This is a genomic window from Chryseobacterium sediminis, assembly GCF_008386505.1.
Taxonomy (GTDB): Bacteria; Bacteroidota; Bacteroidia; order Flavobacteriales; family Weeksellaceae; genus Chryseobacterium; species Chryseobacterium sediminis.
Map to the genome: position 1 here is coordinate 2,569,040 of NZ_VUNZ01000001.1, position 57,671 is coordinate 2,626,710.

General features: G+C 35.7%; 54 protein-coding genes (2 of these 54 running past the window's edge). 37 read left to right on the forward strand and 17 right to left on the reverse strand.

Features of this window, described 5'->3' with window-relative positions; translation table 11 throughout:
- The 5 genes from FW780_RS11660 to FW780_RS11680 form a co-directional block, all read left to right on the forward strand.
- Positions 1 to 1,612, forward strand: partial view of a protein-disulfide reductase DsbD family protein gene (locus FW780_RS11660; RefSeq protein WP_149833717.1) — the 3' portion only. The gene continues 458 nt to the left of window position 1, outside the view; 1,612 of the gene's 2,070 nt are visible here — the last part of the coding sequence; its start codon lies off the left edge, out of view; its stop codon occupies positions 1,610 to 1,612.
- Between the two features lie 135 nt (positions 1,613 to 1,747).
- A complete protein-coding gene (locus FW780_RS11665) occupies positions 1,748 to 3,283 on the forward strand; it encodes a T9SS type A sorting domain-containing protein (protein ID WP_149833718.1) in 1,536 nt (511 codons plus the stop codon).
- Between the two features lie 267 nt (positions 3,284 to 3,550).
- The gene (locus FW780_RS11670) at positions 3,551 to 4,075 is read left to right on the forward strand and encodes a biopolymer transporter ExbD (protein ID WP_149833719.1); all 525 of its coding nucleotides are present in this window, start codon (positions 3,551 to 3,553) and stop codon (positions 4,073 to 4,075) included.
- A gap of 103 nt (positions 4,076 to 4,178) precedes the next feature.
- Positions 4,179 to 4,961: an alpha/beta fold hydrolase gene (locus FW780_RS11675; protein WP_149833720.1), complete on the forward strand. Its 783-nt coding sequence runs from the start codon at positions 4,179 to 4,181 to the stop codon at positions 4,959 to 4,961.
- Positions 4,962 to 5,034: 73 nt separating this feature from the next.
- Complete coding sequence (locus FW780_RS11680) at positions 5,035 to 5,841, forward strand: patatin-like phospholipase family protein (protein WP_149833721.1); 807 nt, start codon at positions 5,035 to 5,037, stop codon at positions 5,839 to 5,841.
- A gap of 50 nt (positions 5,842 to 5,891) precedes the next feature.
- Here FW780_RS11680 and FW780_RS11685 read toward each other — a convergent pair whose 3' ends face one another.
- Entirely contained in the window at positions 5,892 to 6,896 is a 1,005-nt protein-coding gene (locus tag FW780_RS11685; RefSeq protein WP_149833722.1) for a DHH family phosphoesterase, read from the reverse strand.
- Between the two features lie 235 nt (positions 6,897 to 7,131).
- On the opposite strand from FW780_RS11685, the gene rpmH reads away from it, so the two are divergent.
- Both rpmH and FW780_RS11695 read left to right on the forward strand, forming a co-directional pair.
- Positions 7,132 to 7,290 carry a 50S ribosomal protein L34 gene (rpmH, locus tag FW780_RS11690; RefSeq protein WP_039365072.1) on the forward strand — a complete coding sequence of 53 codons (159 nt, stop codon included), beginning with the start codon at positions 7,132 to 7,134 and terminating at the stop codon, positions 7,288 to 7,290.
- A 155-nt stretch (positions 7,291 to 7,445) separates the two neighbouring features.
- Positions 7,446 to 8,156: a cell division ATP-binding protein FtsE gene (locus FW780_RS11695; protein WP_047373550.1), complete on the forward strand. Its 711-nt coding sequence runs from the start codon at positions 7,446 to 7,448 to the stop codon at positions 8,154 to 8,156.
- Positions 8,157 to 8,218: 62 nt separating this feature from the next.
- Here FW780_RS11695 and FW780_RS11700 read toward each other — a convergent pair whose 3' ends face one another.
- Genes FW780_RS11700 through FW780_RS11710 form a run of 3 tightly spaced genes read right to left on the reverse strand, consistent with a single transcriptional unit; the run spans position 8,219 to position 10,951 of the window.
- Complete coding sequence (locus FW780_RS11700; protein ID WP_149833723.1) at positions 8,219 to 8,911, reverse strand: tRNA1(Val) (adenine(37)-N6)-methyltransferase; 693 nt, start codon at positions 8,909 to 8,911, stop codon at positions 8,219 to 8,221.
- Complete coding sequence (locus tag FW780_RS11705) at positions 8,911 to 10,365, reverse strand: sensor histidine kinase (RefSeq protein ID WP_149833724.1); 1,455 nt, start codon at positions 10,363 to 10,365, stop codon at positions 8,911 to 8,913. Before FW780_RS11705 ends, FW780_RS11700 begins: the two co-directional genes overlap by 1 nt.
- A gap of 1 nt (position 10,366) precedes the next feature.
- Positions 10,367 to 10,951 (reverse strand): riboflavin synthase, encoded by a 585-nt coding sequence (locus tag FW780_RS11710; RefSeq protein ID WP_047425023.1) that lies wholly within the window; start codon positions 10,949 to 10,951, stop codon positions 10,367 to 10,369.
- A 48-nt stretch (positions 10,952 to 10,999) separates the two neighbouring features.
- Here FW780_RS11710 and pdxA point away from each other — a divergent pair, with 48 nt between their 5' ends.
- From pdxA to FW780_RS11770, 12 genes are all read left to right on the forward strand, one after another.
- Positions 11,000 to 12,091, forward strand: a complete 1,092-nt coding sequence (gene pdxA / locus FW780_RS11715) for a 4-hydroxythreonine-4-phosphate dehydrogenase PdxA (RefSeq protein ID WP_149833725.1) — start codon at positions 11,000 to 11,002, stop codon at positions 12,089 to 12,091.
- Positions 12,092 to 12,175: 84 nt separating this feature from the next.
- Complete coding sequence (locus FW780_RS11720) at positions 12,176 to 12,706, forward strand: YceD family protein (RefSeq protein WP_149833726.1); 531 nt, start codon at positions 12,176 to 12,178, stop codon at positions 12,704 to 12,706.
- A 67-nt stretch (positions 12,707 to 12,773) separates the two neighbouring features.
- The gene (gene rpmF, locus FW780_RS11725) at positions 12,774 to 12,977 is read left to right on the forward strand and encodes a 50S ribosomal protein L32 (RefSeq protein ID WP_002976251.1); all 204 of its coding nucleotides are present in this window, start codon (positions 12,774 to 12,776) and stop codon (positions 12,975 to 12,977) included.
- A gap of 127 nt (positions 12,978 to 13,104) precedes the next feature.
- Positions 13,105 to 13,587 (forward strand): acetyl-CoA carboxylase biotin carboxyl carrier protein, encoded by a 483-nt coding sequence (accB, locus tag FW780_RS11730; protein WP_047385964.1) that lies wholly within the window; start codon positions 13,105 to 13,107, stop codon positions 13,585 to 13,587.
- Between the two features lie 93 nt (positions 13,588 to 13,680).
- The gene (accC, locus tag FW780_RS11735; RefSeq protein ID WP_045501198.1) at positions 13,681 to 15,036 is read left to right on the forward strand and encodes an acetyl-CoA carboxylase biotin carboxylase subunit; all 1,356 of its coding nucleotides are present in this window, start codon (positions 13,681 to 13,683) and stop codon (positions 15,034 to 15,036) included.
- A gap of 314 nt (positions 15,037 to 15,350) precedes the next feature.
- The gene (rocD, locus tag FW780_RS11740; RefSeq protein WP_149833727.1) at positions 15,351 to 16,598 is read left to right on the forward strand and encodes an ornithine--oxo-acid transaminase; all 1,248 of its coding nucleotides are present in this window, start codon (positions 15,351 to 15,353) and stop codon (positions 16,596 to 16,598) included.
- Positions 16,599 to 17,381, forward strand: coding sequence for a glycosyltransferase family 2 protein (locus FW780_RS11745; protein WP_149833728.1), 783 nt, complete (start codon positions 16,599 to 16,601; stop codon positions 17,379 to 17,381).
- 1 nt (position 17,382) lies between these two features.
- On the forward strand, positions 17,383 to 18,147 hold the full coding sequence (locus FW780_RS11750) for a polysaccharide deacetylase family protein (RefSeq protein WP_149833729.1): 765 nt from the start codon (positions 17,383 to 17,385) through the stop codon (positions 18,145 to 18,147).
- A 55-nt stretch (positions 18,148 to 18,202) separates the two neighbouring features.
- Complete coding sequence (locus FW780_RS11755) at positions 18,203 to 18,949, forward strand: glycosyltransferase family 2 protein (RefSeq protein ID WP_149833854.1); 747 nt, start codon at positions 18,203 to 18,205, stop codon at positions 18,947 to 18,949.
- A gap of 4 nt (positions 18,950 to 18,953) precedes the next feature.
- Positions 18,954 to 19,940, forward strand: coding sequence for a glycosyltransferase family 4 protein (locus FW780_RS11760; RefSeq protein ID WP_149833730.1), 987 nt, complete (start codon positions 18,954 to 18,956; stop codon positions 19,938 to 19,940).
- Between the two features lie 3 nt (positions 19,941 to 19,943).
- Positions 19,944 to 21,131 (forward strand): glycosyltransferase family 4 protein, encoded by a 1,188-nt coding sequence (locus FW780_RS11765; protein ID WP_149833731.1) that lies wholly within the window; start codon positions 19,944 to 19,946, stop codon positions 21,129 to 21,131.
- Between the two features lie 3 nt (positions 21,132 to 21,134).
- Complete coding sequence (locus tag FW780_RS11770; RefSeq protein WP_149833732.1) at positions 21,135 to 22,376, forward strand: glycosyltransferase; 1,242 nt, start codon at positions 21,135 to 21,137, stop codon at positions 22,374 to 22,376.
- A 50-nt stretch (positions 22,377 to 22,426) separates the two neighbouring features.
- Here the strand turns inward: FW780_RS11770 and FW780_RS11775 are convergent, their stop codons facing one another.
- The 4 genes from FW780_RS11775 to FW780_RS11790 form a co-directional block, all read right to left on the reverse strand.
- The gene (locus tag FW780_RS11775) at positions 22,427 to 23,692 is read right to left on the reverse strand and encodes a glycosyltransferase (RefSeq protein WP_149833733.1); all 1,266 of its coding nucleotides are present in this window, start codon (positions 23,690 to 23,692) and stop codon (positions 22,427 to 22,429) included.
- A gap of 26 nt (positions 23,693 to 23,718) precedes the next feature.
- Positions 23,719 to 24,372: a glycosyltransferase gene (locus tag FW780_RS11780; RefSeq protein WP_149833734.1), complete on the reverse strand. Its 654-nt coding sequence runs from the start codon at positions 24,370 to 24,372 to the stop codon at positions 23,719 to 23,721.
- 3 nt (positions 24,373 to 24,375) lie between these two features.
- The gene (locus FW780_RS11785) at positions 24,376 to 25,173 is read right to left on the reverse strand and encodes a glycosyltransferase family protein (protein ID WP_149833735.1); all 798 of its coding nucleotides are present in this window, start codon (positions 25,171 to 25,173) and stop codon (positions 24,376 to 24,378) included.
- Between the two features lie 181 nt (positions 25,174 to 25,354).
- Positions 25,355 to 26,743 carry an MAC/perforin domain-containing protein gene (locus FW780_RS11790; protein WP_149833736.1) on the reverse strand — a complete coding sequence of 463 codons (1,389 nt, stop codon included), beginning with the start codon at positions 26,741 to 26,743 and terminating at the stop codon, positions 25,355 to 25,357.
- Between the two features lie 439 nt (positions 26,744 to 27,182).
- Between FW780_RS11790 and gltX the strand changes: the two genes are divergently transcribed.
- Both gltX and FW780_RS11800 read left to right on the forward strand, forming a co-directional pair.
- On the forward strand, positions 27,183 to 28,691 hold the full coding sequence (gene gltX / locus FW780_RS11795) for a glutamate--tRNA ligase (RefSeq protein ID WP_149833737.1): 1,509 nt from the start codon (positions 27,183 to 27,185) through the stop codon (positions 28,689 to 28,691).
- A 49-nt stretch (positions 28,692 to 28,740) separates the two neighbouring features.
- Positions 28,741 to 29,697: an acetyl-CoA carboxylase carboxyltransferase subunit alpha gene (locus FW780_RS11800; protein ID WP_149833738.1), complete on the forward strand. Its 957-nt coding sequence runs from the start codon at positions 28,741 to 28,743 to the stop codon at positions 29,695 to 29,697.
- A 56-nt stretch (positions 29,698 to 29,753) separates the two neighbouring features.
- Here FW780_RS11800 and FW780_RS11805 read toward each other — a convergent pair whose 3' ends face one another.
- Positions 29,754 to 30,527 (reverse strand): DUF6759 domain-containing protein, encoded by a 774-nt coding sequence (locus FW780_RS11805; protein WP_149833739.1) that lies wholly within the window; start codon positions 30,525 to 30,527, stop codon positions 29,754 to 29,756.
- Between the two features lie 145 nt (positions 30,528 to 30,672).
- On the opposite strand from FW780_RS11805, the gene tsf reads away from it, so the two are divergent.
- The 7 genes from tsf (at position 30,673) to FW780_RS11840 (ending at position 41,568) form a co-directional block, all read left to right on the forward strand.
- Entirely contained in the window at positions 30,673 to 31,497 is an 825-nt protein-coding gene (gene tsf, locus FW780_RS11810; RefSeq protein WP_047385945.1) for a translation elongation factor Ts, read from the forward strand.
- A gap of 374 nt (positions 31,498 to 31,871) precedes the next feature.
- The gene (locus FW780_RS11815) at positions 31,872 to 34,694 is read left to right on the forward strand and encodes a T9SS type B sorting domain-containing protein (RefSeq protein ID WP_149833740.1); all 2,823 of its coding nucleotides are present in this window, start codon (positions 31,872 to 31,874) and stop codon (positions 34,692 to 34,694) included.
- 114 nt (positions 34,695 to 34,808) lie between these two features.
- Positions 34,809 to 38,207 (forward strand): T9SS type B sorting domain-containing protein, encoded by a 3,399-nt coding sequence (locus tag FW780_RS11820; protein ID WP_167510680.1) that lies wholly within the window; start codon positions 34,809 to 34,811, stop codon positions 38,205 to 38,207.
- A gap of 202 nt (positions 38,208 to 38,409) precedes the next feature.
- Positions 38,410 to 39,204 carry a hypothetical protein gene (locus FW780_RS11825; RefSeq protein WP_149833741.1) on the forward strand — a complete coding sequence of 265 codons (795 nt, stop codon included), beginning with the start codon at positions 38,410 to 38,412 and terminating at the stop codon, positions 39,202 to 39,204.
- A 283-nt stretch (positions 39,205 to 39,487) separates the two neighbouring features.
- A complete protein-coding gene (locus tag FW780_RS11830; RefSeq protein ID WP_149833742.1) occupies positions 39,488 to 40,252 on the forward strand; it encodes a DUF6759 domain-containing protein in 765 nt (254 codons plus the stop codon).
- A gap of 96 nt (positions 40,253 to 40,348) precedes the next feature.
- Positions 40,349 to 41,026, forward strand: a complete 678-nt coding sequence (trmB, locus tag FW780_RS11835) for a tRNA (guanosine(46)-N7)-methyltransferase TrmB (protein WP_149833743.1) — start codon at positions 40,349 to 40,351, stop codon at positions 41,024 to 41,026.
- A 101-nt stretch (positions 41,027 to 41,127) separates the two neighbouring features.
- Positions 41,128 to 41,568, forward strand: coding sequence for a DUF6759 domain-containing protein (locus FW780_RS11840; RefSeq protein ID WP_149833744.1), 441 nt, complete (start codon positions 41,128 to 41,130; stop codon positions 41,566 to 41,568).
- 149 nt (positions 41,569 to 41,717) lie between these two features.
- Here the strand turns inward: FW780_RS11840 and rpsB are convergent, their stop codons facing one another.
- From rpsB to rplM, 3 genes are all read right to left on the reverse strand, one after another.
- Entirely contained in the window at positions 41,718 to 42,479 is a 762-nt protein-coding gene (rpsB, locus tag FW780_RS11845; protein ID WP_047373581.1) for a 30S ribosomal protein S2, read from the reverse strand.
- Positions 42,480 to 42,681: 202 nt separating this feature from the next.
- The gene (gene rpsI / locus FW780_RS11850) at positions 42,682 to 43,068 is read right to left on the reverse strand and encodes a 30S ribosomal protein S9 (protein ID WP_047385930.1); all 387 of its coding nucleotides are present in this window, start codon (positions 43,066 to 43,068) and stop codon (positions 42,682 to 42,684) included.
- A 6-nt stretch (positions 43,069 to 43,074) separates the two neighbouring features.
- Positions 43,075 to 43,530 (reverse strand): 50S ribosomal protein L13, encoded by a 456-nt coding sequence (gene rplM / locus FW780_RS11855; protein WP_027375420.1) that lies wholly within the window; start codon positions 43,528 to 43,530, stop codon positions 43,075 to 43,077.
- A 351-nt stretch (positions 43,531 to 43,881) separates the two neighbouring features.
- On the opposite strand from rplM, the gene FW780_RS11860 reads away from it, so the two are divergent.
- Positions 43,882 to 44,994 (forward strand): DUF3667 domain-containing protein, encoded by a 1,113-nt coding sequence (locus tag FW780_RS11860; RefSeq protein WP_149833745.1) that lies wholly within the window; start codon positions 43,882 to 43,884, stop codon positions 44,992 to 44,994.
- On the opposite strand, the gene FW780_RS11865 is transcribed toward FW780_RS11860, so the two are convergent.
- On the reverse strand, positions 44,991 to 45,323 hold the full coding sequence (locus tag FW780_RS11865) for a hypothetical protein (protein ID WP_149833856.1): 333 nt from the start codon (positions 45,321 to 45,323) through the stop codon (positions 44,991 to 44,993). The genes FW780_RS11860 and FW780_RS11865 overlap by 4 nt on opposite strands.
- 249 nt (positions 45,324 to 45,572) lie before the next feature.
- Between FW780_RS11865 and FW780_RS11870 the strand changes: the two genes are divergently transcribed.
- From FW780_RS11870 to FW780_RS11880, 3 genes are all read left to right on the forward strand, one after another.
- A complete protein-coding gene (locus tag FW780_RS11870; RefSeq protein WP_149833746.1) occupies positions 45,573 to 48,920 on the forward strand; it encodes a methylmalonyl-CoA mutase family protein in 3,348 nt (1,115 codons plus the stop codon).
- A 147-nt stretch (positions 48,921 to 49,067) separates the two neighbouring features.
- The gene (locus FW780_RS11875) at positions 49,068 to 49,778 is read left to right on the forward strand and encodes a Dph6-related ATP pyrophosphatase (RefSeq protein ID WP_149833747.1); all 711 of its coding nucleotides are present in this window, start codon (positions 49,068 to 49,070) and stop codon (positions 49,776 to 49,778) included.
- A 211-nt stretch (positions 49,779 to 49,989) separates the two neighbouring features.
- The gene (locus FW780_RS11880; RefSeq protein WP_149833748.1) at positions 49,990 to 51,102 is read left to right on the forward strand and encodes a serine hydrolase domain-containing protein; all 1,113 of its coding nucleotides are present in this window, start codon (positions 49,990 to 49,992) and stop codon (positions 51,100 to 51,102) included.
- A gap of 16 nt (positions 51,103 to 51,118) precedes the next feature.
- Here FW780_RS11880 and FW780_RS11885 read toward each other — a convergent pair whose 3' ends face one another.
- Entirely contained in the window at positions 51,119 to 51,838 is a 720-nt protein-coding gene (locus FW780_RS11885; RefSeq protein ID WP_149833749.1) for a hypothetical protein, read from the reverse strand.
- Positions 51,835 to 52,158, reverse strand: a complete 324-nt coding sequence (locus FW780_RS11890) for a PadR family transcriptional regulator (RefSeq protein WP_149833750.1) — start codon at positions 52,156 to 52,158, stop codon at positions 51,835 to 51,837. Before FW780_RS11890 ends, FW780_RS11885 begins: the two co-directional genes overlap by 4 nt.
- Before the next feature lie 78 nt (positions 52,159 to 52,236).
- Between FW780_RS11890 and FW780_RS11895 the strand changes: the two genes are divergently transcribed.
- Entirely contained in the window at positions 52,237 to 52,761 is a 525-nt protein-coding gene (locus FW780_RS11895; protein ID WP_149833751.1) for a 2'-5' RNA ligase family protein, read from the forward strand.
- Between the two features lie 31 nt (positions 52,762 to 52,792).
- Here the strand turns inward: FW780_RS11895 and FW780_RS11900 are convergent, their stop codons facing one another.
- Together FW780_RS11900 and FW780_RS11905 are read right to left on the reverse strand one after the other, a co-directional pair.
- The gene (locus tag FW780_RS11900; RefSeq protein ID WP_149833752.1) at positions 52,793 to 54,151 is read right to left on the reverse strand and encodes a T9SS type A sorting domain-containing protein; all 1,359 of its coding nucleotides are present in this window, start codon (positions 54,149 to 54,151) and stop codon (positions 52,793 to 52,795) included.
- A gap of 2 nt (positions 54,152 to 54,153) precedes the next feature.
- Positions 54,154 to 54,645 (reverse strand): hypothetical protein, encoded by a 492-nt coding sequence (locus FW780_RS11905; RefSeq protein WP_149833753.1) that lies wholly within the window; start codon positions 54,643 to 54,645, stop codon positions 54,154 to 54,156.
- A 90-nt stretch (positions 54,646 to 54,735) separates the two neighbouring features.
- Between FW780_RS11905 and ruvC the strand changes: the two genes are divergently transcribed.
- From ruvC to FW780_RS11925, 4 genes are all read left to right on the forward strand, one after another.
- On the forward strand, positions 54,736 to 55,290 hold the full coding sequence (gene ruvC / locus FW780_RS11910; protein WP_047424950.1) for a crossover junction endodeoxyribonuclease RuvC: 555 nt from the start codon (positions 54,736 to 54,738) through the stop codon (positions 55,288 to 55,290).
- A 152-nt stretch (positions 55,291 to 55,442) separates the two neighbouring features.
- The gene (locus tag FW780_RS11915) at positions 55,443 to 56,513 is read left to right on the forward strand and encodes a DUF4407 domain-containing protein (protein WP_149833754.1); all 1,071 of its coding nucleotides are present in this window, start codon (positions 55,443 to 55,445) and stop codon (positions 56,511 to 56,513) included.
- Between the two features lie 172 nt (positions 56,514 to 56,685).
- Positions 56,686 to 57,279 (forward strand): phage tail protein, encoded by a 594-nt coding sequence (locus FW780_RS11920; RefSeq protein WP_149833755.1) that lies wholly within the window; start codon positions 56,686 to 56,688, stop codon positions 57,277 to 57,279.
- A 5-nt stretch (positions 57,280 to 57,284) separates the two neighbouring features.
- Positions 57,285 to 57,671, forward strand: the 5' portion of a protein-coding gene (locus FW780_RS11925; RefSeq protein ID WP_149833756.1) for a T9SS type A sorting domain-containing protein. Its footprint extends 297 nt past the window's final position; the window shows 387 of its 684 coding nt (coding positions 1-387); the start codon lies at positions 57,285 to 57,287; its stop codon lies off the right edge, out of view.

Consider the following 57,671-nt stretch of genomic DNA (forward strand, 5'->3'; position numbering starts at 1 on the left):
GGGAGCAACGGAAGAGGCTACAACTGAGGAAACGGCTGGTCCTGTAAAAGATTCAGTAAAAATAACTGAAACAGTTACTGAAAACCCTGCAAAAACAGAGGCTACAGTGACAGAAACCTCAAAACTGGATCCTAAGCAATTAAAAATTGCAACAATAGATTTCAAAAAGCCATTGACGGATTGTGGTACAGCTTCTACTAAAGTGGATGAAAATTACTGGACGTATTTATTCCTTGGGTTCATCGGAGGGTTAATCGCTTTGCTTACTCCTTGCGTTTTCCCAATGATTCCATTAACCGTTTCATTCTTTACAAAAGGTAGCAAGAACAAGGCAAAAGGAAAAAGAGATGCCCTTATTTATGGGTTTTTCATTCTTCTTATCTTCGTTTTATTGAGTATTCCTTTCCACATTATTGACGGAATTGCAGGAAATATCTTCAACGAGATTTCTACCAGTGTATGGCTGAATATTGCCTTCTTCATCATATTTATCTTCTTTGCCGGAAGTTTCTTCGGGTATTATGATATTACCTTACCAAGTTCTATTGCCAATAAATCTTCTAAAGCGGAAGAAGCAGGAGGGCTTATCGGTATTTTCTTCATGGCATTAACACTGGTTATTGTTTCTTTCTCTTGTACAGGACCTATTTTAGGGAGTTTACTTGGAAGTGCAGTAACAGGTTCTACCAATGTTCCGATGTTATTGACCTTTGCATTGGCAGGATTCGGGCTTGCATGGGCAATTATTTTTGGATTGCTGGCATTATTCCCTCAGGCACTGCAAAGCCTTCCGAAATCCGGAGGATGGATGAATACGGTAAAGGTAGTTTTAGGTTTCGTAGAATTGGCCTTAGCTTTGAAATTCTTATCTAAAGCAGATCTTGTTTCTAAGACATTCTTCTTAAAAAGAGAACTTTTCATCGCAATATGGATTATCGTTGCATTAGGATTAGCATTATATTTATTAGGATTCATCAGATTCCCGCATGATGATAAAAAACCTAAAATATCTATTACAAGAAAAATATTAGGTGCATTGGGAATTGGTTTTGTAATCTACTTAATCCAGGGATTAATACCATCTGACCGTCCGAAACTTCAACTATTAAGCGGAATCTTACCTCCACTGAATGTAAGCTATTTCCATGATGAAAAAGACGGAATTCTAGGAATGCATCCGGAACACGACTTCTTTAAAGCAATAGAACTTGCCAAAAAAGAAGATAAACCCATCCTGATTGACTTCACAGGATACGGTTGTGAAAACTGTAGAAAAATGGAAGAATTTGTTTGGAGTGAACCGGATATCTTACCCATCCTTCAGAATGATGTAGTATTAGCATCTTTATATGTGGATGATAAGGAAGAGCTTCCAGAGGATCAAAAAACTAAAATTGACCTTGGTGAAGGACAGATTAAAAAAGTAAAAACAATTGGTGACAGATGGAGCTTATTCCAACAGGTTAACTTTAATAATAACTCGCAGCCTCACTATGTTTTAATAACTCCGGACGGAAAAGTAATCAACACTCCGGTTTCAGGGTATATGCCAAAAGAGGATTTCAAGAAGTTCTTGGAATGCGGAGTCAATTACTATAAAAAGAGTAAATAAAACATTTACATATCATTGAAAAACTCACACTTTACCGTGTGAGTTTTTTATTATAATGAATTAAATAAACAATAAAACACCAAACGTAGTGTAAAATTAATTATATTTGAATAACTATCACCAATTCAAATACATATGAGATATCATACATTTACTTTTTTATTTCTTACCTGTTCATTATTCACAGCTCAGACTGCTCCATCCATAGAATGGCAGAAGGCTTTGGGAGGCACTCAAAGTGAAGCAGCCAATTCTACAGTACAAACTTCTGATGGAGGGTATATTATGGCGGGAATTACCTCTTCCAACAATGGAAATGTGAGTGGAAACCATGGTGAGGGAGATGGCTGGATAGTAAAAATGGATGCCAGTGGAAATATACAATGGCAAAAAGCACTGGGAGGAAGCAATAATGATGTGATTCAGTATATCCGCCAAACTACAGACGGAGGATACATTGCTGCCGGATCTTCCAAATCCGTTGACGGAGATGCTACAGTAAACCATGGAAATTTTGATTTCTGGGTGATAAAATTGGATACCAATGGAACTATACAATGGCAAAAATCTTTAGGAGGAAGTGGTCTTGATGAAGCTCAATCTATTCAGCAGACCTCCGATGGAGGATACATTGTTGCAGGCAGCTCCAGCTCTAACGATGGGGATGTGAGTGGAAGTCAGGGGGGACAAGACTATTGGGTTGTAAAATTGAATAATACCGGCAATATACAATGGCAGAAATCACTGGGCGGAAGTGATAGCGATCAGCTAAGTTCTGTTCAGCAAACTTCTGATGGAGGATACATTATTGCCGGAACCACCGTATCTACAGATGGTCATGTTACCGTAAGCTACGGAAACAATGATTTCTGGGTAGTGAAGCTTGACCTTTCCGGAAATATACAATGGGAAAAAACATTGGGTAATATTGGTGATAATATGGGATATTCTGCACAACAGACTTTCGATGGCGGATATATCGCTGTGGGTACTTCTTATGACCCCTCAAACCTTGAAAACGGACTTCCTGATTATTGGGTTGTAAAATTAAATAATAACGGAGTTATACAATGGGATAAATATTTTGGAGGAAGCCTTCATGACAACGCAGTAACTATACGTCAAACTCCTGAATGGGACTATATTGTCGGAGGCTGGACAATTTCCAATAATGGCCAGGTAACCGGAAATCATGGCGATCTGGACTTTTGGATTGTAAAACTGGATACAAACGGAAACCTGAAATGGGAAAAAACACTGGGAGGTCCAGACACCGAATACTTTAGCTCTATTGAGTTAACCAATGATAATGGTTATATTGTTTCAGGAAATACTCAATCAACAAGTGGAGACATTACAGGACATCATGGTCTAATTGATGCCTGGGTAGTGAAACTAAGTCCGGAACAGCTGGGAATCTCAGAAAATGAAAAGGTAAATAAGCCTAACCTCTACCCCAACCCCTCGAAGGATTTCTTTTATGTAGATCATCTTCCCAAAGAAACTGTTATCAGCATCGTGGATATGTCCGGAAGAAAACTTTTCTCTCAAAAATATAATGAAGAAAAAATTAAGATCAATACTTCAGACTTCACAGAAGGAATTTATATGATTCAGATAAAAAGCAAAGAAGAAATTATTTTGTCAAAGAAAATAACCGTCAGCAGATAAATTATTGATAAACCTATCATTTAAAACTCACACAATAAAGTGTGAGTTTTTTTGTGGACCTTCAGACAAAGAGTATATTAAAATTCAATAATCAGCCAACCAACAACATCGTAGTTATCCGTTTTAATAATTAAAGATACATGAATGTTTAATTTGTTATAAAAACAATCAATAGATTCATGAATCTATTGATTATTCACTAAACAAGGCATGTGTTTTGTAAGAATTTTTCAACAAACAACGTTTAACATTTAAAAATTTTTAATCATGGCAGAAGTAATCGCACAAGAGAAACAAGGCAGCAAACAAAAGAAAAAAATGATCCGGGTAGATATGACTCCTATGGTAGATCTGGGATTCTTACTCATCACGTTCTTTATGTTCACCACTAACTTTACAAAACCTAACGTAATGGATTTGGGATTACCCGCAAAAGATCCAAACCCTCATCCTGTAGATATTCCTGTAATTGGAGACAAAAACCAAATTACATTTATCCTTGGAAAGGACAACCGCGTATTTTATCATCAAAGTAATGCTACAGATCTGAATTCCGCTAATCTTAAAGAAACCGATTTCAGTGGAATAAAAATTTCAAAAATCATTGCAGAAGCTTATAAAAATGCACCGGCACCTGAAAAATTTACCGTAATTGTGAAGCCAACGGATGACGCTAATTATAAGAATTTTGTGGATATGCTGGACAACCTTGCGATTTCCAAAAAGGAACGATATGGCGTAACCGATATCAAGCCTTGGGAAACAAAGATTTACAAGGAATTAATTCAATAAAACACAAAGGGCATTTTTAAAATGCTCTTTTTTGTTTACTTTTGAAAGGAAAATTGATCTGCAGTCAGCTGCATTATTTTAACCTTCTATAAATTTTGGAATCATGCTGAACTTTGAAAGAAAAGGAAACGGAAAAGAAACATTGGTACTTCTTCACGGATTTATGGAAAACCTATCCATCTGGAGTGACATGGAGCATCATCTTTCCAAAGATTTTACATTGCTTAAAATTGACCTTCCCGGTCATGGGCAGTCAGAAATTTTAGCTGAAGTTCACACCATGGAACTGATGGCTGAGGAAGTAAAAAAGGTTTTAGATCAGCAAAATTTAGAAAAAGTACACCTTTTGGGACATTCTATGGGAGGCTACACTTCACTTGCATTTGCAGAAAAATACCCCAATTCTTTAAAAAGTTTAACTTTATTTTTCTCTACTTATTTTCCGGATGATGAAGAGAAAAAACAACAGCGTATCAAAAGCTACAGAATCATTAAGGATGCGTTTGCGCATTATGCAAGGGCTGGAATTCCCAATTTATTCAACCCCAATGAAAGGGACATCCTGGAAGGAAAAATTGAAACAGCTCTTGAAACAGCCCTTTCCACCAACAATCTGGGCGCTCTTGCCTGTGTAAAAGGGATGGTAGAAAGAACCGACAAAAAACATATCCTTGAAAATCTGGAGTCCAAAATTTTAGTATTAGCCGGCAAACACGATAACGCTGTAAAAACAGATATGATGATCAAACATCTTCCTGACAGGACAAATATCAAATCTTACATTTTGGACTGCGGGCATAACGGGCATTGGGAGAAACCCGGCATCTGTGCCGAAATCATCAATACGGAACTTCTTCACAACCTTCCTAAAAAACTTGTTTTATAACATTAGTTTCCTCATGGATAAAAGTCAGCTTTAATAAAAAAATCCTGTATATTAGTAGAGGATAATATTCGTAATGGCTTTATTCTCATTCAAAAAAAAGAAACCACCGGCACCACCGGTTATCGGGCTTACACTTTCAGGCGGAGGAATGCGTGGAATTGCTCATATTGCCGTATTGAAAGCTCTAGAAGAATATAATCTGAAGCCTCACATTATCTCCGGAACCAGTGCAGGTTCTATCATTGGTGCTTTTTATTCTTTTGGAAAAACACCAGATGAGATGATGGAAATTGTAAGACAGACTTCTTTTTTTTCCAGATCATCTTTAAAATTATCAAAAAACGGAATTTTCAGTTCTAATTTTATTTTAAAGCTTTTCAAAGATTATTTTCCTGAAGACAACTTTAGTATTTTAGGAATTCCCATGTACGTCGCTGCAACAGAAATGACTCATGGTATTGTGGATTTCTTTTCCGAAGGAGAGCTTTTTGGGCCGTTATTGGCATCATCGAGTGTTCCTTTTATTCTGCCTCCGGTAAGGATAGGGGAAAAAATCTATGTAGATGGTGGCGTTTTGGACAACTTACCCATTGAACCTATTATGGATAAATGCAACTTCCTGATCGCATCCCATGTCAACTCAATAAGCTATGACGAATTAAACAAAATGAGCCTGATGAAGGAATTTGACAGAATCCTCCACTTAGCCATTGCAAAATCGGTCTATTCAAAGGCAAAATACTGTAATATTTTTTTGGATCCTCCTAAAATGACGAAATACAGCCTTTTCAACAAACGATATATGGATGAAATGTTTCAGCAGGTGTATGAATATACCTGTCAGGAACTTGAAGAGAAAGGATTTCGTAAAGTTTTGTGAATGTAAAGATCCACGAGTTTATCAAAATCTGGACTTTACTTTTTGGGTTTCTACAAACCCTCTTCTTTTACTTTATTTTTGAAGGTTTCTATAGTTCCGGATAAAGAGTCTAAAGATTTTCCTCCGGCTGCATTAATGTGCCCGCCACCGTTAAAATATTTTCTTGAGAATTGGTTTACATCGACATCATCTTTACTTCTGAATGAAATTTTAACAAAATCTTCATACAGGTCTTCCATAAAGAATGCAGACATTTTTACACCACCAATACTTAAACCATAATTTACAAAACCTTCTGTATCTCCTTTCTGGAAACCAAATTCTTTCAACTCGTTTCTTGTAAGACTTAGGACAGCAACCGTTCCGTCATTCACCACTTCAATTCTTCCAAGAACCAAAGCAAGCAAATGCAGACGAGAAACTGTATTGGTATCCCATGTATTGGAGGTGATCATCGCCGGATCTGCACCATTCTCAATCAGGTTGGCAATAATTCTGTGTGTAGTGGCGCTGGTAGAACGAAAACGGAAACCTCCTGTATCAGTCATAATTCCGGTATAAAGACATTCCGCCATATCCTGATTCACCAGTTTTTCATCATTCATTGCTTCAATGAAATGATAGATCATCTGTGAAGTGGCCGGAATAACGGTATCAGAATAAACAAAATCAAATTTTTCCGGCTGCTGGTGGTGATCAATAAGAATTTTCTTTCCTTGAGCTTTAACCAGCCAGTCTCCTAATAATCCAATTCGTGAGGGAGAATTAAAATCCAGACAGAAAATAACATCTGCTCCTGCAATCATGTCAGATGCCAGCTTTCTTTTATATTCCGCAATAATAACTTTTTTAGACTCAGGCATCCATTTCAGAAATTTCGGAAAATCATTAGGTACAATAACTTCAGCATGAATTCCTTTTGCTTTCAGATAATGTTTCAATCCCAAACTTGAACCAATAGCATCTCCATCCGGATTATAATGGGTAAGGATAACTATTCTGCTCTCTTGAGTAAGTAATGTATTGATATCTAAAAGTTCTGCTGGTGTAAACATCGGGTGTTTATTTTCGTTAAAATTAAAGTTTTCAAAGATAGAGCTTTTATATAAATCATTTAAATATTATTTTTGCACAGAGAAATGGTATTCTTATCAGGGGTTTGCCATTGTTCAATAAAAATGTTGCATTTAATTTTTTAAAAAAAGATAATTAAAGTTTGTAACTTATAAAAATTTATATATCTTTGCAACCTGAAAATTAATAGATTAATTACGATTTAAACATATAGTAATGAGTAAAAGAACATTCCAGCCATCAGAAAGAAAAAGAAGAAACAAACACGGTTTCAGAGAAAGAATGTCTACGCCAAATGGAAGAAGAGTTTTGGCTGCGAGAAGAGCTAAAGGCAGAAAGAGTTTAACTGTAAGTGCTGCACGCGCTAAGAGATAATCTTTTTATTATCATATACAAAACATGCTTGAAAAGTTCCTTTTCAGGCATTTTTTGTTGTTAAAATTTACTAAAATTAGAGTCAAATAGACTTCTTTTTTCTATTTTTAAAGATTGAAATTTTTTTGTTAGAAAACAGCCTTTAAAATTTAATTATGCCACATACAAATATCTCCGGAGACAATATTATAAGTTTACAAAACGCAAAGATTGCGCAAAAAAACTTTACTGTACTTTCTGATGTAAATCTTAACATTAAAAAAGGTAGATTCTGCTATCTTATCGGAAAAACAGGTTCCGGAAAAAGTTCCCTTCTGAAAACGCTTTACGGACATATTCCATTAGCATCAGGACACGGAGCTGTTGTAGGATTTGACCTGGCAAAGCTAAAACCTTCTGATATTCCTAACTTAAGAAGAAAATTAGGAATCGTATTCCAGGATTTCCAGTTACTTTCTGACAGAACGGTTGAAAAAAACTTAAAATTTGTTCTTGAAGCAACAGGCTGGAATGATAAAGTAAAGATAGAAGACCGCATCAATGAGGTTCTGGGAAGCGTGAACATGAAAAGCAAAAAGCACAAAATGCCACACGAACTTTCGGGAGGTGAACAACAGCGTATTGCCATTGCAAGAGCCCTTCTTAACCATCCAGATCTTATCTTAGCGGATGAGCCTACAGGAAACCTTGACCCTGAAACCTCCAACGAAATTATGACGCTATTGAAGCAGGTTGCCCTTGAAAATGGTGCTGCAGTAGTAATGGCAACACACGATTACCATATGATTCAAAACTTCCCTGGTGAGGCTATCAGATGCGAAGATGGAAAAGTATCTGTACTGGATACGGCAGAATTGTTTGAGTAAGAATTAAAAAATTGAGAGATTAAGAAATTCAGGCTTACGCGGTTTCTAATCCTTTCTAATTTCTATTTAAAAACATGAAACTCTTTAGTGAGTTCAAGATATTGGTCCGAGTATTGTCTCGGACTTTTTTCTATAATAAACTCAGATTCGTTGATTTCTTTCTTTTGTGATGAAAACTCCAGGATAAGCCTTTTAGCATTTGAATTTTGAATTCCTTTGATACTAACCCTTCTGTTTAAAAACAGTCGATTTTCTTTACCTATTGAAATAAAAACCTCTCCGGCTTCAACAGGAATAATGACGGAAAAAATCCCGTTTTCAGATAATAATTGCGCTGCATTGGTAATTAACTGCCTGAAGTTTAATTCTACAGTCTGGCGTGCAATCTTGTCTTTTTCAGATCCTGATTCTTCAAAATAAGGAGGATTGGAAACGATAAGATCAAATCGTTCTTCCGTCACGAAAGTTTTAAAATCCTGATGCCTGTTTTTCAGTCTTGCATGAAAAGGTGCGTTTTCAAAATTAAGCTTAGTAAGTGCCTCTGCATCTTCGTTAATATCCAGTCCTAAAAAGTAAGCCTGAAGATTTCTCTGAGCTAGCATTAGGGAGATCAGTCCTGTTCCTGTCCCTACTTCTAAAACACTGGATGCGTCGTCAACATCAGCTAAAGCACCAAGCAGAACACCGTCTGTTCCTACACGGAAGACGTCTTTAGACTGTTCAATTGTAAATTGCTTAAATGTAAAAGGCTTCACTATAAATTGGTAGGCAGTGTAATAATGAACGTAGACCCTTTTCCTATTTCAGATTTCACAGAGATTTCTCCTTTATAATCTTCAATCATTTTTCTAACCATAGATAATCCAAGTCCCATTCCACTGCTTTTAGAGGTAAAATTAGGTTCAAAGATTCTTTCATACATACTTTCAGGAATTCCTATCCCGTTATCCTGAACGGAAATAATAACTCTTCTCTGATGTTGCTCTACATCTACATTGATGATCAGCTTTCTCTCATCGCTTTCTGCCTGTTTTGCATTGGTAACAAGGTTGGTTATAATCCTGGAAAGATAAATTCTATCCATATTGATCATAATATTGGTCTTATTGGCATGCATAAAGATACTGTCATCATTGAAGACACGAAGAATATCCTCAACCTCGGTATTCAGATTGATCACCTCATTATTTTTTTCAGGAAGTTTCGCAAATTCTGAGAAGGCCGAAGCTACCGTCGCAATCAGATCTATCTGATCTACAATAGTTTTACTCATCTGTTTCACCCTTTCTCTGATATTCGGATCTTCCGGATCAAATTTTCTTTCAAAATTCTGAATGGTCAGTTTCATTGGAGTCAATGGGTTTTTCACTTCATGAGCAACCTGCTTCGCCATTTCTCTCCAGGCTTCTTCAGATGCCTTAAACCTAAGCCTTTCTTTCTGGTCCTGGATCTGCAGAATCATTCTGTTGTAAGCTCTTGCCAAAGCATTAAGCTCATCATTTTTATAATATCTGATAGGTCGCATTTCATTTTCAAATAATGTAATACGGGTAATCATATCAGAGAACTTCGTGATTGTCTTCGCAAGACTGTTGGACGTCACCCAGCTAATCCAGATACTAAACAGAATAAGAAATATATCGACTAAAAGAATGTATTTTACATATTGATGAAGAACCTCCAGATAAGCAGATTCATTATGATATAAAGGGATATAGACAATTCCGATCGGCTCTAACTCATTATTTTTCAACAAAAGATAGGAAGATGTCAGCTTAGCATCTTTAGCAGCATCATAATTGACCATATCTACTCTTGCATCGGTAGACAGAATCTTGTTGATGATTTCGATAGGGATCGTTTTCTGCTCAACCAAAGCTTCATCTTTATTGGAAAGCAAATAGTTTCCTTTCAGATCGTAAATAAAAATATCATGCTGATTGATATCCGCAATTTCAAAGATTTTATTCCCCAAAACTTCCGGAAGATCTTTCGTTTCAATAAGTGTCTGGCTTACCGCATAGTCAAGATATCTCATTACAGCATTCGTCTTATCCTGCATATCGATATTACTTTGCTGCAGAGAGTGATTTCTCAGTACAAAATAAGGGACAAGTGATGTAGCGACAACACTTAAAAAACATACCAGCAGGAAACCGAAAAACACACGGTTCCTTAAGCTATATCCTTTATACTTGTTAATTGACATTCTACTTTTTAATTAACCTAGCAATATACTTACCAATGATATCAAATTCCAGGTTTACTTTATCACCAATTTTTAAATGTTTCATATTGGTAAATTCCCATGTATAAGGAATAATGGCAACAGAAAACTGAGCATCTTCACTTTTTGCAACTGTAAGACTGATTCCGTTTACCGTAATTGAACCCTGAGGTACTGTTACAAAGCTTCCGTCATTATCATATTTCATAGTAATAAAATAGCTCCCGTCTTTGTTTTCAATTCCCACAACCTCACCGGTTTTATCAACATGTCCCTGAACGATATGTCCATCCAGTCTTCCATCCATCTTCATGCAGCGTTCCAGATTCACAACAGTTCCCAATTCCCATTTTCCAAGGTTGGTTTTTTCAAGTGTTTCGTTAATTGCTGTTACCACATATTGATTGTCTTTTATTTCAACCACTGTAAGGCAGCAGCCGTTGTGTGCAAGACTCTGGTCTATTTTTAATTCATTTGTAAAGGGGCATGTCAAGGTAAAATCTATATTGCTTCCTTTTTCTTCAATCTTCTCAATAACACCAACTGCTTCAATAATTCCTGTGAACATATTATTTTTTGCTAAATTTGTAAATTATAATCTTCAAAGATAATCAAAATGAGCCCAAAAAACCATAAAGTACGAGTAGGAATTTCAATCGGTGATTTCAACGGCATCGGCCCGGAGATCATTATGAAATCTCTGAAAGACAAAACCATTACAGATTTTTTCACTCCTGTAATTTTTGGTTCGGGAAAATTATTCACTTATCAGAAAAACATTTTTAAGCTGAATCTTAATTTCAACTATATCAATGAAGCTTCGCAGGCTCAGGCAGGGAAACTTAACATGCTTAACCTGACGAAGGAAAACGTTAATGTAGAATTGGGAGTTCCTACGGAAGAGTCTACTAAAATGGCTATTGATTCTTTGGAAGCAGCAACTGAAGCTTTGATGAAAGGAGAAATTGATGTTTTGGTAACCGCTCCCATCAATAAAGATGAAATGGTGAAAATGGGCTTTAAACATGCCGGTCATACAGGGTACTTTGAAGAGAAATTCAGCAAAAAAGGATTAATGTTCCTTGTAACTGAAGATCTTAAAGTAGCCGTATCTACCCATCATATTCCAATTTCTCAGGTAGCTGAAAATATTTCCAAAGAGAAAATAAAAAAACAGATCCGAGTTCTGAATCAAACACTGATAGAAGATTTCTGTATTCAGAAGCCTAAAATTGCCGTATTGGGATTAAACCCTCATGCAGGAGATGGCGGTGTTATTGGAACTGAAGAAATTGAGATCATCAGCCCGGCCATCAAGGAACTTTCTGACAACGGAACATTGGCATTTGGTCCTTTCCCTGCAGACAGCTTTTTCCAGCCAGGCAAATACAAAAATTTCGATGCGGTTTTAGCAATGTATCATGACCAGGGATTAGCTCCTTTCAAAACATTAGCATATGAAGAAGGCGTAAACTATACAGCAGGACTTCCTTTTATCAGAACTTCTCCGGATCACGGCGTTGCTTATGATATTGCAGGAAAAAACATTGCTGATGAGCAGAGTTTTACGGAAGCAATATTCACAGCCATTAAAATTTTCAAGAACAGGAGTGAATACAGCGAACTGATGAATGACCGCATGCAGCCTAGAAAAATGGTTGTAGACAACGGAATAGATGAAGATCTACCGGAGGAAACTGAAGGATAAATCTTTAAAACAAATTTTAAATTAATTTGTTTCGGATTTTATTTGTTATTATAAAAAAAATGCATATTTTTGCACACTCATTTTATGGACAAGTTAAGAAACTATGACGTAAGCTTTTCCGGACTAAAAAACGGAAAACACGAGTTCAAGTTTGAGATAGATAAAACGTTCTTTCAATTATTTGACACTGAGCAGGAATTTACAAATCCTAGAATAGAAGTGAATGTATCGCTTGATAAACACACTACTTTTTTAGAATTTGAGATTAAAATTAATGGATTGGTTGAATTGGTTTGTGATATTACAAACGAAAATTTCGACTATCCTATTGAGAATGAAATCAAGATTTTGGTGAATTTCGGGGAAGAATATGATGACAGTAATGAAGATGTTATTACTATTCCTACCGGAGAGCATGCTTTCAATGTAGCACATTTGATTTATGAAAATGTAATGCTTTCTATCCCGATGAAAAAGATTTCACCTAATGTAAATGATGAAGATCTTGAAATTCTTGATCAGTTCAGTCCGAAAGATATTGAGGAAACAGAAGAGGAAGAACACGAAAGTGATCCCCGATGGGATGCTTTAAGAAAGTTAAGAGACAATAATTAAATAGAATAATTTAAATATGATGAGATGATGAATCTCATCGCTCATCAATTAAAAAAGTTATTAGAAAATGGCACATCCAAAGAGAAGACAGTCGTCGACAAGAAGAGATAAGAGAAGAACTCACTACAAAGCTGTAGTTCCTCAATTAGCTAAAGATGCAACAACAGGAGAGCTTCACCTATACCACAGAGCTCACTGGCATGAAGGAAAACTTTACTACAGAGGTAAAGTAGTATTGGAAAAAGAAGTAGCTGCTACTGAAGAAAACTAAGAGTCGCTTTTTATTGAAAAAGCCTCGTTTTAATACAAAAACCGCCCAATTTTGATAAAATTTGGCGGTTTTTTGTTGTTTTTTACGTTTTTTTGGTATCTTTGACCCAAAATCAAATATCAAATTTATGGACATTAAAGACATACAAAATCTTATCAAGTTTGTATCTAAAGCTGAAGTTTCAGAAGTAAAATACAAAACTAAAGATTTCGAGATCACTATTAAAACTCCATTAGCTGGAAGCGATGCTGTATATGCACAGCCAGCAGTATACCACACTGCGCCACAAGCTGTAGCTGCTCCGGCACCTGTTGCAACTCCTGCTGCTCCTGCTGCTGAGAAAGCTGAAGCTGCATCTGATGACAGCAAATATGTAACGATCAAGTCTCCAATGATCGGAACTTTCTATAGAAAACCATCTCCTGATAAAGATGTATTTGTAAATGTAGGTGACGAAGTTTCTGTTGGTAAAGTAGTTTGCGTTATTGAAGCAATGAAACTATTCAACCAGATTGAATCTGAAATCAGCGGAAAAATCGTTAAAATTTTAGTTGACGATGCTACTCCTGTAGAGTATGACCAACCTTTATTCTTAGTAGATCCATCTTAAGGAATTTTAGATTAAAGATTATAAATTTTAGATGAATCTTTTTCATTTAAAATAATTTAAAATTCAAAATTTATAATTTAAAATTTCGGAGAGATGTTCAAAAAAATATTAATAGCCAATCGTGGCGAAATTGCAATGCGTATTTTACGTACTTGTAAAGAAATGGGGATCAAAACCGTTGCAGTATACTCTACTGCTGATAAAGACAGTCTTCACGTAAGATTTGCTGATGAAGCGGTATGTATTGGCCCTGCAATGAGTAAAGACTCCTATCTTAAAATCCCTAACATTATTGCCGCTGCGGAAATTACCAATGCTGACGCTATCCACCCAGGTTACGGATTCTTATCTGAAAATGCTAACTTCTCAAGAATCTGTCAAAAGAACGGTATCAAATTTATTGGTGCTTCTCCTGAGCAGATTGAAAAAATGGGGGATAAAGCTAACGCTAAGGCTACCATGAAAGCGGCAGGTGTACCATGTGTACCAGGTTCTGACGGATTGATCGAATCTTACGAACACGCTGTAAAAGTAGCTGAAGAAACAGGATACCCTGTAATGATTAAAGCTACTGCCGGTGGTGGTGGAAAAGGAATGAGAGCCGTTTGGAAAGCTGAAGACCTTAAAGATCACTGGGAATCTGCAATTCAGGAAGCTGTAGCAGCCTTTGGAAACGGAGGCATGTACATGGAAAAACTGATTGAAGAGCCTAGACACATTGAAATTCAGGTTGCTGGTGACCAATTCGGTAAAGCTTGCCACCTTTCTGAAAGAGACTGTTCTGTACAGAGAAGAAATCAGAAATTAACTGAAGAAACTCCTTCTCCTTTCATGACAGACGAACTTCGCGAGAAAATGGGTGATGCTGCTGTAAAAGCTGCTGAATTTATTGGATACGAAGGTGTAGGAACTATCGAATTCCTTGTAGACAAGCATAGAAATTTCTATTTCATGGAAATGAATACAAGAATCCAGGTAGAACACCCTATTACTGAGCAGGTAATTGATTATGACCTGATCAGAGAACAAATTCTTCTTGCTGCAGGAACTCCTATTTCAGGAATCAATTATTATCCTAAATTACATTCAATAGAGTGTAGAATCAACGCAGAAGATCCTTACGCAGACTTCAGACCATCTCCAGGAAAAATCACAGGACTAAACATCCCTGGCGGACACGGAATCAGAGTAGACACTCACGTATATTCCGGATATACAATTCCTTCTAACTATGACTCAATGATTGCTAAGCTTATCACTACGGCTCAAACCCGTGAGGAAGCAATTGCAAAAATGAGACGTGCCCTTGAGGAGTTCTATATTGAAGGAGTAAAAACAACAATTCCTTTTCACAGACAACTGATGGATAATGAAGATTATCTTGCAGGAAACTATACTACAAAATTCATGGAAGACTTTGTAATGGATAGAAAATATGATAATCACTAAGATTATTTTAAAATATAAAACGAAACTGCCTCTTTTAGGGGCAGTTTTTTCTTCCCACAATACAGAATATTTCAGGCTACATTTCATAAAAAAGATTGGAACATTCCATCATTAATGATTAATAAAATAGCAGAAAATAAAATTCTTTCACAAGGAAAGATATAAAACCTAAAACTACCTGTCAACAAAGAAAATATTTTCTGATACGGCATTATTCCGCCTTAAAATCCACTTCAATTACAGCTCCATACGACACTAGATATTTGTTTAGGCATATCATTAATATTGTGTAAATTTGTTGAAAACCAAAATATATGTCAACAGCAGAACAAACAAAAAACTCACAGTATTTTATTGACCTTGAAGACAAACACGGAGCGCACAATTACCACCCACTTCCAGTAGTTCTGGACCGCGGAGAAGGTGTTTTCGTTTGGGATGTAGAGGGCAAGAGGTATTATGATTTTCTTTCAGCATATTCTGCTGTGAACCAGGGACACTCTCATCCTAAAATTGTAGGAGCATTAGTAGAGCAGGCACAAAAGCTGGCATTAACTTCAAGAGCTTTCTACAACTCTAAATTGGGTGAATATGAACAGAAAATAACCACTCTTTTCGGATTTGATAAAGTTTTACCAATGAACTCCGGAGCTGAAGCTGTGGAAACCGCAGTAAAACTAGCCAGAAAATGGAGTTATGAAGTAAAAGGAATTTCGGAAAATGCAGCAAAAATAATTGTTTGCGAAAATAATTTCCACGGAAGAACTACAACTATCGTTTCTTTCTCTAATGATCCGGATGCCAACCAGAACTACGGACCTTTTACCCCAGGATTTATCAAAATTCCTTACAATGATATTGCAGCCTTAGAAGAAGTTCTGAGCAGAGAAGCTGATAATATTGCAGCATTCCTTGTAGAACCTATTCAGGGAGAAGCCGGAGTATATGTTCCGGATGAAAACTTCCTTAAAAACGCTTCTGAACTATGTAAAAAATACAACGTTCTCTTCATTGCTGATGAAGTTCAGACTGGTATTGCAAGAACAGGAAGACTGATTGCATGCCACCATGAAGATGTACAACCGGATATTTTAATTTTAGGAAAAGCACTTTCCGGAGGTATGTACCCGGTATCAGCAGTTTTAGCGAATGACAGCATCATGAATGTTATCAAGCCTGGACAGCATGGTTCTACATTCGGAGGAAACCCTATTGCCTGTGCAGTAGCAGTGGCAGCATTGGACGTGGTAGCTGAAGAAAAATTATCTGAAAGAGCTGAAGAGCTTGGACAGCTGTTCAGAGCAGAAATCAATAAACTAATCGAAAAGACAGATCTTATTACCAAGGTAAGAGGAAAAGGACTTTTAAATGCTATCCTGATCAATGATACTCCAGACAGCTCTACCGCGTGGAACCTTTGTTTACACTTAAAAGAAAACGGATTACTGGCAAAACCTACACACGGTAATATCATCAGACTGGCACCGCCATTAGTAATTACTGAAGAGCAGTTACTAGATTGCGTAAAGATTATTGAAAAGACTATTCTTGAGTATAAATAAATGGCTCTTTCTCTTGCAATCATCACTTATAATGAAGAAGAAAATATCGTAAGACTTTTAGATTCATTAGTAGATTTAGCTGATGAAATTATCATTGTCGATAGCTTTTCAACAGATAAGACAAAAGAAATCTGTACTCAGAAATATCCACAGGTACAATTCTTTGAGAAAAAATTTAACGGGTATGGTGAACAAAAAAACCATGCCCTTAATTTATGTTCTCATGAATGGGTTCTGTTTCTGGATGCTGATGAAGTTCCCGATGAAAATCTAAAAAGATCCATACAGAAGATTGTTTCTTCAGCAAGCACAGAATTTAATGTATATAAAGCCCGATTCAATAATCATCTGGGTTCTCACCTGATCAAGCACGGTGGTTGGGGAAATGTATGCCGTGAAAGACTCTTTAAAAAAGAATATGCTGCATATTCACATGATAAGGTTCATGAATTTTTGATTACCTATGAAAAAATAGGACTACTGGACGGAAGACTGAATCATTATACTTACAAAAGTATTCACCATCATGTCTCAAAAATCAATAAATATTCGGATATGATGGCGGAAAAGATGTTTGAAAGAGGAAAAAAAATCAATAGATTTAAAATCATTGTAAGTCCTATTTTTGAATTTATCAAGGTATTTATTTTCAAACTGGGTTTTCTGGACGGATTTCCCGGATATTATATTGCCAAAACAATGTCCTATTACACCTTTTTGAAATATATTAAATTGCGCGAAAAAATAAGACTGTTAGAAATTCAACAAAATACAGTAAAGTAATATGATCCTGTATGTTATCTCTATTTTATTAGCAGCGTTTATCATCGTGTATTTCCGTCTGTATCTTTTTGTTTTCCCGCACAACAGACTGGTGATTCTCATGTATCATCAGATTCAAAAGGAAAGCCATGAAGATCTTACAGTAAGCTTAAAAAATCTGGAACAGCAGTTTTCATATCTAAGCCGCAAAAAATATACTCCTCAGTTTTTTTCAGAACTTACTGTTTCTACTAAAAAAAATATTGTCATCACCTTTGATGACGGTTACAGAAACAATCTTGAATATTTGCCTTCTCTACTGAAAAAGTATAATCTGAAGGCCACCATTTTTATTCCTACAGGATTTATAGAAAACGGATATAAAAATTATCTAATGATGACGTTTGATGAAATCAGAAGTCTGGATAGAAATTATTTTGAAATTGCACTTCACACTCATGCCCATGACAGTCTGAAAACAATGTCTTTGGATCATGTAGAAAAAGATCTAGAAAAAAATATGCAAATTCTGGATGCCCAAAACATCCCCTATTCAAAGGTCTTAGCATACCCATATGGCAAATATCCCAATAAAGAAAAGGAAAAATCTGCTTTTTTTTCTATTTTAAAAAAAATAGGAATTGATTTTGCAGTAAGAATTGGAAATAGAATTAATTACTACCCACCCCAGCACCCATATGAACTGTGCAGAGTTGATATAAAAGGCAAAGATTCGATAATAAAGTTCAAATTAAAACTTATCTTTGGAAGATTAAAACTATTTTGAAAAACAATTTTAAAGGGGTATTTTCACGTACTTCTCTATTAAACAAATCGTTGTGATGAATATAAGTGGTTTGATCATAACATATAATGAAGAAAAAAATATACAGGATGTCCTTGAGTCTTTTGATTTCTGTGATGAAATAGTAGTGATAGACTCATTTAGTACGGATAAAACTGTAGAAATTGCAAAAAAATTCCCTAATGTAAAGGTGGTTCAGAATAAATTTGAAGACTTTACAAAGCAAAGAAATTTGGCTCTGGATTCTGCAAAGAATGACTGGGTTCTATTTTTGGACGGTGATGAAAGACTTACACCGGCCCTGAAGCAGGAAATTACAGATGAGCTGAATAAACCCGGGCAAAAAGATGCCTACTATTTTTACAGGAAATTCTTTTTTGCTCAGAAACCGATTCATTTTTCAGGAACACAGTCTGATAAAAACTTCAGGCTTTTCAGAAAATCGAAGGCCAGATACATGGCAGGAAAAAAGGTACACGAAACTCTGGAAGTCAACGGAACCATTGGGATTTTAAAAAATAAATTACTACATTATTCCGTTTCAGATTATGAATCTTACAGAAAAAAAATGATTCATTACGGAGTTTTAAAGGGGAAAGAACTGGCTGCCAAAGGGAAAAAGTACAATGTTTTGGTGCAATATATTAAAACAGCTTTTAAATTCTTTAAAGCCTACATAATGAGACTGGGTATTTTAGACGGAAAAGAAGGGTATCAGTTATCTTACCTGCAATCTTTAAGCGTTTTTGAAACCTATGAATCATTAAAAAAAGAGCAAAATTAGTTGAATGAAGATTTGTATCATTAGTTATGATTTTTGGGATTATGATAAGTATATTGTTGAAGCATTATGCAAACGGGGTATTGATGCCCATCATATAAAGATCAGCACAGTTACTCATTCTAATTTCAATGAAAGAGCTGTAAATGCTTTAAGCAAAACCTTTTTAAACAAAAATCTTAAGACTGAAAAAAGACAGAAATATGTTCTGGATGCCCTGGAAAAATTAGGACATCAGGATCAGATATTGGTGATGAACCCGGATACATTTGATCTTTCAACTCTTGAAAAAATCCGAAAATATACAGACCGACTGGTTACCTATCTTTATGACAACCTTGAAAGAGTGCCTGTAGAAGATAAGCTATACCTTTTTGACAAAGTATTTTCCTTTGATTATATAGATGTTACAAAGCATGGGTTTGAAAAATTAACGAATTATATTTATCTGCCACACTGCTCAAAAGAAATCCAGCAGCCTGAAATGGATCTTTTCTACATCACCTCTTATGATAACAGAAGGGTTTCTCTGATAAAATTACTCGCTAAAAAACTGATTGAGCAGGGCCTGAAGTTTCAGATTATGATCATCGGAAAAAAATCGTGGAAACATCAGCTGACCAATATTTTCATGACGGTGCCTAAAAACCTCTTTCTGGTTTTCAGCATCAAAAAGATTCCTCATAACGATCTTCCTAAATATTATAAAAATTCAAAAGTATTGCTTGACCTGATGCGTGAAGGTCAATATGGACTTAGTTTCAGGGTTTTTGAAGCGATGTCTCTGGAGAAGAAAATCATTACTGATAATGAAGCCATTAAAACCTATGATTTTTACAATCCCAATAATATTTTGATTTTAAACAAAAATATTAGTAATCTTGACAAATCTTTTTTTGAAACACCTTACGAAAAAATTCCTGAGGAAATCTACTACAGATACACTCTGGATAGTTGGGTAAACAAAGTTTTTGAACTTGATACTAAAAACTAGCAAATGGGCATCTTTAAAAAAATAAAAAAACACTTCGAAAGAAAAGAAAAACTCAAATATCTTCAGTCTAAGGATATAGTCAACATTAATCTGTATGACGAGTCCCAAAAAACAATACTGTTTGCTTCAAGAGATTTCCCTGCCCATGATAAAGAATCCGGGGCCAACAGACTGAAAGAACTTATATTAATCTACAAAGAATTAGGATATAACTGCATTTTATTTGCACCTCATATTTTTGAAGATGATTCTTATGTAAAGTTTTATCAGCAACATCATGTTATGGTGTATGTAGAGAACAATAAATATAAGAATATCTATGATTTTCTGTCTTCTTTTAAAAAGATAGATTATGTTTGGTTTAACGGTCCTCTTGCCCTGAATCTGTTTTACAAAAAAATGAAGACTGTTTTACCTTCTACCCGATTCATTTATGATATGGTAGATATTCATTTTTTAAGATTTAAAAGAGCAATTGAACTGGAACCAACCCGTATTTCTCTAAAGAAAAATTATAAACATTTCTTCCGTTTGGAAACGATTGTTGCACCACAGCTGGACTACATTATTGCCATCTCTGACAAAGAAAAAGAGATTATGAGCCAGTATGCGGACAAAAATAAGATCATTACCGTATCAAATATTCATTATCCTAAAATTGATATTTCAGAAAGGAAGAACTTCAGTGAAAGTAAAGGAATTACCTTCATTGGGTCTATCCACGAACCAAATATTGATGCAGTAAAGTTTCTATATGAAAAAATAATGCCTATTGTCTGGAAAACCAATCCTGAACTGGAAGTAAGCATCATTGGAAATGTTTCTGAAAAACTGGATCTTAAACTATATCCTAAGTTTAAATTTTTAGGATTTGTAGAAAGTATCGAAGAACATTTCATGAATTCCAAAATCATGGTAGCTCCTTTACGGTTTGGAGCTGGAGTAAAAGGGAAAATAGGACAGGCCTTTGAATACTTCTTCCCAGTGGTTACCACAGATATTGGTGCTGAAGGGATGAAGCTTACAGATAAAAAAAATGTATTGATTGCGAATGACGAAAATAGTTTCGCAGAAGCCATCATTCAGCTGAATAATAATGAAGAACTTTGGAATACATTGAGCCAAAATTCTGTGGACAGTCTGAGAGCATTTTCACCTGAAGAAGTAAAAGAAAAACTTAAAACACTATAATATATGTCATTAAGCGTAAACTATCATGGCTTTTTTGAAGGGAATTTTGGGATAGCAGAGGCAACAAGACTAAATGTTGCTGCTATGGAAAGCCAGGGCATTAAAGTAAACCGCATCAGCTACTCAAGTGACACTCTTGAAAGGTCTAAAAGTGACGTACACCCCAATGCATTAATTAATATTTTTCACATTAACAGTAATGTGACCCACGAATTTTTTTCAAAAAACCAGGATATCAATCTTGCAGGCCATTACAACATTGTCTATTGGGCCTGGGAATTCCCCGAAGTTTCAGATAAAACAGTTGAGTTTCTGAATATTTTTGATGAATTATGGGTTCCTAGTGATTTCTGTGTCAATATTTTCACAAAATATACAGGAATTCCGGTAATGAGATTTTCCCATCCTATTCAAAAGCTAGCACCTTCGGATGAATTTAGTCTTGAAGAGTACAATATCAAACCGGGAACAAATGTATATATTACAATTTTTGATTCGTTAAGTACTACCATCAGAAAAAATCCTGAAGCTACAATTGAAGCCTTTATCAATGTTTTCAAGAATGATCCGGAAAGTGTTCTCATTGTAAAAACACATAATCTTGACAGGAGTAAAGATGCACAGACAGTATTGGAAAAATACGCCGGCATTTCAAATATTATCATTATTAATGAACATTTTTCAAAAGAAAAACTTCATTCACTGATTCAGAAATCTGATGTTCTTATTTCTTTACACGGTTCCGAAGGTTTCGGATTGACGATGGCAGAAGCGATGTCCTATGGAAAAATTGTTGTGGGAACAGGATACTCCGGAAATCTGGACTTTATGAATGTGAACAACAGCTTCCTTATTCAATATGATTTTATTAAAACCTCCAATACAAAAGGATTGATTGCTGAAGGACTCACACTGGCAAGACCTGATTTGCAGGATGCTACCCAAAAGCTTCAGTATATAAAAAATAATTTCAAGTCTTTAACTTCTACTAAACAGAATGCGGAGGCACAGATAAGAGATAATTTTTCTCTTGAGGCTATCGGAAACCTACTTAAGCTAAGACTTTCTTTTATTGACCAGATGGACAAAAAAGAAAATACTTCAGAAAATAGTGTTGGAAACGTTTTTTATCTTGCCGAAATAGACAGACTAAGTGGCAGAGTAAATTATCTGGAAAAAACATTATACAATAAAATCAGGAAAAAAGTCAATATCTTTTTGAAGAAAATAAAAGGTAAGAAATAAAAATAGCGGTAGTTTCATTTGAATCTACCGCTATTTAGTTTTACTGAAAGTTATTTTTTCCCTTTTCTATTTCTGAAATACATTTTGATATCATATATCCACTGAATAGGCTTACTTTTTTTGTAAATTCTAAGATCTTTTTTCAAAAATATATTGTCCGCATATAATTTCATTAATGCTGATCTGCTTTGCAAAATTTTACCCTCAGAAATCAGCTCTTCAGACCTTTCTCTAATCAATCTCCCTACTCCTTCAAGTGAAAAGTCACTGGTAATTGTTTTGCGTGCATTATCTGATGCTGCTTTCACATCATCCCCACCCTGATATATTTTTTTAAGATATATTGAAGCTTCTTCCAGTGAAGGCTCAGACCAGATGGTATTGGAATCATAATTAAGATCATCTGAACCGTATGATACTTTTTCAGCATTTACTAAAAAGCTGTTTTCTGCATTCATAAACTGCAGATTTCCGGAGTATCCTGTAGCAATAACAGGCTTTCCAAAATACATAGCCTCAGCCATCGTAAGCCCAAAGCCTTCAGATCTGTGAAGAGAAATATAGCTGTCGCAGGTACTGATCACATAGTTCAGTGCATTTTTGTCAAAAATCTTTTCTACAACTTTAATTTTCACAGAATCTCCGATTGCCTCTTTTATCTGTTGTTTTTCTAAAGAAAACTTATCGGATTTTGATGTTTTAATGGTTAAAAAGGCATTGTTATCTTTTCCGTCAAAAGTCTCTCTGAATACCTTAATCAGATTGAGTACATTTTTCCTTTGGATAGAACTATTATAATCGAATATGAATAAAAAATTAAAGAAGTCATTGTTATAAAAATTCAGTGCTTCAGAATCTTCTGTCGGCTTCAGGTTAATATCAATAGGATGTGGAATTACTTTTACCGGAGAAGCGATATATTTTTCAATACATTTTTTGCAATATTCTGAAGGAGTCCAGACCTCATCGAAAAGATTAATATTCAAAAGATAATCCTCCGGAATGGTTTCTGATTCCCAGGCCATGTACAAAATATTGTATTTTCTTTCAAAAAAAGAATAATCGAAATATTCAAAGAAGTTTGACATTTCCGAAACAGATGCTGAAACCTGAACTAAATTGATAGGATGATCTGCTTTATCAGAAAACCTGGTAAAGGTCTGATCATTATTATCATGATTGGTTCTTACATCATAATTCATCAAATTAAGGGGAATACCTGCACGCTGCATTGCCTTACAATTAAGCCTTGTTGCTTCTGCAATACCAAATTCGCCATTAATAAATCCAAAAACGTTAATTCCTAAATCTGTCATTTTAGTTGTGTAATAATTCAACCTGATTAATCTTCCAAAGTTTCATAAAAATTATTCTGCTTTTGCTGCTTTTCAAAATTCTTTTTATGAATTAATGACAATTCATATTTTTTTGGAATTTCTGTAAAATTTTTATTTCCATACAGTACTTCATGTACCTTATTTTTCCAGAAGATTTTTTTATTGTTTTTAATAATCCTTGCCTGATAGTCTGGGAAATTAATATAACCTTCGTTATTCATATTCCAGCCCATCTGCTGTACATATTCTTCTGTAATTCCTTCTACAATATTGATTCTTGGAACGAAAAATATTTCTACACTTTTTTCTTTTTTAAGGTAAGGCTTCAATGTTTTGATGAAATGCTCAGTAGGATATTCATCTGCATCAATCTGAAACAGATATTGGCACGTCGCCTTTTCTATCAATCTGTTTTTAAAAGTGGCAAAATCTCCTTCCAGTTTTGCTTCAAGTTTTATAATATTATCATAGTTACCCAGCAATTCTGTTACCTCTTTATTTTTATTGGTAATATCCTGAAGAACAATGACCTCATCATTCTTGTCAATCAAAGGAAGAAGGACATCCAATAAATTTTTCAGTTCTTTTGCTTCATCATTGACAGTAATACCATAAGAAACTGTTATAAATTTGCTGGAAATTCGTGAAAGTATGCTCATAATTTAATTGTAGATTATAGGATAGTTGCCGGAAAAATGAGTAAAATAATTTTCAGCAATGATTTGTTGTACGTAATTCTTATACTTCTTTGTGGGATAAAAACAGTATCCTGATTTTTTGTAATAATATTTTCTGAAAAATTCCGGGAGTTTTTTCTCATTATGTTCTACCTCCTTTCCTTTTTCAGTCCCTTTTATTTTGTATAAAATCTGAACATTAAACGCTGATGGTAAAGCTTCAAACCAATTATTGATCTGGGAAAAATAAGCGAATGGGGTTTCTTCAAAACTATTCAGCTCACCCTGATTGTGAGCTGAAAAATAATATTCTTTAAAGATATCAGCTACTTTTTCCGGTCTGAAAATAAATACCCCACCGTTGATGCTTCCCTGCAATAAAGGATTTGCTTCAAAATGACGGTCAGTAAAATATATCTCGCTCGTCTCTTCCAGTATTCTTGGGATATGTCCCCAGGTTTTGTTGAATTCTTCAGTTCCTCTGGGATCGAGGATAGCTCCGAAATATTTGTCTTCAGGAAGATAATCAAAAACAGAAGGTGCTTTATCTGAAATAATGATATCAAGGTCTAAAAAAAGAACCATATCGTAATCTCTTGTTTCTGACGGTATCAAAAGCTTTTGAGAGAGAAGCGGGCGATGAAAACTATCATCCATAGGTTGATCAATGATCTTTAAATCTGCTCCGCATTTTTTAGCATAGCTTTCAAATCTAGCTCTGTTTTTATTATACATTTTCCAGTACTTCTCTCCTACGATAAAAAGGCAGATTGCTTTTTTCATTGATCATCTAAATTTTAAGGTACAAAAATACATTTTTAATGATAAGACTGCCGGAAATATTCTTTCAGTGTTTCACTATCAACGAAAATAATGCACGAATATTTGTCATATCCTTCATTCTATTAAAAAACCGTCTCAGAGTGAGACGGTTTCTTTGGTTGTAAAATTTTAATATTTCTAATTAATAGGCATAGAATTCAATCCCTTCAGAAACATACCCTGCAGGTCTTGCACTGGATCTTGAATAATAATGATCTTTACCATTCCAATATCTGTAAATAGGAACTGTATTGGGCTGTTGAGTAGCAAAAGCATTGAACTCAATTCCTTCGTCTACATACCCCTGATAATATCCCGGAGTTTTTGTATAATAATGGTCTTTACCATTCCAATATCTGTAAATAGGAACTGTGTTTGGAGCTTTGTATAAAAATGCATTGAACTCTGTTCCTTCATAAGAGTATCCGCTGTAGCTTCCCGGAGTTTTTGTATAATAATGATCTACACCGTTGTAGTATCTGTAAACCGGAATAGTATTGAACTCCATATAAACTTTATTATCTATCAGATACTGATCTACATACGCTTTAAGCTGAGCTTTTTTAGCCGCATCTTTCACTAAGTCATAAATAATAACCAATCCATTACTTCCAAAATCTACCAGCACTGAATTAGTTGCATTAGAACTGTTCTGCCAGTTTGAAATGTTAATTTTAGGATTTGTCTGATCAAGGTTCAGATCTCCTACTAAACTTTTTGAAGGGTCCCCTCCTCTTGTTTTATAGGCTAGCTTTTTAGAGTAGTTCATAGAAGATTCAGAAGTATTCACATCATTTGTTACATCTACATCAAAAATGTCTTTCATTCCTACTTTCACACCAATTCTCGCTGCACGGTCACGGCTCTGACTTCTTGTTTCAGCCTGGAATAAAACATCCAGTTTTGCTCCTGTATAGATATCAAGTGTTACGTGAGTTCCATAGTCCTGTACAATTTGTTGTGGAGTTTTGGTCTGCAGATCCTGAACGAATTCCGGAGTAAGATAGTCTCCCAACATATCTGTAGTAGCATTGAATCTTACTCTTTTTTGCTTAATAGTAAGGTTATAGCTTCCGTAGATATATTTTCCTTCAAATTTATTGTTGGTAGTTACTGCAGAATTGAATCCTACCGAAAGTGTTTTCTTAAATAATGGAATACCGGCAGTAACATTCACTTTGGTTGAAACCATTTTAGAATATGATTCAGCATTTTCACCATATTCTTCAGTATATTCCTGTGAGAAAGTATTTTCACTGATTAATCTGTTTGCCTGCTCTATTTTAAAACGATCAATATCAATCACTTTAAAACCAGCTGCTGTTGCATTGGCATATTCACCGGCAACATTATAACCATGTCCTAAGACATCGTAAATTCCGTCTCCTACAAATTTGGCTGCTGATAATCGACTATTAGCCTTTGCTGCCGGGCTTTCAGGTGTTACCTCATTGTTCAGTTCTTCCGTTGAACATGAACTCATGAAAAGCATCAGTAAACTACTGAAGCAAAATAAAATTTGTTTTTTCATAGTATTAATTAAAAGTTTCCGGCAAATATAATATTCAACAGTAAGTGAGAAAAGAAATTACATAATGATATATATCATTATTTAGTGAAATTAAAATTCTATTAAAGTACTATTAACAAAAGAATAAACGATCACTAATTTGTGATTTAATTATTAAAAATAAATTACAGAAACAAACTTAATCAAGCAATAAGAACAACACTAAAATTAATTCAATGATTTAACATTATGAATTAATTAAACACAACATGGCTATATGTAAATTACAATTTATAGAATAAAAAATCATTTGAAATATAAAGCAGAGTATTCTAAAACGGCATTTGGAGAAAATTTAAAAGAATAAATAAAAAAAGTTAAGCTCAAAAAACCAATACCAGGTTATAAATCATCTCTTAAACGCATAATTTTAAGTAAATTTGCAAAAATTTAAATTGAAATGGAGAAAGTAAGAGTACGTTTTGCTCCAAGTCCTACAGGACCATTACATTTGGGAGGCGTAAGAACCGCATTATATGATTATCTTTTTGCTAAAAACCAGGGAGGAGAATTTGTATTGAGAATTGAAGATACAGATACTGCAAGATACGTGGAAGGAGCTGAAGAATATATTGAAGAAGCTTTGGAATGGTGCGGAATCATCCCTGATGAAAGTCCTAAGAAAGGAGGAAAATTTGCTCCTTACAGACAATCTGAAAGAAGAGTTATCTATGACAGATACACAAAGCAGATCCTAAAGACAGATTACGCTTATATTGCTTTTGATACTGCAGAAGAGCTAGATGCAGCCCGTGCAGAATATGAAGCAAGAGGTGATGTTTTCTCTTATGACAATAAAACAAGAAATGGGCTAAGAAATAGTCTTGCTCTTTCTGAAGAAGAAGTTCAAAAATTGTTAGACGAAAAGACTCCGTATGTAGTAAGGTTTAAAATGCCTGTAGACAGAGTATTAAATCTTGATGATATCATCCGTGGGAAATTCTCTGTCAATACAAATACTTTAGATGATAAAGTTCTTGTGAAGAATGACGGAATGCCAACGTATCATTTCGCCAACATCATTGATGACCATGAAATGGAAATATCTCACGTTATCCGTGGAGAAGAATGGCTGCCATCTTTAGGACTTCACACCTTATTATATGAGGCAATGCAGTGGGAAGCACCACAGTTTGCACACCTTTCTTTAATTTTGAAACCTGAAGGAAAAGGGAAATTAAGCAAAAGAGACGGAGATAAATTCGGGTTTCCGGTATTCCCGCTTGATTTCAAAGATCCTGCAACAGGTGTAGTTTCAAAAGGATACAGAGAAAACGGATATCTTCCTGATGCTTTCATCAATATGGTCGCATTATTAGGCTGGTCTCCGGCAGATGATAAAGAAATTCTTCCTTTGGAAGAGATGATCAAAGAATTTGACCTTCATAAAGTACATAAAGCAGGTGCAAGATTCAGCAAAGAAAAATCAGAGTGGTTCAACCATCAGTATATTCAGATGAAGTCTGACGAAGAACTTCTTCAGATATTGAAAAATACAGATATTAATTTTGCAGGTGCTTCTGATGAAAAACTGTTGAAAGTAATTCATCTGATGAAAGAAAGAGCAACTTTCCCTAAAGATATTTATGAAAACGGAAAATTCTTCTTTGAAGCTCCGACTTCTTATGATGAAAAAGCGTCTAAAAAGGCATGGAATGATGAAACATCTTCTATTTTAGCAGAATTGGCAGCGGCATTTGAATCTACAGACTTTACTGCAGAGACCTTGAAGCAGACGATGCATGATTTTGCGGAAAGCAAAGGACTGGGTATGGGTAAAGTAATGATGCCATTACGCTTGTCTTTAGTAGGAGAATTGAAAGGACCGGACGTTCCAGACATTCTGGAAACCCTTGGTAAAGAGGAAAGTACCTCCAGAATAACCAATGCTATAAATAATTTTAAATAGAATAACCATAATTTTTCATACATTTGAAAGATTTAATTTACTTCAAGAAATGGAATATTTAAGTTTCGAACTTCCTATCAAAGAATTGATGGATCAATACCAGACGTGTTCTTTAGTAGGAGAAGAAAGTGGTGTTGATGTAAAATTAGCATGCAGCCAGATTGAGGATAAGATTTTAGAAAAGAAAAAAGAAATCTATGGAAATCTTACACCTTGGCAAAGAGTACAACTGTCCCGTCACCCGGATCGTCCTTATACATTGGATTATATCAATGGGATGGCAGACAAAGGCAGTTTCTTAGAACTTCATGGAGACAGAAATTTCGCTGATGATCCGGCAATGATTGGAGGATTGATTACCCTGGACGGTCAGAAAGTAATGATCATAGGGACTCAAAAAGGAAGAACAACTAAAGAAAGACAGTACAGAAGATTTGGAATGCCAAATCCTGAGGGATACAGAAAAGCTTTAAGACTAATGAAGCTTGCTGAAAAATTCAATATTCCTGTAGTAACTTTAGTAGATACACCGGGGGCATATCCAGGATTGGAAGCTGAAGAAAGAGGACAGGGAGAAGCTATTGCAAGAAATATTTTTGAAATGGTTCAGCTGAAAACGCCTATCTTCACTTACATCATCGGAGAAGGAGCCAGTGGTGGCGCATTAGGAATAGGTGTAGGAAATAAGGTATATATGTTGGAAAACACATGGTATACTGTAATTGCACCGGAAAGCTGTTCTTCTATCTTATGGAGAAACTGGGATCACAAGGAAGATGCAGCCAATGCATTAAACCTTACTCCGGCAGACGCTTTAAGAGAAAAGTTCATCGATGGAATTATTGAGGAGCCACTAGGAGGCGCTCATTACGATCAGGAGACAACGTATTTGAACCTGAAAAATTCAATTTTACAAAACATCAAAGCTTTTTCCAAATTTACAGGACAGGAGCTTGAAACCCAGAGACAGGATAAATTCATTGCGATGGGTCAGTTTAAAGGATAAAAATAAAAAGGTTAAGAATTTCTTCTTAACCTTTTTTACTTTAGTTTTCTTCTATTCTATTCTGCAACATTAAGTGCTATTTCAATATCCTGAGTAATCTTCTTCGGGGCTGAATATTTTGCATCACACACCATTGTTGTCATGATATACTCTCCTTTATCTACCAGAATAAAGTTTTCTCCTTTTGCAGGAACACTCAGATTATAATATTTTTTACCGCTTATCTTTACAATAAGATTGCAGCTAGATCTGTTTTTAATATTGATATATGCCTCATTTTTGTTAAGGTCATTATTAAAAAGATGGGTAAGCATTGCTGCAGTTCTTTTATTTTCTTCGCTTGGCCCAGCTTTAGAAGTACCTGCACTTTTTGCTGAACCCGCAGAACCTACAGATGCGAAGGAAGTTGTTCTTCTCTCTTCTTTTAAGGCTTCAATAGCCGCTGCTGTATTATTAGAAACAGGTTTTCCATTCGCCGTATAAGTTTTATTTGCTGCAATTGTCTTACCGCTGTTCAGCTCATTATTCTTAACGATATTCTCAATTTTCTCCTTACTGATTGGTTTAATCGTAGGCTTTGCTTCAGGAGAATTATCTGCCATGATAATATCAATCAGTTTTCTTTTAAAATAATCTGTTTTAGCATGCCCCGGATTCTGTTTCAAAAAGCCGGCAATTACTCTGGCTTCTTTTGAAATCTCAGCTTCCTGCTCTGTATAGATAATTACAGTTTCCTTTTCAACAACAGCTTTAGATTTTGTTTTCTTCTTTTTTTGAGAAAAACCAAGTGAGAAAATGCATATAAATAGAAGGAATAAGATTTTTTTCATTAATCAAATCTTTAAAATAGTATTAAATATATTAATAACGTGAAAAGTCATTTTTTAGTTTATCATTAAAATCATTATCTTTGCACTGCTCTAAATTTAAGCTAAAAATTAATACTAATCTTAAATAAAAAAAATAATAGATATTATGTCTTATACACCAGCTGCTGCAGACGTAGCAAAATTGAGAAACCAAACAGGTGCAGGTATGATGGACTGCAAAAAAGCTCTAGTTGAAGCTGAAGGAGACTTCGAAAAAGCGGTAGACATCCTTAGAAAAAAAGGACAAAAAGTTGCTGCTAACAGAGCTGACAGAGAATCTGCTGAAGGTGCAGTAATCGCAAGAGTAAACGAAGATAACACTTTAGGTGTAGTGATCTCTCTAAACTGCGAAACTGACTTTGTTGCTAAAAATGAAGCTTTCATCGAGCTAGCTTATGAATTAGCTGAGATGGCAATCTTCGCTGCTACTAAAGAAGAGCTTTTAGCTACTGACTTCCACGGAATGACTGTTGCTGAGAAATTAGTAGAGCAAACAGGAGTTATCGGTGAGAAAATTGAAATCGGATCTTTCGAAAGAATTCAGGGAGATTTCTTAGGAGCTTACATCCACGCTGGAAACAAAATCGCTGCAATCTCTTCTCTTTCTGCTAAAGTAGACGGAGCTGATGAAGCTGCTAAAGCCGTTTCTATGCAGGTTGCTGCTATGAACCCAATCGCTTTGGACGAAACAAGAGTTTCTCAGGAAACTATCGACAAAGAATTAGAGATCGAAAGACACAAACTTACTGAAGAAGGTAAACCTGCAAACATTATCGATAATATCCTTAAAGGTAAAATGCAGAGATTCTACAAAGACAACACTTTGGTACACCAGGATTTCATTAAAGACGGAAGTATCTCAGTTGCTGACTATGTAAAATCTGTAAATGCAGATCTAAAAGTAACAGGATTTGTAAGAGTAAGTCTATAAGCTTATCTTCAAAAAAATATTCAATCCCGGTGAATTTCATCGGGATTTTTTTATTCGCCAAACATTTTAATTATAATACAGAAACAGACATCCGTGTTAAATATTACAATCAAAATTACCAACTACCAAAAAGTATTCTTCCATAAGCCTTCTAATAAGAATTATTTTCATAATAGAAAATTAAATTAAATAAATCCCCATAAAAAGATATATCAATTATCATCAGATAGATTGGCCTAAAATACAATTACCAGTTTCGTACTCAGGATGGATTTTATTTAAAAATCGGTAATATTTTTTTAACATTTCTTTACATTTTATTAAAGGTATTTCATTTTTTATTTTAATTTTGTAGAAATCCTAATTCCATACACATGAAAAGATTTCTACTCAGTTTGGTATTAATATTTTTGACAATTAATACACTCTTTGCACAAAGGGATAGCGAGCATTGGATTGCTCCTTATTATGACAGTGTCGGAGGATATACCAACATGTTATACCTTTCCACTGATTCCCCCACTCCCATTGATGTAACCATTTATAACAATAATGCTTTAGTTACTACGGTTACCATCAGTAAAACTAACCCACAAACCTACAAGGTTGCCAACAACCTTATCTCTACAGGTACTACTACTGAAGCATTTAATGTTGGTAATAAAGGACTGTATTTAAAAGCAGCTAAGCCTTTTTACTGTAGTTTAAGACTTGCCCAAAGTGTTCACGGGGAAGTTATTACCAGTAAAGGAAGAGCTGGAATTGGGAAAACATTTTTCGTTGCTGCAGCTCCTAATACAAGTACGAGCAGTATTCAAAACTTTACTGCAGGTGTCCTGGCTACTGAAGACAATACCAATGTAACAGTATCATGGAACCCTACTGCCGGCGTAGTTTTTATTAACGGTACCCCTACAGGAAATACCCAATCCTTTACATTGCAGAAAGGACAATCTTTCATTCTTGCAGGATCAGGAACTCAGTCAGCAAACAAGACAGGTTTTATCGGTGCAAAAATAGTTGCTGACAAACCCATAACACTTACCAACGGAAGCTGTAATGCCAACTTCTCTACTTCACCATCAGGAAGTGACCCGGTTCTGGATCAATCTGTGCCGGTTGACAGACTTGGAAATACTTTTGCAATGGTGAAAACAAGATCTACTGCTCCTAACCTAAATATGGAGGGAGGTCTTATTGTTGCTACAGAAGATAATACTGAAGTATTCTTAAATGGAGGTGGTACTTCTGTTGTAACACTTGCGGCCGGAGAATGGTACAGAATTAATGAAACCAGCTATGTGGCTCAAGGAACTTCAGGACATTCAAATATGTTCATTTCTACTACTAAAAATGTGTATTTATATCAATTCATTGGAATTCTCGGAAGTGATGCGACCAATGGATTCAACTATATTCCGCCGTTGAACTGTTTCCTTCCAAGAAAGATTGATGAAATCGGAAAGATCAATGAAATGCCTATTGGGACAGGAGGTGCCAGCGCTGTTCAGGATATTATTGTAAAATTAAATATCTTAACAGAGACAGGAGCAACAGTAATGGTAAATGACGGCCCAGTTGCCGCGACAGATGGTCCATATCCAGTAACAGGAAATGCTAACTGGGTAACGTATGGAATTACCGGAGTAACCGGAAATCTTAAAATCACTTCTACAAAGGCTGTAACAGCTGGTATCAACGGAGGATTTAGTTCTGCAGGATACGGAGGTTACTTTGCCGGATTCTCATCAATTCCAGTTATTGCTAAAAAAACCGGAGAATGTGTACCAGGAATCGTTCTTGAACTAGATGACGGATATGAAACTTACCAGTGGTATCGTGACGGGGTTGCCATTCCAGGTGCAACTTCTTACACTTATACTCCTACACAATCAGGAAATTATACTGTAAAAGTAACTATGGGAACATGTCCTCCTGTGACAACTCCTATCTATAAAGTACAAAACTGTTTAAAGGAAACAACTCAAGCTCTTAACGCTTGTTCTACTAAAATTATTACACCAACGTTTACTTCGTCAACACAGACAGTAGTACCAACTACCGTAGTAATTTTAACTCCTCCTACAAAAGGAACAGCAATAGTTAATCCAAACGGAACAATTACCTATACTCCAAATCCTGGATATTTAGGACCAGATAAAATAGTTTATAAATTCTGTGGAAACTCTGTTGAGTTTACAGATTGTGAGCAGGTAACATTAAACCTGACTGTAGTACCTTTCATTGTAACGGATACTTCTATTAAAGCATGTTGGTATGATGTAGCTCCTTATGCTTATTTTGATCTTACTAAAGCTAAAGTAACAGATTATAATGCCGTTACTAAAAAATATTACCGTACTCTGAATGACCTTACTGCAGGTATCAACGAAATCACAACGCCAGATAACTTCCCTTCAACAGGAGGATTTGTATATGTGAAAGTAACTACTGCGGAAGGATGTACAGCAAATGCAAAAATTGAATTAATTGTACTTCCAATCAAAAAATCTCCTGTATTGGTAGATCAGTATATCTGTATGGATGCTAAAACCAATTTGGATGCAGGTTCCGGATATGACTCTTACCAATGGAGTACTGGCGCTACCACTTCAGGTATCAGAGACATAGGTGTTGGAGAATATACTGTAATACTTGGTAAGAACGGATGTTTCCTTACTCAGACTGTAAAAGTTAAAAAAGTTGAAGATCCGGTAATCCAAACAATCGAACTTAACAACAATACAGCTACAGTAATTGTAAGCGGAGGTAAAACACCTTATAAATATGCCGTTGACGGAACTGCTAACTGGCAGGATTCAAATGTCTTCACAGGCTTAACAAGAGGACAGCATACTTTCTATGTAAAAGACTTTTATAACTGTACCCCTACTCAGGTAGAAATTACAGTCCCTAATCTATTGAATGCCATTACTCCTAATGGAGATAATGTAAATGACTATATAGATTACAGTGAACTTGCTTATAAAGAAAACCTAAGCTTTGTAGTGTATGACAGATATGGAAATATGGTATTTACCGGAAATAAATTCAACAACTACAGATGGGACGGAAAACACTTTGATAAGAAACTTGGAACAGGAACCTACTGGTATCATATCAACTGGACTGAATCCAATAAAGAAAAGACTCCAATAAAATATACAGGTTGGATTCTTGTTAAAAACAGAGAGTAATAATTAGTTAAAACCATATTGGTAAGCCACGATTTCATAATCGTGGCTTTTTTATTACATTTTCAAGCATTCAATGCTTTTTATTATTAAATTTGTGATAAATACTACTACTGAATGAAGAAAATTCTATCTTTTATATTTATATTTTATATTTTTACCTCTGCTTTTGCCCAATTGGACCGAGAGCATTGGTTTGCTCCGATGGTAGACAGGACTGGCGCTCCCAATCCTTATCAGAAACTGTATTTATCCACCAGCAGAACAACTCCTTTCCCTGTAAATATTTATAATAACAATGTTCTGATCGGAACGGTGAATATCAGTAAAAATAACCCGCAGAAATTCGATGTATTAAGGAATTATATCATTACCACACAGCAGACGGACTTATTTACTCCTACAACCAAAGGATTATACCTTAAAGCAGAATTCCCTTTTTATGCCAATTTAAGGTTCTCGGTATTCAACCATGCGGAAATCATTACTTCCAAAGGAATTCCTTCCACGGGAAAAGCATTTTATGCAGCCTCCGCTCCTATCACGGTGAGCAACAATATTCTGAATTTCATGACCAGTGTGCTGGCAACTGAAGATAACACCACCGTTACCATCTCTGGATACAATCCTGCCGTTCAGTTTTCTAACGGAACAACCGGAGCTACCAATCCGACAATGACTTTCACCTTAAATAAAGGACAATCTTACATCATTGACGGAATCGGGGATATTGCAGGAAACTTTGATGGTTTCATCGGCTCCAAAATTATTTCAAACAAACCCATCAATGTCACCAATGGAAATTTTAACGGGCAATATGCAGGAAATTTCCCTTCCAGTTCAGACATTTTAATGGACCAGGCAGTGCCTGTCAACAGACTTGGAAATGAATTTGCTCTTGTAAAAGGCAACGGACCGATTGGTGCCAATATGGAAGGTGCTGTTGTAATTGCCACTGAAGACAATACTCAGATCTTTGTGAATAATGAAATACCCCCAATAGCTACCATTAATGCAGGGAAATATTTCGTTATTCCTGATTCCAAATATATCCTTCAGGGAAACGGGCATTATAATTTATACCTAAAAACATCAAAAAATGCTTATGTCTACCAGATTTTAGCCGGAGATTCCAATTCGGGAAATGAAACGGCTACCGGAGGATTCAATTTCATTCCGGCTTTGAACTGTTACCTTCCGAAACAGATTAATGAACTGGGGCTTATTAATGAAAACTTTGTTCATTCTAATGGAAATCCCGGAGGTATTCTGAACATCCCGACAAAACTGAATCTTATAACGGAAAGAGGGGCTATTATTACAGTAAACGGAGCTAATCCTCCTGCGATAACAGGTCCTTACAACATGACAGGTACCACCAACTGGGTCACGTATGGAATACCCAATGTGACAGGTACCATTACTGTAGTTTCAAACAAAGCTATTATGGCAGGAATCACTGCCGGAAGTGACGCCGTAGGATACGGAGGCTTTTTCGCCGGTTTTCCTACACAGCCTGTTATTTTACAATCAGGCGACGGCTGTATTCCAGGTATTGTTCTTACTGTAGACCCACTGATCTATGACACGTATCAATGGTACAGAAACGGTACACTTGTTCCGGGAGCTACAACATCCTCAATTACCCCTACACTACCCGGATATTATACATGTTCTGTAACAATGGGAAGCTGCGCACCTTTAGTGACTGAAAAATTTAAGGTTCTGAATTGTACAAAACTTACCAATGCTTCCTACAACGTATGTACTTCGCAGACTATAACCCCTGCCTTCAGCAGCTCAACACAAACTCCTGTTCCAGGCACGGTAGCAATTACAACGGCACCTACTTTGGGTACTGCAGTAATAAATCCTGTTACAGGAATCATTACTTATACTGTAACTACTCCCGGAACATCCGGAACAGATACATTCACTTATACATTTTGTGGAAATGATCCGGACTTTCCGGATTGTGAAACGATAACAGTTACCATCAATATTCAGGCTCTTACAGTAATGAATACAACATTATTTGCCTGTGATATCAACGGACAGGGTACATTCAATTTAACGACAGCCAACGTCACCAATAACTCTCCTGTTACTATTACTTATTATCCTACTCTTGTAGATGCTCAGAATGAAAATGCAGCAGCATTGATCACCAACACTACGGCTTATACTGCACCTAATGGAACAATCATATATACCGTTGTAAAGAACAATATTGGCTGTAAAAGTATTGCACAAATTACACTATCTCTTTTCAATAAAGCGATTGTTCTGGATAACTACAATGGTATTTTCTGTGATGATAATCTGGACGGAACGGTTACTCTTATCCTTTCCAATATCACTCCTATTGTACTTAATAACCCTAATTATTTTACCAATGTAAGATATTATGCAAATCTGGCAGATGCTAACGCTGGAAATAACAATACTCTTTCTAACAGCTGGAGCTATACAGCAACCACTACGATTTACATCAGAGTAGATTCTCCTGATGGCTGTGCTTCTGTGATCAAGCCTCTACAGTTCAGTATCGGAGCTAAGGTAACATTGATTACTAAAACCGTTACAGAAAGTGTCTGTGATGATGATCTGGATGGAATAAAAAGTGTGAACCTGGCTCAGTTTATTCCTCAGTTTACATTAGATCCTAACGTTACTTTCACTTTTCACGCAACTTTGGCGGATGCTCAGAATGATGTGAATAGCGTTTCATCACCGGTTAATATTACAACTTCCCAGACTTATTATATCCGTTTTGAAAAAAATGGGGTTTGTCCGGAAGTAGGTACTCTTAAAATCAATATTAAAGTTCCTAAAAAATCAGATGTATTACAAGACAAGGCTATCTGCCCAAAAACAACGACCACGCTGGATGCAGGGCCTGGCTTTGAAAGATATCTGTGGAGTACGGGTGCTACTACCCCTTCCATAAACAATGTAGCCCCCGGAAGTTATTGGGTAGAACTTACTTTCAATGGTTGTGTTTACAAACAATATGTAAATGTTACTGAATTGCCTCTTCCTATGATTACGTCTATTGAAATTGATGGAACAACGGTAAAAGTCGGAGTAAGTGGCGGTACTCCTCCTTATGAATATTCTTTGGATGGTGTGGTATGGCAGAGTTCCAATGTTTTCTACAATGTACCAAGAGGAGCGCACAATGTATTTGTAAGAGACTCTAAAATGTGTGAAGAAGTCAAAAAACCATTTGCCATTATTAATCTGATCAATACGATTACTCCGAATGGAGATGGTTATAACGAAGGAATAGATTATTCTGCTTTAATGGCCAATGATAATCTTGTATTCAGAATCTTTGACCGTTACGGTGCAGAAGTTTTCAGAGGAACTCCGGAAAACCGATATACTTGGGACGGAAGAATAGGCGGAAGATATGTCCCTACAGCAACCTACTGGTATTTTATCACCTGGACAGAATATGGTTCTACTCTCACTGTAAAATACTCGAGCTGGCTGCTTGTAAAACACAGATAAAAAAGGAAGCCGGAAGAAAGTACCACTGAAGACTCAGTATTCTTTCTTCCGGCTTCTTTACTTATAAATATACTTTTTTAAGGGAATTGCAGATTTCTAACAGTCCTTAACAGTTTAATGTTAAAGTTTAATATAACTTTAACCACTATTCTTCATCTAACTAAGCAAAATTGCTTTATTTCTATGTAATTTTGCGCATTATATGAAGAAACTGTTTACTATACTGCTATTGGTTTTTCTGGCAAAAATTAATGCTCAAATGTATTCCGGAGAGGTATTCCTGAGAGACAACTCTATTTTATATCTCAATCAGGTATATGTCACAAACTTAAACACCCAGAAAACCGTTCTTACGGACTATAATGGTAATTTTAATATCCCTGCCAATCCCGGAGATGTAATCCGGTTTACCTCTATTGTTACCGAAAGAAAAGATATTAAGCTAACACCTCAATCAATGACACAAAAAAATCTGGTTGAGCTTAAAATTGCGTACTATGAAATTCAGGAAATTGTACTCAGCAGGTTCAAACCTACTGGAAACCTTCGGTATGATGTCAATTCTTTAAGAAAAGAAGATAAAGCATATGCTCTTAAGAAAGTAATCGGGCTTCCTGAACCGAAAGGTGACGGAACTCCTCCTGAGCTTCCTGTTGCCGGCTTGAGAGATGGCGGGCTTACCTTCAGCCTTGAAAGTATCTATGATATCCTGTCTGGTGAGAGAAAGAAAAAACAGCGTTATCAGGCCTACGAAAGAATGAACAGTTCCGTTGCACAGATCAAAAACTATCTGGGGAAAGATTATTTTACAAGGTTTAAAATTCCTGAGAATTTAATTGATAATTTCCTTCAATTCGTTTATACTTCTGAAAACATTCAGGCTTATGTATTAGCCGGAAACTTTGAAGCCATAAAGGTTCCTATTGAAAAATATCTGCCAATCTATCAGAAGAGACTTAGAAGCTCACATCTTCAGGAGGTTGTAAGCAATAATTAGAGAAATAATTCCATTAGATATAAATAATCCATGTTCTTCACATGGATTATTTTTTTGTAATAAACAGAAATTCCGTCTTAAACCCTTTCCACAATACATCCGATGCAGATTATTCAACTTTTATGGCATATCTTTTCTCAATATTCAAAAATATGTTTAATTTTATCTCACAAACAAGTGTTTAAAATAAAAACACTAGTATTTCGTTATCCAAATAAAAACTAACTGACCCCAAAACGCAAATTAAGAGAGAAGCACCTATTTTTTAACTTAATATTAATTAATGAAACGAGTACTTTTACTTCTTTGCTGTATGTTTTTCTTTACTATGTCTGCTCAAAAAAAAGGGAAAGACTATAGTAATATTCTGAAAAGTAAGAATATCTATGAAATCAATGCCTTCTTAAGAGATGCCCATCCAGATGATCCCCGGAGATCTGTTTTGAAACCAAGGGTAATGGACATGATGAAAGAATACATCAAAAATGCGCATCCAGCCGATCAGAAAGTAAAAGATATGCAGGAAATGCTTGCCATGCTGAAGAGAAGGCCTTCCACAAAGATCACCTTTGATGAGATGAATGCTATCATCAAACAGAAGCAGATTGCAAAATACAAGGCCGAATTAGCCGCAAAACAGCCTACCACCGTTTATACTCCTAGTACTGCACAGAATACATTTGTTGTAAATGCGTCAGCTAATACAGCCATTCCCAATACAGAAGCAGAAGAATTCAATATGCTTATGGCGGTATCTCCCGTAGAACACAAAAATAAAACGGTTAAAATCCTCAACTCTTTGTTTGATAATGATCCCAATGCTAAAGAATGCATTGTCCTGATTCAAAATAAATCAGACTGTAATATCATTGTAAGAATGGAAGGGGTAGGTACAACCAAATACAGACTGGCAGTACCTGCTCAGGGAGAAGGTTCAATTGTTATAGAAAAAGGCCAGTATCTTTTCACCAGCCTGGTTTGTGGCGCTCAATATGCTTCACAAAAAACAATTGAAAGACCTATTATGGTGGCTTTAGGAAGCCATTAGTTACAATTATTCACGGATTACCGCTCTGTCTTTTACCTTTAAAAGGCAGAAATTCTTCATAAATTTTCACTACTTTTGCACTCATTTTATAACTCAATGGGCAAGAATAAATTAGCAAGATTTGCAGAAAACAAAATATTACCGAATGTAATCCAACCTACAAGGGAAGATGCCTTACAAGGTTTTGAACTTAAAGGAAAATGGAGAGAAAATTTCTTTAAAAATGACAATCCAATTGTATTGGAATTAGGTTGTGGGAAAGGAGAATATTCTGTAGGACTCGCAAAAACTTTTCCTGAAAAGAACTTTATCGGAATTGATATTAAAGGAGCAAGATTCTGGTTTGGGGCTAAAGAAGCGGTAGAAAACAATATGACTAATGTCGCTTTTTTGAGATCACAGATCGAGCTTGTGGATCATTTTTTTGCTGAAAATGAAGTAGATGAAATCTGGATTACTTTCCCGGATCCACAGATCAAATACAAGAGAACAAAGCACAGACTGACTCACCCTGATTTCTTAAACCGATACAAAAAGTTCCTGAAACCTGGTGGTATTGTTCATTTAAAAACCGATTCAGAGTTTTTACACGGTTATACACTGGGGTATTTACAGGGAGCTGGTTATGAAATTATTAGCGCTCATCATGATATCTACGGAGCGCCGGAATACGATCCTAATACTGAACATCTCAGAGATATCAAAACCTATTATGAAGAACTTTTCTCAGCGAAAGGAAAAACAATTACCTACATTAAATTCCGTATAAACTGATGAAGCAGAAATAACCCTGAGACAGAGGCAAAACCTTCCCAAAAAGGATGCAGTCAAAGGAAAGAAGTCTTCAAAAAAGAAAAACCAAAAAGTAAACTAGTATGAAAAAACTATTAGTTTTTGCCGGGATTTCAATGATCCTTGCCAGCTGTAATGTAAATTATGGCAGTTATCCGGGAAGAACCTCCTATCCCTCCTCTACCGGTAATTCAGGTAACAGAGCCAATACGGAAAGAGAATATAGTGAACTTATAAAGACCTATAAACCGGAAACAGCAGATGTTCTTAATGATCTTCTTAACAGTGATGATCCGAAAAATCCCAGGACTTCTATTTCAGTAGAAAATAAATCTCCATGCAATATGGTACTTACGGTAAGCGGAAATAATTTCTTCAAGAAAATCCCTATCGGTGCGGGAAAAATAGGATATACAATGGTTCCTAAAAATCAAAACTACAGGTTATCCGGACTTCTTTGTAACTCAACCTATCAGTCTACAAAGTTTGTAACAACTTCCTATTCTATAAAACTTTCAAACTAATATATAACCCGCAGGATTCTGCGGGTTTTTATTTTAATTATATGCCCTTTACTTAAGTAGCCCAAAATAGTCTACAAATTGGGCTGTAAACAATAAAAAAACGCTGGACCGAAATCCAGCGTTTTTCCTATATTAAAGAAAATCTTTAATTATTCTGCATCGAAGTCAGCATCTTTATCAGCAGATACTACTTCTCCTTCTTCTTTAGATTTTTCTTTATCAGCTTTTCTTTGAGACTGACCTTCTTTGATAGATTCTGAAACAATGCTCAAGATCATATCGATAGATTTAGAAGCATCATCGTTTCCTGGGATAACGAAGTCAACTTTTCTAGGGTCAGAGTTTGTATCAACAATACCGAAAACTGGGATACCTAATTTCTTAGCTTCAGTTACAGCGATGTGTTCTCTCAAGATATCTACAACGAAGATTGCAGAAGGAAGACGAACCATGTCAGAGATAGAACCTAAGTTCTTTTCTAAGTTAGCTCTTTGTCTGTCAACTTGTAATCTTTCTTTTTTAGATAAAGTTTCGAACGTACCGTCTTTTTTCATTTTGTCGATAGCATTCATCTTCTTTACAGCCTTTCTGATAGTAACGAAGTTCGTTAACATACCTCCTGGCCATCTTTCTGTAATATAAGGCATATTAAGTTCAGAAGCGTGTTTTGCAACAACTTCTTTCGCTTGCTTCTTAGTAGCTACGAAAAGAACTTTTTTACCTGCAGAAGTTAATTTTTCTAAAGCGCTGCAAGCTTCATCCAATTTAACTGCTGTTTTATGTAAGTCTACAATGTGAATACCGTTTTTCTCCATAAAAATGTATGGAGCCATATTTGGGTTCCACTTTCTAGTCATGTGACCGAAGTGTACGCCAGCCTCTAAAAGGTCTTTTACATTTGCTTTTGCCATGTTTTCTGTTTTTGTTAGTTTACTTTCCGTCTTTTAAACAATCAACAACTTCTTTAGATGGGAGAAGCGTTTGGATGCTAAACGTAACGGGCAATTTTGCTTTAAGCTTCAGGCAGTAAGCCATAGGCTTTGAAGCGAATTAAAAATTTTAATAAGTTTTTCAAAAAGCTTATTGCATATTGCTTTAAGCTTATCGCAATTCTTAACGTTTTGAGAATTGGAATCTCTTTCTTGCTTTTTTCTGACCTGGCTTCTTTCTTTCCACCATTCTTGCGTCTCTTGTAAGTAAACCAGCTGGTTTCAATGCTAATCTGAATTCAGCGTTGATTTCGCATAAAGCTCTTGAAATACCTAATCTGATAGCTTCTGCCTGACCTGTATTACCACCACCGAATACGTTTACGGTAACGTCATACTGACCAACAGTCTCAGAAAGGATAAACGGTTGGTTTAATTTGTAAACCATCACGTCTGTAGAGAAATATTCTTTAGCATCTTTACCGTTTACTGTAATAACACCAGAACCTGGTCTTACATAAACTCTTGCTACAGAAGTTTTTCTTCTTCCGATTTTGTGAACTATAGACATAATTAATTATTTAAATTCGTTAACATTAATTGTTTTAGGCTGTTGAGCTTCATGTTTGTGCTCAGTTCCTTCATATAAATAAAGGTTCTTAAGGATAGCAGCTCCTAATCTGTTTTTAGGCAACATACCTTTTACAGATTTCTCTAATACCTTTAAAGAATCTTTCTTTTGAAGTTCAGCCGCAGTCATAGACTTCTGTCCACCAGGATATCCTGTATGCCAGATATAAGTCTTATCAGCCCACTTGTTTCCGGAAAGTGTAATTTTCCCAGCATTCAAAACGATCACGTTATCACCACAATCTACGTGAGGTGTAAAGTTCGTTTTGTGCTTACCTCTCAAAATCTTTGCAACCGTAGAAGCTAATCTACCTAACGGCTGTCCTTCAGCGTCTACCACAACCCATTCTTTATTAGCAGTAGCTTTGTTCGCTGAAACAGTTTTGTAACTTAATGTATTCACACGTTTTAGTTAAAGATTAAACATAATTTACCCCTAAAAGGGTGTGCAAAGGTACAAATTATTTTTGTAACCCAAAAACATATTTTATTTTATCTATATAATCTGGTCTGTACACCCTTCAATCAATAGATTTTAACACTATTATAATTTTGGCATGCATCTTGTAAATTGTTGTGGCGATGAAAAAAAACGCTTAGAGGATTCTAAAAACACAAATGATACAGCAAAGAGTTCATTCCCTCAACTCTTTCTTTTTATTAATTTTACTTTAAAGATTTCCGTAAAACGCATTAATATAATTACAGTTTCATTGAAATAATTATATTTGTGACAATCATATTCCCATAATTCATGAGCCACGGAAAACTAAGAGATGATAAAACCTGCCTGAACTGCGGACATCAGGTTGATGAAAGGTTTTGCCCACACTGCGGACAGGAAAATATTGAAAGCAGACAGCCCTTTCATTTTCTCTTTACTCATTTCATTGAGGATTTCACCCACTATGACGGGCAGTTTTGGAAAACCATGCAATATCTGTTTACCCGGCCAGGGTTGCTTACCAAAGAATATCTGGCTGGTAAAAGACAATTATATGTGGCTCCTGTAAAGCTATACATATTTATAAGCTTCATCACATTCTTTCTACCCAACATCTTACCTCACGCCAAGGAGGAAGCTAAAAAGCCAAGCCAGATAAAAAAAGAAACAAAGGCAAAAAAGCCAAAAGAAATTTCAAAAGATATTGTAAAAGATCTGCAGAAAGAAGGTGTCTTATCCCATGAAGTAGCCACTAACACTCAAAAAGCTTTGGATACTTTAAAGGCTTTGGACACCATAAAGATTAAAGACACCCAAGAAAAGGCTGAACTTTTTGATAGTACATTTGATACTAAAGAAGAGTCCATTATGAATGCTTATACTCTGAAACAGTATGATTCTATACTTGCAAAGGATAAAACAGGAATATATTCATTAGCAAGACCCCTGGCAGAAAAAGCTTTTTCATTAAAGGAAGAAGGATATAGCAAGCATCAGATTTGGGAAAAATATAAAGATAACTTCATCCATACAATACCCAAAGCACTCTTTGCATATCTACCTATATTTGCTTTCTTTTTATGGCTGTTTCATAACAAAAAGAAATGGTGGTACTTTGATCATGGTATATTTACCCTTCACTATTTCTCTTTCCTGTTATTAGGAATATTAGTTTTTATTGTTGTAGAAAAAATCACAAGCTATTTACCGGACAACAATTTACTTACCCTATTATATGTTCTAGCCTGTATAGCGCTGGCAGTTTATATGACGATCTATTTCTTTGTAGCGCATCACAGAGTATATGAAACAAAGAAAAGGATAAGTATACTAAAAGGTTCCTTATTATTTATTCTAAACTATATCGGATTACTTCTGATGTTTATGGTACTGATGTACTTAAGCTTTATTATGCTTCACTAGTTTCTAAGGGATTTATTCCCTCTGAAGCTTGCAAATAAATAATACGCAACGAAAACGGTAGAAAATTTCAGGATAGACGGAATCGCCAATTCAAGTTTAAAAATTAATGTTCCTGCAAGAACAAGAATTCCCATTCCTACAAATGACAGTAATAATTTCTTAGGCAGTGAAAAATTGGGCGTATCCAGATAATAAGCAAGTCCCCAGGCAGAACCAAAGGCCACAGCATAATAAATATCCAGTCCAATATTCTCTGAACTTAAAAAGAAATAATTGATCAGGAAGCTGATTACGGTTCCCAATCCGAAGTACATCAAAGCTTTTTGCATGTCTGTAAAAATATTCTGCAAAAGTAGAGAATTTAATTTGAGAATGTAAAGAAGGGTGTCTTTGAAAATGAAGTCACTGCAACTTGTTTTAACTCTGTGATTTCCAAACTTTCAAAATATACAGCCCAAAAAGGGGAGATACAATTAAATAAACACAACCAATCAACTGATAATCAAAAGAATAAAATCAAACACGTGGTTCTTTTTTTATTGTTATATTTGGAAACTTAGAAACTTTCTAGAATTTTTATGGAAACCCAAAAATATACTCCAACCAACAAGGTAAGAATCGTAACTGCTGCCTCATTATTTGATGGGCATGATGCTGCGATCAATATTATGCGTCGTGTTATTCAGGGAACAGGATGCGAAGTGATCCATTTAGGACACGATAAATCAGCAGAGGAAGTTGTAAATACAGCAATCCAGGAAGATGCCAATGCTATTGCATTAACTTCATATCAAGGAGGTCACACAGAATATTTCAAATATATCTACGACCTGTTGAGAGAAAAAAATTCACCGCAGATCAAAATTTTTGGCGGTGGTGGCGGTGTAATCCTTCCGGAAGAGATCAAAGATTTGATGTCTTATGGAATAGACAGAATTTATTCTCCGGATGACGGCCGTGAACTAGGACTTCAGGGAATGATTGATGATCTCGTACACAGATCAGACTTTGCTACAGGAAAAGATGTAACCGCAAAAGATCTGGATGCCATCAGCTTTGAAAACTCAACAAGCATCGCTAGTATTATCTCTGCTGTTGAAAACTTCTCAGAAGAAAAACCTGAGCTTGTAAAAGCAATTGACGAAAAGTCTAAAGATTTAACCATTCCAATTATTGGTATTACAGGTACCGGAGGAGCTGGTAAATCTTCTTTAACAGATGAATTGGTAAGACGTTTCTTACGTTCAAATACTGACAAAAAAATTGCCATTATTTCTATTGACCCTTCAAAAAAGAAAACCGGAGGTGCTTTATTAGGAGACAGAATCCGTATGAACGCGATCAATGATCCAAGAGTTTATATGCGATCTATGGCAACCAGAGAAAATAACGTTTCCGTTTCTCCATTCATTCATTCTGCATTGAATGTGCTGAAACTGGCTCATCCTGATGTTATCATCCTTGAAACTTCAGGGATCGGGCAGTCCGGTTCAGAGGTTTCAGATTTTGCCGATGTTTCTATGTATGTAATGACTCCCGAATATGGAGCCTCTACACAGCTGGAAAAAATCGACATGCTAGACTACGCAGATCTTGTAGCATTAAACAAATCTGATAAAAGAGGGGCTCTTGATGCACTTCAGGCAGTAAGAAAGCAGTTCCAGAGAAACCACCTTTTATGGGAAAGTCCATTGGAAGAAATGCCTGTATATGCTACAAAAGCATCTCAGTTTAATGACCACGGAACAACTGAACTTTACAACAGATTGGTTTCTAAAGTAAACGAAAAGTTTGCTGATTTAAAACTAAATGCATTTGTAGAACAGGAAATCACAGACGAAGTAACCATTATCCCTCCAAAAAGAGTTCGTTACCTTTCTGAAATTGTTGAAAACAATAAACAATACGACATCAATATTGAGAAGCAGGCTGAACTGGCCAGAACAATGTATCATATTGAAGGAGTAAAAAATATAATCTCCAATGAAGTTTTAGAGGCTGAATATCAAAAGGCAGAAAAAAATCTTCATCAGGATAATATCGACTTCCTGAAGACGTGGGACGATACAAAAAAAGCTTTCCATGCAGAATTCTATTCTTATTTTGTAAGAGGGAAAGAAATTAAGGTAGAGACTTCCACAGAATCTTTATCACATTTGAGAATTCCAAAAATTGCATTACCAAAATACAATGACTGGGGTGATCTTATCAAATGGAAAGGACAGGAAAACCTTCCGGGAAGCTTCCCTTACACAGCCGGAATTTATCCGTTCAAGAGAACCGGTGAAGATCCGACAAGGATGTTTGCAGGAGAAGGAGGTCCTGAAAGAACCAACAGAAGGTTCCATTATGTTTCTGCAGAAATGCCTGCAAAACGTTTATCTACAGCTTTTGACTCTGTAACATTGTATGGTCAGGATCCTGCTTTACCACCGGATATTTATGGTAAAATCGGAAATGCAGGGGTTTCTATCGCTACATTGGATGATGCTAAAAAATTGTACTCCGGATTTGATCTGGTTAATGCACTTACTTCGGTTTCCATGACGATCAACGGTCCTGCACCAATGTTATTGGCTTTCTTTATGAATGCTGCCATTGATCAGAATGTTGAGAAATATATCAAAGAAAACGGTTTAGAAGCTAAAGTAGAAGCTAAACTTAAAGAGAAATTTGATGACAAAGGCTTAGAAAGACCAAAATACAAAGGTGAACTTCCTCCATCCAACAATGGTTTAGGATTACAGCTTTTAGGATTAACGGGTGATGAAGTAATTCCTGCAGATGCATATGCAGAAATTAAGGCTAAAACGATTGCTACCGTTCGTGGTACCGTTCAGGCTGATATCTTAAAAGAAGACCAGGCTCAGAATACATGTATCTTCTCTACTGAATTTGCCCTTAGACTCATGGGTGACGTTCAGGAATATTTCATCAGAGAGAAAGTAAGAAACTTCTACTCTGTTTCTATTTCAGGATATCACATTGCTGAAGCAGGAGCTAATCCGGTTTCTCAATTAGCATTCACATTGGCTAATGGTTTCACTTATGTGGAATATTACTTAAGCCGTGGAATGGATATCAATGATTTTGCACCAAACTTATCATTCTTCTTCTCTAACGGTATCGACCCTGAGTATTCAGTAATCGGACGTGTAGCAAGAAGAATCTGGGCAAAAGCTATGAAATTAAAATATGGAGCTGACGAAAGAAGCCAGATGCTGAAATACCATATTCAGACTTCAGGACGTTCTCTTCACGCTCAGGAAATTGATTTCAATGATATCAGAACAACGCTTCAGGCGCTTTATGCGATCTATGATAACTGTAATTCTCTTCACACCAATGCTTATGATGAGGCGATCACAACTCCTACCGAGCAATCTGTAAGAAGAGCAATGGCAATTCAGCTGATCATCAATAAAGAATTAGGACTGGCTAAAAACGAAAATCCACTTCAGGGATCATTCATCATTGAAGAATTAACGGATCTTGTAGAAGAAGCTGTATACACAGAATTTGACAGAATCACTGAAAGAGGAGGTGTTCTTGGTGCTATGGAAACCATGTACCAGCGTTCAAAAATTCAGGAAGAATCTATGCATTACGAATGGTTGAAGCACACGGGTGAATATCCGATCATCGGAGTAAATACTTTCTTAGGAAAGGATGGTTCGCCAACTGTTTTACCAGGAGAAGTTATCCGTTCTACAGAAGAGGAAAAACAGGCACAGATTGAATCTCTTCACAACTTCCAGCAAGCGAATGACAGCAGATCTGAAGAAGCTCTGAGACAACTTCAACATGCAGCCATCAATCAGCAAAACTTATTTGAAGTGATGATGGATGCTGTAAAATACTGTTCTTTAGGACAAATTACCAATGCTTTATTTGAAGTGGGCGGTAAATACAGAAGAAATATGTAAGCCGTAATTGGACATACATTTTTTATAAATAAAACCTCAAAGGATTTCTTTGAGGTTTTTATTTTAATTGTTATAAAATATTTTCATCATTCAATTTAATTTCAAGACCGTCCTTAAATCCTTATTTTTGACAGATTTATTTTCAAAATGAAACCAAAAGCTTTATTCAACTGGAGCAGCGGAAAAGACTCCGCGCTTGCCCTTTACAAAATACTACAGGAAGACCAATATGAGATTTCCACACTGCTTACAAGTATTAATGAAGAATTTCAAAGGATTTCCATGCATGGAGTTCACGTTTCTCTGTTAGAAAAACAGGCCGAAAGTCTTGGAATTCCATTAATTAAAATGGAACTTCCTAAAGAACCATCAATGGAAGAATACCAGCAAATTATGAGTACAACAATGGCTGAAATTCAGGCTCAAGGTATTACCCATTCTGTTTTCGGTGATATTTTCCTGGAAGATCTGCGAAAATATAGGGAAGACCAATTAAATGCTATCGGTATGAAAGCTGTATTTCCCCTGTGGAAACAAGATACCTCCCACCTCATCCATGAATTTTTAGAACTTGGTTTTAAAACCATTGTAACCTGTGTAAACGGAACTTATCTGGATAAAAGCTTTGCAGGGCGAATCATTGATCAGAAATTCATTGATGATCTTCCTGAAAATGTAGATCCATGCGGAGAAAACGGAGAATTTCACACCTTCACTTTTGATGGCCCTGTTTTCAAAAATCCGGTTCACTTTGAAATCGGGGAAACCGTCAAAAAGACTTATCCCAAACCTAAAACCTCTCCTGAAGAAGAAGACAGTGAATATGTTTTCTGGTTTTGTGATCTGTTGTTAAAATAAGCCTGTGAATATTTATCCACAGGCTTTTCAATATATTATTTTATTTCAGTAATGATTTCATTCATAACTCTGAAATATTCCACAAAGGCTGATTAAATCAATATTAATCTGGTCCAGTCTCCTATCCTAGCACGTAATTTGCATCCCTTAATGCTCTTAGATATTTTAGTATCTTTAAGAGTAACAATCATCATTTAAAAATACAACACCTGTGATCAAAAATTTAGTATTCCTGACCCTATTCTGTTTTATATTTTCCTGTACAACAACTGAGGCTCCAAAAGCTACTCCTGTTGATAAAAAAGCCATCATTGATTCCACTGTCGCCGCTTTTCAGAAAACACTTTTAGAACAGCAGATTGATTCTACTTTCAAAAAGTATCATTTCAATGGAAGTATTGCCGTTTTTAAAGACTCCATCCCCCTTTACAGAAGAGAAAACGGGTATTCTGATTTTAAGAAGAAAACTAAAATTGACAGCAATACCATTTTTGCCATAGGCTCTGTAAGCAAACAGTTTACTGCTGTTTTGATTTTACTTCAAATGGAACAGGGAAAACTGAATGTAACGGATAAAGTTTCAAAATATCTGAAGGAATTCCAGATCAAAGAATATGAAAACATTACCATTCATCAGTTATTAAATCATACTTCAGGATTGAATATGGTGGGAGGAAAGCTGATGTTTAAAAGCGGTTCCAACTTCTTCTACTCCAATGACGGATTCAATACTCTTGGCAAGATTGTGGAAAAAATTTCCGGAAAGTCCTATGCTGAAAATGTTCAGGAACTCTTTAAAAAAGCAGGAATGATCCATTCTTCAACCGGAGATGTTTTTAAAGGGAATAATTTTGCCAGCGCTTATCTTGGTACACCTGCTAAATTTCAGGAAGTTCCCAACATGCCGAAAAGATTAGGTGGACAGGAAATCGGAACTCCGGCTGGCGGAATATTATCTACCATTGAAGATCTTCATTCATGGAACAATGCTTTGTATGGCGGAAAAATTTTAAAACCTGAAACCCTGAAACTATTCATGGCAAAAAGTGCAGAAAGACGTCATGCAATCTTTGGAAAAATGGGCTATGCTTACGGCATTATGCTTAATATTGGTCAGCCCAATTCTTATTTCCACAGCGGTTACATAAAAGGTTCTCCTTCATTAAACATCTATTATCCGGACACGAAAACTTCCGTGATCATCCTTTCTAACATTGCCGATGAAGAAAAAGGAAAAGGAGTAATCTTCAGACCTCATATTGAAGTAAAAAAGATCACAGATCATCTTGAGAATACCCTTAAACAGCTTAGATCACAACATTAGTTGAATGACACACTGTTTATGCAAGCTTAAGAAATTCCTGCATTTTTGCTAAATTCTTTTTGTGTTCCATAAAATTGAATACAGCAAAAACCAGTGCCGTCTGTAATATAAACGGAAGAATCAATGTAACTAAGGTCAGAAAAACTTCAGAGTGATTGTGTTCTCTGAAAAACTGATAAGCATAATTCCCGTTTTTTATCACAACCTGTGCCATTGAAGACGCGCAGACTATCATTAAGCCTATATTCTGCTGATACATTGTATAAAGGCTTTTTCCTTTGTATTTGAAATCTGCTTTCAGATATTTCCAGATCTTATAATTAAAAACCAATATTAATACTGATCCCAATAAAAAAGATCCGTTAAGCAATTTGAAAAATATATTATACACCTCCTGATTTTTTGCTATAAAAATCAGCAATACATTAACTCCTAAAGCCAACAACCCTATCATTAAAGATTTTCTGAAAAGTCCGGCATACTTTTCCTGTATAATTCTTTTGGCAATTAAAGGGATTTCTGTTGGATAAAATAGCAGGTAGTTAACTAATTTAAATTCTCCGTTCCAGGATTCTTTTATCTTTAAAAAAGCATCCTCGAAACTGATATTCTCCCGACACTGAATATCTGAAATCTGACTGATCATGTGATCTCTGATTTCTACCAGAATATCCAATGAAAGCTGTTGAGCTATCAGATAATCCGTAATTTTATTTTCCTGTTCTTCGGTTATCATATATTGAATATGGTTTGTAGGTTTAGTAAATAACTTTTCATCTCAGTCTCTTTTTCTGCCTGTTGTTTCTTTCCCTTTTCAGTCAGCAGATAATATTTGCGGTCTCTCCCATTAATTTTCTGAATTTCAGAAATAATCATACCCTCGCTCTCCAGTTTGTGCAGTAATGGATAAAGCGCTCCTTCCGTCATTTCAAGGTCACCTTCCGTAAGTTCTTTTGCTCTTTGAGTAATCTGATATCCGTACATTTTGATTTCTTTTGAAAGAAGCTTCAAAATAATATTCTGCAGGGTACCTTTATAAAGACTATTCTTTTTCATAGAATCATTTATACATTGCAAACATATGCATAATTTTCTTATGTATATAAATTTAATATAAAAACTTTAATTTGCTGTATGAAAAAAATGTACTTCATAGCCATCTACCCTCCTCAGGAGATCATTGAAGAAGTAAAAGTCTTTAAAAAAGATCTGGCCATTCATTATGCCAACTCCAAGGCTTTGAAAAATGAAGCGCATATTACACTTTTCCCTCCTTTCTCCAGAGAGATTGAACTGGAAAGTGATATTCATACTGCTTTTCAGAAGATCAGTACAGAAATGACACCTTTTGAAATTGAACTGAATGGCTTTGGAAGCTTTCCCAATCCGAAGAATCCCGTATTATTTATTCAGCCGGAAGAAAATGCACATCTCACAGAGCTTTACCACCGCGTGAAGCAGCAGTTTAATTTTGCAAAATACTCTTTTACACCACATATCACTGTAGGATATAGAAATCTCACCTGGGAAAACTATCTGAAAGCCTGGGAAAAGTACAAAACAGAGGAATACAAAACTAAATTTATAGTTGATAAGATTTTACTCCTTCGTCACGAAGAACATTGGATTCCTATTGCTGAAAAAAGACTGGAAAAATAAAACCGGCTGCGATAGCCGGTTGAGTTAAAATTTATTCTTTTATGATCTTCTGAGAAAGAATCAGATTTTTGTTTTCTTTTACATTCAGCAGATAAGTACCTGTTGGAAAGTTTTTAATGTCAATCTTTATTCCTGCATCTTTGAATTCAAATCTGGATGGAATCAATTTTCCGGAAGTATCATAGATTTCTATTTTTACATCTTTTGAAAAATCCTGTTTTCCTTTAATATAAAATTCTCCGTCTGTAGGATTCGGATAAATACTGAAACGTCTTTCTTCAGCTTTTACTTCTGAAAGTTTAAGAGTAGATTTGCTCAGAGTCCAGGAAACCGTAGTAACATGAAGGGTACTGTGATTATCAACTTTCAAAAGCGGATTGTTATCTACTACCGAAAATGTCAAAGTATTATTCCCGTTGTTAAGTTGCCCGGGAGTAATCGTAACGCTATTTCCTGTTGCTCCTAAAGCTGTTCCATTTAATGTCCAGGTGTTAACCAATGTGTTTGGAATAGGAAGAATTTCATTGACCGTGAAAGTAACATTTGATGTAGCATCTACTGAAGTGCTATTTGCCGGTGTATAAGAATCTACAGGAGACACTAAACTATGAATTCTCTCAATAATATTCTCTTTACATACTGAGCAGAATTGTTGATTAAGATACCTCATCTCACAACTCTGATGCGGACGGAACCAGGTTGGGCTTTCAGCATGAGCATATACACCTACCCCGTTTAATCCTACCCAATTTTTCCATTTAATAGTTGCAGGGTTAGAATTTTGTGTTTTATTTGGAGATTCAAGTGTACCTGAAAACCAATATTCATCCGCCAGTTTTCCAAAGGAGTGTCCTAGCTCATGCACCACAATTTCATTAGAAGAACCATTTAATGAAGCAAAAGCATAAGTTCCTCCACAACCTCCGTATTCCGTAGAATTACCCAATACATAGGTAATATCATAATCAGGAATATTGGCTGCCAAAACCTGCCCTACCTTATTGGTTGTATTACTGTATATACATCTGTGAACTCCGACATCAAAAGTAGAACCTAGATAATTATTAGGATTGGTTACAGGAATTACAGGTTCTGTAACATCTGTTGCAGTCCCTGGATGTTTTACTCCTGATTCTGTAGAAATTACTTTTACCGCATAGGCATTAAAGTAATTTTTATATTCTGTATAGGGACTTTTTGTAAAAAGATAATTGATTGTATTTTGAGCCGATGTGGTAAAATCAGTCTGCTGAGCAGCCGTAAATCCGTCTCCTAAAACAGCAATCACAACTCGCTTACTGTTGTCTCCATTTTGTAGAAGAGGAACAGTCTCAAATGTCTGTGCAAAACAGCTGCTTCCTATTAAAAGGGATAATAAAGTTTTTTTCATAATTATAGTTTTTGTGTGAATAATAGTTGTACCCCATCATCGGTTGCTTTTTCAACCTTTATAGTCTGAACATTTTCAGAATAGGAAAAACGGGTACTGAACTCAGTACTTTGAAGAGAAGCTTTATGTCTGGAAATCCCTTCTTTTTCATACACTTCCAATTCAGGATTAAAAGGATCTTTCACAAGCTGTTTAGCAACTTCTTTCCCTCCGGACCCTATCAATGTGATGATAAGATCTCCCTTATTAACTTCATTTCTTTCAAAAGAAGGCATATGTTTCAATCGGCCATCTGTGATTTTAGAATTTTGCAAGGTAATTTTTGCATTTCCTGACTGATCTTTATCCGCCTTAAAAAACAAATAAATAATCCGATCGCCTTTTCTTGTCACAGTTTCGGAAAGCGATTGCCTTTTCTGACTTAAACCATTTTCTTTCTGAAAGCTACAGAACAGAAAAACGGGAACAATGAGTACATTAAATACATTTTTCATAATCATTTTTGTTTAAAGTTACTAAAATAAGAATCACAACACATCTATTTGTTTAATTAAAAAAACTTAAAAAGTCCTATCTTTGGAACAATGATTTCAGAGAAAATAATTTTAGGGATTGACCCAGGGACAACGGTAATGGGGTTTGGCATCATCTCCGTAAAAAAAGGAAAAATGGAGATGGTTTCTATCCATGAACTGATCTTGAAAAAATATCCCAATCACGAAACAAAACTCAAATATATTTTTGAAAGAACACTGTCTCTTATTGACGAGTTTCATCCTGACGAGGTAGCACTTGAAGCTCCTTTCTTTGGAAAAAACGTACAGAGTATGCTTAAACTTGGCCGCGCACAGGGAGTAGCCATGGCTGCCAGCCTTTACAGAAACATTCCTATCACTGAATATTCTCCGAAAAAAATTAAAATGGCCATCACCGGAAACGGAAACGCCAGTAAAGAACAGGTAGCAGGTATGCTTCAGAATCTTCTTAATCTAAAAGAATTCCCTACCAAATATCTGGATGCCTCTGACGGCCTTGCGGTTGCTGTATGTCATCATTTTAATTCCGGAACAATAACAGATACCAAATCGTATTCCGGATGGGAGAGTTTTTTGAAACAGAATCCGGATAGATTGAAGTAATCCTGACCTTCTTCCTTAAAAATTCACTAAAGTAAATTTAATCGTCTTAAAAACAGCTTTTTACAAAAACACGCACAATTACTTGGTAAAACATAATACTATCTTTTACATTGGTATGATTTTTAGTACTACCTTTGTATAAATTTTCAGTTATGAAAACAAACCAACAAACTATAAATCAAGGGACTCATAAAATAAACTGGTTCCAAAAATTTCTGATGGTATGTTCCGGCGGGAACATCCATATCTTAAGAAAGACTCCGAGTGAATGGAATAAATTTTCCGGCATTGGAGGGATTGTACTTTTCACTGCTGTATTTGCCACTTTGTCTGCAGGCTATGCTATGTATACGGTTTTTGACAACATTTGGGCAGCTATAGGATTTGGAATTCTCTGGGGGCTCATGATTTTTAATCTTGACCGTTATATTGTTTCTTCCATTAAAAAAACAGGAACATGGTGGAATCAGATTCTGATGGCTATTCCCCGTCTTATCCTTGCTACGTTTTTAGGGATTATTATTTCTAAACCATTAGAGCTTAAAATTTTTGAGAAAGAGGTAAACAAACAGTTGAATACCATCATTCAAAGGAATAAAAAACAGCTTCAGGGTGAAATGAACGGAAGGATTCTTCAGCAGAGCGGGCCTTTTGAAACCGAGAAACAGCAAATTTCAGAGAAAATAGCACAGTATCAGAAATCCTATGATTCTGCTTCAGTAGAACTTGAAAAAGAAATTCTGGGAAAACAATCGGGTTTAACAAGTGGAAAAGAAGGTTACGGACCGAATGCTAAACGTAAACAGGAATTAAAGGAACAGCGCAGACAGGATCTTGAGAACTATCAAAAACAAGCTGCTCCCAGACTTGAATATCTGGATAAAGAAATATCCAAGGTATATACGAATCTGGAAACTGAAAGAAAATCTACTGAGACCTTTGAGGATAAATTCAATGGGTTTGCAGCCAGGCTTCAGGCATTGGATGAATTGGGTAAGAATTCGGCTATTATAGGACTGGCAGCAGCCTTTATTATGGGATTGTTTATCTGTCTTGAGATCTCTCCGGTTCTGGTAAAGCTAATTTCTCATATAGGACCTTACGACTATCTTTTAGAAAAAACAGAAAATGATTTCAGATTGTATTCCAAAGAGAAAATTGAAAAAGGAAATGCTCTGACAGATTTCAGGATTGAGGATTTTAAGGATAATCTGAAGAATTAATTATTATGTTTATTGACAATCGAGCAATTTAAACATTAGAGAAAAAATCTATAAAAAATTAATATTTAATTAATAAAATCTACCTTTCATTAAATTAATGAAAGGTTTTTGTTTTTATTGTTATTATATATGGAATATTTTCTAATTTTATATTACTTAAAACCTTGTCATCATGAAAAATTTATTTCTTGCATGTACACTGCTGATTTGCGGTGTATTTGCCCCTGCCCTAAAAGCACAGGCATCAGAACCATTTTTAGGACAAATAGCTTTTGTACCTTATAATTTTGCACCAAAATACTGGGCAGAATGTAATGGGCAGATCCTGCCTATCGCTCAAAATCAAGCACTGTTTTCATTATTAGGCACTACTTATGGAGGGAATGGAACCACCACATTTGCTTTACCAGATATGAGGGGAAGAGTACTTGTTCATAACGGACAGGCTCCGGGGGGACCTACTACGTATAGCATGGGAGAAACCGGAGGATCCGAAAGTGTAACATTACTGATAACACAAATGCCAGCTCACAATCATACTGTAAATGCCGTAACGGCGGAAGGAAATCAAAGCACTCCAACAAATAATTTACCTGCTGACACAAAAGGTCTTGATAAAGAATATTCTGATACAGGAGCTAACACTACAATGAAAAGCACAATGGTAGGAAATACAGGGGGAAACCAGCCTCATGAAAACAGACCCCCTTTTATTACCTTGAAATGTATTATTGCATTGGCCGGAGTTTTCCCATCACAAAATTAACAGCTATGAAAATTCTTTACTTATTATGTCTGCTAGCCGGAAGCTCAGCTTTTGCACAGACTATAACTTTTAAAGGATGCATTAATCTGTTTGATGATCAAACTTTTATTTTTAATAAAACAGGAGTTGACACAAATAACAAAAGCATCTATGTAACGACTCCTGTGGACGGAGAGCCTTGCAGTGGCCTGGGGACCTGCGAATTTAAAATACAATGGAACAATACTCTTACAAGATGGGAGTTTATTGCCGATGAGGGATATGGTACATTTACAAATCCAAAACTCGTTTATTACAATTCTACAGGAAATAATACAGTCTCTTTTCCTCCCGGCAACAGCATAGGAACCTGGGTTGAAAATACAGCATTTACAACAGGGCTGTGTAATGGA

Bases quoted from the DNA above. Each gene is read 5' to 3' on its own strand.
- FW780_RS11695 (WP_047373550.1), top strand. From the start codon at position 7,446: ATGCCACATACAAATATCTCCGGAGACAATATTATAAGTTTACAAAAC.
- gltX (WP_149833737.1), top strand. From the start codon at position 27,183: ATGGAGAAAGTAAGAGTACGTTTTGCTCCAAGTCCTACAGGACCATTA.
- FW780_RS11870 (WP_149833746.1), top strand. From the start codon at position 45,573: ATGGAAACCCAAAAATATACTCCAACCAACAAGGTAAGAATCGTAACT.
- FW780_RS11675 (WP_149833720.1), top strand. From the start codon at position 4,179: ATGCTGAACTTTGAAAGAAAAGGAAACGGAAAAGAAACATTGGTACTT.
- FW780_RS11680 (WP_149833721.1), top strand. From the start codon at position 5,035: ATGGCTTTATTCTCATTCAAAAAAAAGAAACCACCGGCACCACCGGTT.
- rpmF (WP_002976251.1), top strand. From the start codon at position 12,774: ATGGCACATCCAAAGAGAAGACAGTCGTCGACAAGAAGAGATAAGAGA.
- rpsB (WP_047373581.1), bottom strand. From the start codon at position 42,479: ATGGCAAAAGCAAATGTAAAAGACCTTTTAGAGGCTGGCGTACACTTC.
- FW780_RS11750 (WP_149833729.1), top strand. From the start codon at position 17,383: ATGATCCTGTATGTTATCTCTATTTTATTAGCAGCGTTTATCATCGTG.
- accB (WP_047385964.1), top strand. From the start codon at position 13,105: ATGGACATTAAAGACATACAAAATCTTATCAAGTTTGTATCTAAAGCT.
- FW780_RS11905 (WP_149833753.1), bottom strand. From the start codon at position 54,645: ATGAAAAATGTATTTAATGTACTCATTGTTCCCGTTTTTCTGTTCTGT.
- FW780_RS11815 (WP_149833740.1), top strand. From the start codon at position 31,872: ATGAAAAGATTTCTACTCAGTTTGGTATTAATATTTTTGACAATTAAT.
- FW780_RS11760 (WP_149833730.1), top strand. From the start codon at position 18,954: ATGAAGATTTGTATCATTAGTTATGATTTTTGGGATTATGATAAGTAT.
- FW780_RS11800 (WP_149833738.1), top strand. From the start codon at position 28,741: ATGGAATATTTAAGTTTCGAACTTCCTATCAAAGAATTGATGGATCAA.
- FW780_RS11765 (WP_149833731.1), top strand. From the start codon at position 19,944: ATGGGCATCTTTAAAAAAATAAAAAAACACTTCGAAAGAAAAGAAAAA.
- pdxA (WP_149833725.1), top strand. From the start codon at position 11,000: ATGAGCCCAAAAAACCATAAAGTACGAGTAGGAATTTCAATCGGTGAT.
- FW780_RS11670 (WP_149833719.1), top strand. From the start codon at position 3,551: ATGGCAGAAGTAATCGCACAAGAGAAACAAGGCAGCAAACAAAAGAAA.
- FW780_RS11915 (WP_149833754.1), top strand. From the start codon at position 55,443: ATGAAAACAAACCAACAAACTATAAATCAAGGGACTCATAAAATAAAC.
- FW780_RS11875 (WP_149833747.1), top strand. From the start codon at position 49,068: ATGAAACCAAAAGCTTTATTCAACTGGAGCAGCGGAAAAGACTCCGCG.
- FW780_RS11840 (WP_149833744.1), top strand. From the start codon at position 41,128: ATGAAAAAACTATTAGTTTTTGCCGGGATTTCAATGATCCTTGCCAGC.
- FW780_RS11665 (WP_149833718.1), top strand. From the start codon at position 1,748: ATGAGATATCATACATTTACTTTTTTATTTCTTACCTGTTCATTATTC.
- FW780_RS11785 (WP_149833735.1), bottom strand. From the start codon at position 25,173: ATGAAAAAAGCAATCTGCCTTTTTATCGTAGGAGAGAAGTACTGGAAA.
- FW780_RS11885 (WP_149833749.1), bottom strand. From the start codon at position 51,838: ATGATAACCGAAGAACAGGAAAATAAAATTACGGATTATCTGATAGCT.
- FW780_RS11895 (WP_149833751.1), top strand. From the start codon at position 52,237: ATGAAAAAAATGTACTTCATAGCCATCTACCCTCCTCAGGAGATCATT.
- FW780_RS11705 (WP_149833724.1), bottom strand. From the start codon at position 10,365: ATGTCAATTAACAAGTATAAAGGATATAGCTTAAGGAACCGTGTGTTT.
- FW780_RS11780 (WP_149833734.1), bottom strand. From the start codon at position 24,372: ATGAGCATACTTTCACGAATTTCCAGCAAATTTATAACAGTTTCTTAT.
- FW780_RS11890 (WP_149833750.1), bottom strand. From the start codon at position 52,158: ATGAAAAAGAATAGTCTTTATAAAGGTACCCTGCAGAATATTATTTTG.
- FW780_RS11720 (WP_149833726.1), top strand. From the start codon at position 12,176: ATGGACAAGTTAAGAAACTATGACGTAAGCTTTTCCGGACTAAAAAAC.
- FW780_RS11900 (WP_149833752.1), bottom strand. From the start codon at position 54,151: ATGAAAAAAACTTTATTATCCCTTTTAATAGGAAGCAGCTGTTTTGCA.
- rpsI (WP_047385930.1), bottom strand. From the start codon at position 43,068: ATGTCTATAGTTCACAAAATCGGAAGAAGAAAAACTTCTGTAGCAAGA.
- FW780_RS11710 (WP_047425023.1), bottom strand. From the start codon at position 10,951: ATGTTCACAGGAATTATTGAAGCAGTTGGTGTTATTGAGAAGATTGAA.
- ruvC (WP_047424950.1), top strand. From the start codon at position 54,736: ATGATTTCAGAGAAAATAATTTTAGGGATTGACCCAGGGACAACGGTA.
- accC (WP_045501198.1), top strand. From the start codon at position 13,681: ATGTTCAAAAAAATATTAATAGCCAATCGTGGCGAAATTGCAATGCGT.
- FW780_RS11920 (WP_149833755.1), top strand. From the start codon at position 56,686: ATGAAAAATTTATTTCTTGCATGTACACTGCTGATTTGCGGTGTATTT.
- FW780_RS11755 (WP_149833854.1), top strand. From the start codon at position 18,203: ATGAATATAAGTGGTTTGATCATAACATATAATGAAGAAAAAAATATA.
- FW780_RS11685 (WP_149833722.1), bottom strand. From the start codon at position 6,896: ATGTTTACACCAGCAGAACTTTTAGATATCAATACATTACTTACTCAA.
- rpmH (WP_039365072.1), top strand. From the start codon at position 7,132: ATGAGTAAAAGAACATTCCAGCCATCAGAAAGAAAAAGAAGAAACAAA.
- tsf (WP_047385945.1), top strand. From the start codon at position 30,673: ATGTCTTATACACCAGCTGCTGCAGACGTAGCAAAATTGAGAAACCAA.
- FW780_RS11825 (WP_149833741.1), top strand. From the start codon at position 38,410: ATGAAGAAACTGTTTACTATACTGCTATTGGTTTTTCTGGCAAAAATT.
- FW780_RS11805 (WP_149833739.1), bottom strand. From the start codon at position 30,527: ATGAAAAAAATCTTATTCCTTCTATTTATATGCATTTTCTCACTTGGT.
- FW780_RS11745 (WP_149833728.1), top strand. From the start codon at position 16,599: ATGGCTCTTTCTCTTGCAATCATCACTTATAATGAAGAAGAAAATATC.
- FW780_RS11820 (WP_167510680.1), top strand. From the start codon at position 34,809: ATGAAGAAAATTCTATCTTTTATATTTATATTTTATATTTTTACCTCT.
- FW780_RS11790 (WP_149833736.1), bottom strand. From the start codon at position 26,743: ATGAAAAAACAAATTTTATTTTGCTTCAGTAGTTTACTGATGCTTTTC.
- FW780_RS11830 (WP_149833742.1), top strand. From the start codon at position 39,488: ATGAAACGAGTACTTTTACTTCTTTGCTGTATGTTTTTCTTTACTATG.
- FW780_RS11775 (WP_149833733.1), bottom strand. From the start codon at position 23,692: ATGACAGATTTAGGAATTAACGTTTTTGGATTTATTAATGGCGAATTT.
- rocD (WP_149833727.1), top strand. From the start codon at position 15,351: ATGTCAACAGCAGAACAAACAAAAAACTCACAGTATTTTATTGACCTT.
- FW780_RS11770 (WP_149833732.1), top strand. From the start codon at position 21,135: ATGTCATTAAGCGTAAACTATCATGGCTTTTTTGAAGGGAATTTTGGG.
- trmB (WP_149833743.1), top strand. From the start codon at position 40,349: ATGGGCAAGAATAAATTAGCAAGATTTGCAGAAAACAAAATATTACCG.
- FW780_RS11860 (WP_149833745.1), top strand. From the start codon at position 43,882: ATGAGCCACGGAAAACTAAGAGATGATAAAACCTGCCTGAACTGCGGA.
- FW780_RS11865 (WP_149833856.1), bottom strand. From the start codon at position 45,323: ATGCAAAAAGCTTTGATGTACTTCGGATTGGGAACCGTAATCAGCTTC.